Annotated in this window: 49 protein-coding genes and 1 pseudogene (2 of these 50 cut by a window edge); 37 read left to right on the top strand and 13 right to left on the bottom strand. The window is 61.8% G+C overall.

Annotated features, from left to right (window positions below; genetic code table 11):
- The 3 genes from H6955_15440 to H6955_15430 form a co-directional block, all read right to left on the bottom strand.
- On the bottom strand, positions 1 to 611 hold the 5' portion of the coding sequence (locus tag H6955_15440; protein ID MCP5314950.1) for a DUF58 domain-containing protein. The gene continues 328 nt to the left of window position 1, outside the view; only the first 611 of its 939 coding nucleotides appear in the window; it begins with the start codon at positions 609 to 611; the stop codon falls past the left edge of the window.
- Between the two features lie 2 nt (positions 612 to 613).
- Positions 614 to 1,558 (bottom strand): AAA family ATPase, encoded by a 945-nt coding sequence (locus tag H6955_15435; GenBank protein ID MCP5314949.1) that lies wholly within the window; start codon positions 1,556 to 1,558, stop codon positions 614 to 616.
- Positions 1,559 to 1,660: 102 nt separating this feature from the next.
- The gene (locus H6955_15430) at positions 1,661 to 2,194 is read right to left on the bottom strand and encodes a redoxin family protein (GenBank protein MCP5314948.1); all 534 of its coding nucleotides are present in this window, start codon (positions 2,192 to 2,194) and stop codon (positions 1,661 to 1,663) included.
- 115 nt (positions 2,195 to 2,309) lie between these two features.
- Here H6955_15430 and mnmG point away from each other — a divergent pair, with 115 nt between their 5' ends.
- Positions 2,310 to 4,193, top strand: coding sequence for a tRNA uridine-5-carboxymethylaminomethyl(34) synthesis enzyme MnmG (mnmG, locus tag H6955_15425; protein ID MCP5314947.1), 1,884 nt, complete (start codon positions 2,310 to 2,312; stop codon positions 4,191 to 4,193).
- Positions 4,194 to 4,209: 16 nt separating this feature from the next.
- Here mnmG and H6955_15420 read toward each other — a convergent pair whose 3' ends face one another.
- Both H6955_15420 and H6955_15415 read right to left on the bottom strand, forming a co-directional pair.
- Positions 4,210 to 7,665, bottom strand: a complete 3,456-nt coding sequence (locus H6955_15420) for a PAS domain S-box protein (GenBank protein ID MCP5314946.1) — start codon at positions 7,663 to 7,665, stop codon at positions 4,210 to 4,212.
- A gap of 172 nt (positions 7,666 to 7,837) precedes the next feature.
- A complete protein-coding gene (locus H6955_15415; GenBank protein ID MCP5314945.1) occupies positions 7,838 to 8,449 on the bottom strand; it encodes a glutathione S-transferase family protein in 612 nt (203 codons plus the stop codon).
- Between the two features lie 101 nt (positions 8,450 to 8,550).
- Between H6955_15415 and rsmG the strand changes: the two genes are divergently transcribed.
- From rsmG to H6955_15330, 17 genes are all read left to right on the top strand, one after another.
- Entirely contained in the window at positions 8,551 to 9,195 is a 645-nt protein-coding gene (gene rsmG, locus H6955_15410; GenBank protein MCP5314944.1) for a 16S rRNA (guanine(527)-N(7))-methyltransferase RsmG, read from the top strand.
- 112 nt (positions 9,196 to 9,307) lie between these two features.
- Complete coding sequence (locus tag H6955_15405) at positions 9,308 to 10,096, top strand: ParA family protein (protein ID MCP5314943.1); 789 nt, start codon at positions 9,308 to 9,310, stop codon at positions 10,094 to 10,096.
- Positions 10,097 to 10,098: 2 nt separating this feature from the next.
- Positions 10,099 to 10,983: a ParB/RepB/Spo0J family partition protein gene (locus H6955_15400; protein ID MCP5314942.1), complete on the top strand. Its 885-nt coding sequence runs from the start codon at positions 10,099 to 10,101 to the stop codon at positions 10,981 to 10,983.
- Between the two features lie 135 nt (positions 10,984 to 11,118).
- Positions 11,119 to 11,487 carry an ATP synthase subunit I gene (locus H6955_15395; GenBank protein MCP5314941.1) on the top strand — a complete coding sequence of 123 codons (369 nt, stop codon included), beginning with the start codon at positions 11,119 to 11,121 and terminating at the stop codon, positions 11,485 to 11,487.
- Positions 11,488 to 11,507: 20 nt separating this feature from the next.
- Positions 11,508 to 12,374, top strand: coding sequence for a F0F1 ATP synthase subunit A (gene atpB, locus H6955_15390; GenBank protein MCP5314940.1), 867 nt, complete (start codon positions 11,508 to 11,510; stop codon positions 12,372 to 12,374).
- Positions 12,375 to 12,416: 42 nt separating this feature from the next.
- The gene (gene atpE, locus H6955_15385; GenBank protein ID MCP5314939.1) at positions 12,417 to 12,650 is read left to right on the top strand and encodes a F0F1 ATP synthase subunit C; all 234 of its coding nucleotides are present in this window, start codon (positions 12,417 to 12,419) and stop codon (positions 12,648 to 12,650) included.
- A 46-nt stretch (positions 12,651 to 12,696) separates the two neighbouring features.
- On the top strand, positions 12,697 to 13,167 hold the full coding sequence (locus tag H6955_15380) for a F0F1 ATP synthase subunit B (protein MCP5314938.1): 471 nt from the start codon (positions 12,697 to 12,699) through the stop codon (positions 13,165 to 13,167).
- Between the two features lie 9 nt (positions 13,168 to 13,176).
- Positions 13,177 to 13,716, top strand: a complete 540-nt coding sequence (locus H6955_15375; protein MCP5314937.1) for a F0F1 ATP synthase subunit delta — start codon at positions 13,177 to 13,179, stop codon at positions 13,714 to 13,716.
- Positions 13,717 to 13,730: 14 nt separating this feature from the next.
- Positions 13,731 to 15,272 carry a F0F1 ATP synthase subunit alpha gene (locus H6955_15370; protein MCP5314936.1) on the top strand — a complete coding sequence of 514 codons (1,542 nt, stop codon included), beginning with the start codon at positions 13,731 to 13,733 and terminating at the stop codon, positions 15,270 to 15,272.
- Positions 15,273 to 15,350: 78 nt separating this feature from the next.
- Complete coding sequence (atpG, locus tag H6955_15365; GenBank protein MCP5314935.1) at positions 15,351 to 16,220, top strand: F0F1 ATP synthase subunit gamma; 870 nt, start codon at positions 15,351 to 15,353, stop codon at positions 16,218 to 16,220.
- A gap of 73 nt (positions 16,221 to 16,293) precedes the next feature.
- A complete protein-coding gene (gene atpD, locus H6955_15360) occupies positions 16,294 to 17,670 on the top strand; it encodes a F0F1 ATP synthase subunit beta (GenBank protein ID MCP5314934.1) in 1,377 nt (458 codons plus the stop codon).
- Between the two features lie 34 nt (positions 17,671 to 17,704).
- The gene (locus H6955_15355; GenBank protein MCP5314933.1) at positions 17,705 to 18,127 is read left to right on the top strand and encodes a F0F1 ATP synthase subunit epsilon; all 423 of its coding nucleotides are present in this window, start codon (positions 17,705 to 17,707) and stop codon (positions 18,125 to 18,127) included.
- A 168-nt stretch (positions 18,128 to 18,295) separates the two neighbouring features.
- Positions 18,296 to 18,796: an FKBP-type peptidyl-prolyl cis-trans isomerase gene (locus H6955_15350; protein ID MCP5314932.1), complete on the top strand. Its 501-nt coding sequence runs from the start codon at positions 18,296 to 18,298 to the stop codon at positions 18,794 to 18,796.
- Between the two features lie 19 nt (positions 18,797 to 18,815).
- A complete protein-coding gene (gene glmU / locus H6955_15345) occupies positions 18,816 to 20,177 on the top strand; it encodes a bifunctional UDP-N-acetylglucosamine diphosphorylase/glucosamine-1-phosphate N-acetyltransferase GlmU (GenBank protein ID MCP5314931.1) in 1,362 nt (453 codons plus the stop codon).
- A gap of 23 nt (positions 20,178 to 20,200) precedes the next feature.
- Positions 20,201 to 22,027, top strand: a complete 1,827-nt coding sequence (gene glmS / locus H6955_15340; protein ID MCP5314930.1) for a glutamine--fructose-6-phosphate transaminase (isomerizing) — start codon at positions 20,201 to 20,203, stop codon at positions 22,025 to 22,027.
- 491 nt (positions 22,028 to 22,518) lie between these two features.
- Positions 22,519 to 23,376: a hypothetical protein gene (locus H6955_15335; GenBank protein ID MCP5314929.1), complete on the top strand. Its 858-nt coding sequence runs from the start codon at positions 22,519 to 22,521 to the stop codon at positions 23,374 to 23,376.
- Between the two features lie 155 nt (positions 23,377 to 23,531).
- Positions 23,532 to 24,038, top strand: a complete 507-nt coding sequence (locus H6955_15330) for a hypothetical protein (GenBank protein ID MCP5314928.1) — start codon at positions 23,532 to 23,534, stop codon at positions 24,036 to 24,038.
- A gap of 780 nt (positions 24,039 to 24,818) precedes the next feature.
- On the opposite strand, the gene H6955_15325 is transcribed toward H6955_15330, so the two are convergent.
- Positions 24,819 to 26,798: a UvrD-helicase domain-containing protein gene (locus H6955_15325; protein MCP5314927.1), complete on the bottom strand. Its 1,980-nt coding sequence runs from the start codon at positions 26,796 to 26,798 to the stop codon at positions 24,819 to 24,821.
- 30 nt (positions 26,799 to 26,828) lie between these two features.
- On the bottom strand, positions 26,829 to 28,760 hold the full coding sequence (locus tag H6955_15320) for an AAA family ATPase (GenBank protein ID MCP5314926.1): 1,932 nt from the start codon (positions 28,758 to 28,760) through the stop codon (positions 26,829 to 26,831).
- Positions 28,761 to 29,067: 307 nt separating this feature from the next.
- Between H6955_15320 and H6955_15315 the strand changes: the two genes are divergently transcribed.
- The gene (locus H6955_15315; protein ID MCP5314925.1) at positions 29,068 to 29,985 is read left to right on the top strand and encodes a hypothetical protein; all 918 of its coding nucleotides are present in this window, start codon (positions 29,068 to 29,070) and stop codon (positions 29,983 to 29,985) included.
- A gap of 328 nt (positions 29,986 to 30,313) precedes the next feature.
- On the opposite strand, the gene H6955_15310 is transcribed toward H6955_15315, so the two are convergent.
- Both H6955_15310 and H6955_15305 read right to left on the bottom strand, forming a co-directional pair.
- Positions 30,314 to 30,457, bottom strand: a complete 144-nt coding sequence (locus H6955_15310) for a hypothetical protein (protein MCP5314924.1) — start codon at positions 30,455 to 30,457, stop codon at positions 30,314 to 30,316.
- 389 nt (positions 30,458 to 30,846) lie between these two features.
- Entirely contained in the window at positions 30,847 to 31,662 is an 816-nt protein-coding gene (locus H6955_15305; GenBank protein MCP5314923.1) for a hypothetical protein, read from the bottom strand.
- 199 nt (positions 31,663 to 31,861) lie between these two features.
- On the opposite strand from H6955_15305, the gene H6955_15300 reads away from it, so the two are divergent.
- From H6955_15300 to H6955_15280, 5 genes are all read left to right on the top strand, one after another.
- On the top strand, positions 31,862 to 32,134 hold the full coding sequence (locus H6955_15300) for a DNA-binding protein (GenBank protein ID MCP5314922.1): 273 nt from the start codon (positions 31,862 to 31,864) through the stop codon (positions 32,132 to 32,134).
- A gap of 306 nt (positions 32,135 to 32,440) precedes the next feature.
- A complete protein-coding gene (locus tag H6955_15295) occupies positions 32,441 to 33,424 on the top strand; it encodes a hypothetical protein (protein MCP5314921.1) in 984 nt (327 codons plus the stop codon).
- Positions 33,421 to 35,505 carry a transposase gene (locus tag H6955_15290; protein ID MCP5314920.1) on the top strand — a complete coding sequence of 695 codons (2,085 nt, stop codon included), beginning with the start codon at positions 33,421 to 33,423 and terminating at the stop codon, positions 35,503 to 35,505. Before H6955_15295 ends, H6955_15290 begins: the two co-directional genes overlap by 4 nt.
- A gap of 17 nt (positions 35,506 to 35,522) precedes the next feature.
- Positions 35,523 to 36,950, top strand: a complete 1,428-nt coding sequence (locus tag H6955_15285) for an ATP-binding protein (GenBank protein MCP5314919.1) — start codon at positions 35,523 to 35,525, stop codon at positions 36,948 to 36,950.
- Complete coding sequence (locus H6955_15280) at positions 36,943 to 38,670, top strand: TniQ family protein (protein ID MCP5314918.1); 1,728 nt, start codon at positions 36,943 to 36,945, stop codon at positions 38,668 to 38,670. Before H6955_15285 ends, H6955_15280 begins: the two co-directional genes overlap by 8 nt.
- A gap of 1 nt (position 38,671) precedes the next feature.
- On the opposite strand, the gene H6955_15275 is transcribed toward H6955_15280, so the two are convergent.
- Complete coding sequence (locus H6955_15275; GenBank protein ID MCP5314917.1) at positions 38,672 to 39,985, bottom strand: TniQ family protein; 1,314 nt, start codon at positions 39,983 to 39,985, stop codon at positions 38,672 to 38,674.
- Positions 39,986 to 39,995: 10 nt separating this feature from the next.
- Positions 39,996 to 40,343, bottom strand: a complete 348-nt coding sequence (locus H6955_15270) for a helix-turn-helix transcriptional regulator (GenBank protein MCP5314916.1) — start codon at positions 40,341 to 40,343, stop codon at positions 39,996 to 39,998.
- 898 nt (positions 40,344 to 41,241) lie between these two features.
- Between H6955_15270 and H6955_15265 the strand changes: the two genes are divergently transcribed.
- The 9 genes and pseudogenes from H6955_15265 (at position 41,242) to H6955_15225 (ending at position 50,195) form a co-directional block, all read left to right on the top strand.
- A complete protein-coding gene (locus H6955_15265; protein ID MCP5314915.1) occupies positions 41,242 to 41,934 on the top strand; it encodes a hypothetical protein in 693 nt (230 codons plus the stop codon).
- 92 nt (positions 41,935 to 42,026) lie between these two features.
- Positions 42,027 to 42,476, top strand: a complete 450-nt coding sequence (locus tag H6955_15260; protein ID MCP5314914.1) for a hypothetical protein — start codon at positions 42,027 to 42,029, stop codon at positions 42,474 to 42,476.
- Positions 42,477 to 42,840: 364 nt separating this feature from the next.
- A protein-coding gene (locus tag H6955_15255) for an IS3 family transposase (protein MCP5314913.1) occupies positions 42,841 to 43,946 on the top strand; the annotation gives its coding sequence in 2 pieces (ribosomal slippage) (positions 42,841 to 43,099 and positions 43,099 to 43,946; 1,107 coding nt in all).
- Positions 43,947 to 44,471: 525 nt separating this feature from the next.
- On the top strand, positions 44,472 to 45,161 hold the full coding sequence (locus H6955_15250) for a trypsin-like peptidase domain-containing protein (protein MCP5314912.1): 690 nt from the start codon (positions 44,472 to 44,474) through the stop codon (positions 45,159 to 45,161).
- A gap of 26 nt (positions 45,162 to 45,187) precedes the next feature.
- Complete coding sequence (locus tag H6955_15245; protein ID MCP5314911.1) at positions 45,188 to 46,438, top strand: hypothetical protein; 1,251 nt, start codon at positions 45,188 to 45,190, stop codon at positions 46,436 to 46,438.
- Positions 46,439 to 46,562: 124 nt separating this feature from the next.
- Positions 46,563 to 48,806 (top strand): S8 family serine peptidase, encoded by a 2,244-nt coding sequence (locus tag H6955_15240; GenBank protein MCP5314910.1) that lies wholly within the window; start codon positions 46,563 to 46,565, stop codon positions 48,804 to 48,806.
- A 293-nt stretch (positions 48,807 to 49,099) separates the two neighbouring features.
- Positions 49,100 to 49,249 (top strand): annotated as a pseudogene (locus H6955_15235) (transposase).
- A 170-nt stretch (positions 49,250 to 49,419) separates the two neighbouring features.
- Positions 49,420 to 49,905 carry a hypothetical protein gene (locus H6955_15230; protein ID MCP5314909.1) on the top strand — a complete coding sequence of 162 codons (486 nt, stop codon included), beginning with the start codon at positions 49,420 to 49,422 and terminating at the stop codon, positions 49,903 to 49,905.
- 65 nt (positions 49,906 to 49,970) lie between these two features.
- Positions 49,971 to 50,195 (top strand): transposase, encoded by a 225-nt coding sequence (locus H6955_15225; GenBank protein MCP5314908.1) that lies wholly within the window; start codon positions 49,971 to 49,973, stop codon positions 50,193 to 50,195.
- 76 nt (positions 50,196 to 50,271) lie between these two features.
- Here H6955_15225 and H6955_15220 read toward each other — a convergent pair.
- Together H6955_15220 and H6955_15215 are read right to left on the bottom strand one after the other, a co-directional pair.
- A protein-coding gene (locus H6955_15220; protein ID MCP5314907.1) for an IS3 family transposase occupies positions 50,272 to 51,377 on the bottom strand; the annotation gives its coding sequence in 2 pieces (ribosomal slippage) (positions 50,272 to 51,119 and positions 51,119 to 51,377; 1,107 coding nt in all).
- A gap of 230 nt (positions 51,378 to 51,607) precedes the next feature.
- Positions 51,608 to 52,758 (bottom strand): IS3 family transposase gene (locus tag H6955_15215; protein ID MCP5314906.1). Its coding sequence is split into 2 segments (ribosomal slippage): positions 51,608 to 52,521 and positions 52,521 to 52,758, totalling 1,152 coding nucleotides; the frame shifts between segments, so codons are not numbered across the junction.
- 116 nt (positions 52,759 to 52,874) lie between these two features.
- Between H6955_15215 and H6955_15210 the strand changes: the two genes are divergently transcribed.
- The 4 genes from H6955_15210 to H6955_15195 form a co-directional block, all read left to right on the top strand.
- The gene (locus tag H6955_15210; GenBank protein ID MCP5314905.1) at positions 52,875 to 54,188 is read left to right on the top strand and encodes a hypothetical protein; all 1,314 of its coding nucleotides are present in this window, start codon (positions 52,875 to 52,877) and stop codon (positions 54,186 to 54,188) included.
- 147 nt (positions 54,189 to 54,335) lie between these two features.
- Positions 54,336 to 56,261: a DNA/RNA non-specific endonuclease gene (locus H6955_15205; GenBank protein ID MCP5314904.1), complete on the top strand. Its 1,926-nt coding sequence runs from the start codon at positions 54,336 to 54,338 to the stop codon at positions 56,259 to 56,261.
- A gap of 10 nt (positions 56,262 to 56,271) precedes the next feature.
- Positions 56,272 to 57,327 (top strand): hypothetical protein, encoded by a 1,056-nt coding sequence (locus H6955_15200; GenBank protein ID MCP5314903.1) that lies wholly within the window; start codon positions 56,272 to 56,274, stop codon positions 57,325 to 57,327.
- Positions 57,324 to 57,671 carry the beginning of an ATP-binding protein gene (locus H6955_15195; protein MCP5314902.1) on the top strand. The gene runs 2,385 nt beyond the window's last position, so only the first 348 of its 2,733 coding nucleotides appear in the window; it begins with the start codon at positions 57,324 to 57,326; its stop codon lies off the right edge, out of view. Before H6955_15200 ends, H6955_15195 begins: the two co-directional genes overlap by 4 nt.

The following is a 57,671-nucleotide window of genomic DNA, read 5'->3' as shown; positions in this document are numbered from 1 at the left end:
TTGCCCAGCCCGGCACCGGTCCCGTCGACGTCGCCGCCGTCTTGCAGCGGCGCATGCCAGGCCGGACCCGGTCGTGGGTAGACCAATAGCGGCCGATCGCAGTCGACATAGCACCAGGCACGGAACAGGCCGAGCGGGTACTGGGTACTGATCACCAGTCTCCCCGGGTGGTGTTCGCCCCGTCCCAGGCCGGAGACCGACAGCGTGCAGAGACCGTTGCCCCCGTCGGCGCGCAGGTCGAGCAGCGCCGGTTCCGCGCCGGAGACGGCCAGCTGGATGGCCGGTCGTTCGCGGGGTCCGGACAGCAGCTCGACGACGAAACGCGCCGGCTGACCAGCGAACGACGGAGGCCCGCCCTGACAGACCAGCTGCAGGCCGCGCAGATTGCGCCAGGTCTGGTAGATCGCATTGCCGGTCAGCGCGGCAAGCAGGAAGGTCAGCAGGTGGGCCGGATTGTTGCCGTAGTTCACCGAACCCAGCAGCATCAGGAACAGCAAGGCCCCGAAGATCAGGCCGTAGCGGGTCGGCAGGATGTAGATCCTGCGATAGCCGACCTCGGCATGTCCCCCCGGGTTGACGCGTTCTATCCGTGCCCAGTCGGCGAACGCCATCGTCAGGGAATGGCCACGCCTTCGATCAGCTCGCGCAGCTGTCGGGCGGTATCACCCTCGAGACTCGTCAGGCGGTGTCCCGCGACACTCGGCAAAACCGCCTGGACATCCTCGGGCACCACCTGGGCGCGACCATCGATCATCGCCCAGGCCCGCGCAGCACGCAGCAGCGCCAGGCCGGCACGCGGCGACAGACCCAACTCCCAATGTGGCGAGGCGCGCGTCGCCGCGAGTACGGCCTGCACATAGTCCAACAACGCCGGCGCCACGTGCACCTGGTCGACGTAGGCCTGCCAGGCGCGCAGCCCCTCGGCGTCGACCAGCGGGGACATGTCCTTGAGCAACAGGCGCCGGTCACCGCCGGCGAGCAGCGCGCGTTCCGCGTCGGGATCCGGGTAGCCGAGGCTGATGCGCATAAGGAAACGGTCGAGCTGCGATTCCGGCAGCCCGAAAGTACCGAGCTGATTGCGCGGGTTCTGGGTGGCAATCACGAAGAATGGATCGGGCAGTGCGCGGGTCTCGCCGTCTGCGGTCACCTGGCGCTCTTCCATCGCCTCGAGCAGGGCACTCTGGGTCTTGGGCGTCGCACGGTTGATCTCGTCGGCCAACACCAGCTGGGCGAACACGGGCCCCGGGTGAAAATGGAAGCGCCCCTCTTCACGGTCATAGATCGACACGCCGAGGATGTCCGCCGGCAGCATGTCGGCGGTGAACTGGATGCGCTGGAAGTCGAGACCGAGCAGGCGCGCGAGTACGTGTGCCAGCGTCGTCTTGCCGACCCCCGGGACGTCCTCGATCAGCAGGTGCCCACCGGCCAGCAGGCTGGTCAGCGCCAACCGAAGCTCTAGGCGCTTGCCGACGATCATCTGAGCGGCTTCGTCCAGGACCCGGCGCAGCAGCAGGTGGTCGCCGGGGGCGCGGGTATCGTTGAGCACGGCTTTCTGCATGGATAACGGCATCTTGGGAGGCGACTGACAGGCAGCGTATCGGCGGAACGCGGCAAAACTCCACCCGCAGCGCGCGCTGCCGGTGATCAGTTTGCCACCCCTTCAGGATTCGGCAAGCAGCGCCCGGATTTGTTCCTCCACCTGGCGCGCCCTGGCGTCACCGGCATGCGTCTCGCCGACGAATGAGGCGCGAATTCGGCCGCGCCTGTCGACCAGGTAGTAGGCCGGCCAATAGCGATTGCCGAGCGCCCGCCAGTACGCGAAGTCGTTGTCCATCATGACCGGGTGGTGCAGCTCGAACTCGGCGATCTTGGCGGCGACGCGGTCGGCGTCGCGCTCGTGATCGAACTCCGGACTGTGGATGCCGATGACGCGCAGACCGCGGTCGGCATAGCGCTGTTCGAGGTCCCTGAGCCAGGGAAAGGAGCGGTAGCAGTTCCAGCAATCGTAGGTCCATACATCGACCAGCAGTACCTGGCCGCGCAGGTCGTGAACCGAGAGCGGCGGACTGTTGAACCAATGCTCGGCGCGGGTGGTCGTGAATTCCGGCAGCGGTTGCGGATCGGCTGCGGCCACCACGCTGGTCAGCAGCAGGCACAGGGCCGGTATGAGCAAAGGACGGTGATTGGCATGCATTCGGGTACCTCCGGTGTCACCCAGATAGACCGCACATGCCGGCGGCTGATTACACCCGTGACGACCACAGGCCCCGTGAACTAGAATAAGCGACTGTTTTTGTAGGGATAAACCGATGTTTCATGCAGACGCCTACGACGTGATCGTGGTCGGCGGTGGCCATGCCGGCAGTGAAGCGGCACTCGCCTCGGCGCGTATGGGCATGCGCACCCTGTTGCTGTCGCACAGTATCGAGACCCTGGGTTCGATGAGTTGCAACCCGGCGATCGGCGGAATCGGCAAGGGTCACCTGGTCCGGGAGGTCGATGCCCTGGGTGGCCTGATGGCGCGTGCCGCCGACCGCGGCGGCATCCAGTTTCGCACCCTGAACTCGCGCAAGGGCCCGGCGGTGCGGGCGACGCGCGCACAGGCTGATCGCGTGCTGTACCGGGCGGCGGTGCGTGACGCGCTGCAGAACACGCCGAACCTCGACCTGTTCCAGCAGGCGGTCGATGACCTCATCGTCGAGCAAGGGCGGGCCACCGGCGTGGTGACCCAGATGGGCCTGCGGTTTCGCGGCAAGGCGGTCGTACTGACGGTCGGCACTTTCCTGGGTGGACGAATCCACATCGGTCTGGAGAACTACGAGGGCGGCCGCGCCGGAGATCCGCCGAGCAATGCCCTCGCCCACCGCCTGCGCGAGCTGCCGTTCAACGTGCGTCGCCTGAAGACCGGCACGCCGCCGCGCATCGATCGCCGGACGATCGATTTCACGCAGCTCGAGGTGCAGCCGGGCGATGATCCTGAGCCGGTGTTCTCATTCATGGGCAGTCGCGCCGAACACCCGCGTCAGGTGCCCTGCCACATCACGCGTACGAATGCGCATACGCACGCGGTGATCCGCGGCGGCATGTCGCGCTCGCCGATGTATACCGGGGTCATCGAGGGGGTCGGTCCGCGCTACTGTCCCTCGATCGAAGACAAGGTCGTGCGGTTCGCCGACAAGGATTCGCACCAGATCTTCATCGAACCCGAGGGCCTGACCAGCCACGAGGTGTACCCGAACGGCATCTCGACCTCGTTGCCCTTCGACGTGCAGTGGGAACTGGTGCGTTCGATGCGGGGCTTCGAACAGGCACGCATCACCCGACCCGGTTATGCGATCGAGTACGATTTCTTCGATCCGCGCGACCTGCACAGCTCGCTTGAGACCAAGTTCGTCGAGGGCCTGTTCTTCGCCGGGCAGATCAACGGCACCACCGGCTACGAAGAGGCGGCGGCGCAAGGTCTGCTGGCCGGTTTGAACGCCGCGTTGCAGGTGCAGGGCAATGACAGCTGGTCGCCACGCCGCGACGAGGCCTACCTCGGGGTGCTGGTCGACGACCTGATCACCCGCGGCACCCTGGAGCCTTATCGGATGTTCACCTCGCGCGCCGAGTATCGATTGATGTTGCGCGAGGACAATGCCGACCTGCGTCTGACCGAGACCGGTCGTCGGCTTGGCCTGGTCGGCGAGGCGCAGTGGGCGTTCTTCGACCGCAAACGCGAGGCGATCGCTCGCGAGCAACAACGCCTGCGCGATGCCTGGGTGCGTCCGGGCGACGTGGCCGCCCTGACGACACCTCCTGCCGGGGAACCGTTGCGGCGCGAGACGCGCGCGCTCGATCTGATCGCGCGCCCGGAATGGGCGCACGCGGCGGTCACAGGCCTCGCAAGCGTCGGTCCCGCTGCCATCGATCCGGAACTCCGCGACCAGGTCGTCGAACAGATCGATATCCAGGCGAAGTATTCAGGGTACATCGACCGTCAGCGAGACGAGGTGGAACGTACCCGACGCGCCGAGACGATCCGCCTGCCGCGCGATTTCGATTACGCGACCGTCAAGGGTCTGTCTGCCGAGGTCAGCGAGAAGCTCGCACGACACCGACCGGAGACGATCGGCCAGGCCGGCCGGATTCCCGGGGTCACCCCGGCGGCGGTCTCACTGCTGCTGATCCACCTGAAGAAGAAATCGGCCTGACCGCGACCGGTCGTGCTCATTCGCTCAGTGCGCGTTCCACGGTCGAGCCGGTCGGCTGGGGCCTGAGGGCCCCATCGTAGACGTAGTAGCGGTTCTTGCCGGCGGCCTTCGCCTGGTACATCGCCTGGTCGGCCTGGTTCAACAGATGCTGGGCATCGATATCGTTGCCCTGCGAGTAGAACGTTACCCCGATGCTCGCCGACAACTGCAGCTCGTCGTCGCCGATGCGCAGCGGTCGAGAGATCGCGGCAAGCAGCCGCGGCAGGCGTTCGATGCAGGCGATACTGTTCGGCAGGTCGGTCATCAGGGCGACGAATTCATCGCCGCCGAGACGCGCGACGGTATCGTGTGCGCGCAGCGAATTCCGCATGGCACCGGCGATCTCGATCAGCACGCGGTCGCCGAGGTCATGACCGAAGCGGTCGTTGATCTGCTTGAAGCCGTCCAGATCGACGTACAGCAGCGCGACCGTATTGCCGAGTCGGGAGGCCTGCGCAATGGCCAGACGGATGCGATCGTTCAACAATATCCGGTTCGGCAGCTGCGTCAGCGGATCGTAGTAGGCGATGTGCTCAAGGCGGTCCTGCTTGTCCTTGAGGGCCGTGATGTCAGAGAACATACCGACATAGTTGCAGATGTCGCCCTTGTCGTTGCGCAAGGCGCTGATCGACAACAGCTCCGCGTAGACCTCACCGCGCCGGTTGCGGTTGCGAATCTCTCCCTGCCAGTAGCCGTGTTCGGTGAGATCGCGCCACATCGAGGCGTAGAAGTCGGCGGAGTGATAGCCCGAATGCAGAAAGCGAGGATTCTGCCCGATCACTTCATCACGCCGGTAACCGGTGATGCCGACAAAGGCGGTGTTCACTTCGATGACGTTGGCCTGCGCGTCGGTGATCACAATGCCTTCCTGGGCGCTGTCGAAGACCGCTGCGGCCAGCCGCAACCGTTCCTCGGCGAGGTGTTGCTCGGTCACATCGGTGCAGACACCGACCCACTTCACCGTCCCCGTCTGCTCGTCCTGCACCGGCGAGCCCTGGTCGGTCAGGTACCGGTATTCGCCGTCTCCGCGCAATACGCGATAGTGGTGTTCGTAGAGTTCTGCCGTTTCGTCGCGCGCGGCCACGTCCCGGCGCAGCTGATCGACATCGTCGGGATGTACCAGGGACAGCCAGTCATCGAGATGACGAGGTGTCTTGCCCGGCGGCAGCGCGAAGAAGGCATCGGCGTCGCCGAACCAGTCCAGGCGCCCGTCCGAATGTGACTCGTAGATCAGGTCGTAGGTGATCTCGCCGGCGATGCGCAGCCGGTTTTCGCTGTCCTTCAGTGCCTGCTCGGCGAGTTTTCGTTCACCGATATCCAGATGTGTGCCGTACATCCAGAGTGGCTGGCCATCGTCGGACCAGTCGAGCACCTGGCCCCGGTCGAGCACCCAGACCCAGTGCCCGTCGCGATGCCGCATGCGCACCTCGCACTCGTAATAGGCGAGTTCGCCTGCGAAGTGGCGCCGCAGCAGCTCGCTCGACCGCGGCAGGTCGTCCGGGTGGACGAACTGCGTCCAGGTGTCGATGCTCACCGGCATCAACTCGGCGAGCCGGTAGCCGATGATCTCGGCCCAACGTTCGTTGAACCGTGTCTCGCCGCTTTGCACGTTCCAGACCCAGGTACCGACACGGGTACCTTCGATCACCGCTGCGAGGCGATTTCGTTCGTCCGCGAGCGACAGCTCGAGCGCCTTGAGCGATGACTGGTCGACCAGATAGCCCCGTATCAATCGCACCTGGCCATCCGGGTCACGATCGATCTGGACGAACTGGCGATACCAGGCGTAAGCGCCGTTCTTGTGACGCAGGCGGAACGATTGCTCGAAACGTTCGCCGCCGGTCGCGAGGTAGTGCTGCAGTTCGTCGTGGACCGACGTCAGGTCGTCCGGGTGAATGGCATCCGCGAGCTTCATCGCACCCGCGGCGACCTCGTCTTCGGCGTAACCGAGGATCGCCTGTACGTTGCTCGAGACCTGCTGTACCGGCCAGCCCGGCTCGGGCGTCAATGCAAACACCACCACGGGACCTGCCGAGAACAGATCGCGCTCCCGCGCCAGCGCGCGCTCCGCACTGACACGGTCGGTCACATCGTGGATGATCGTGAACACCACCACTTTTCCATCCAGCTCGATCGGCGACGGGTGGATCTCGACCTCGCGCACTGCGCCATTGGCCAGGCGGTGCTGACGGTGCAGTTGCTGTTTGCGCCCGGCCAGCACGTCGTCGCGTATCGCCGACAACTGTTCAAAGCTCAGCGCGTCCAGTTCCTGTATCGACATGCCGGCGAGTTGCGTCAGGTCGTACCCGTAATACTTTGCGGCGGCTGCGTTGCCCTCGATGATGACGTGATTCGCCGGATCCATCAGCAGCATGGGCGCGGTGTTGTTCTCGAAAAATGCCCGGAAATGCGCCTCGCTCTCTCGCAGCATCTGTTCCATGCGCCGGCGCTCGGAGACGTCGCGTGCGAAACCGATCGTGCCCAGCAGGTCGCCGCGTTCGTCGACCACAGGCGCTTTGTAGGTCTCGACCCAGCGTCGTTCGCCGTCCTGCGCCAGTTCTTCCTGAACCTCGCGACTGCGTCGCGTCGTCATCACGTGCTGATCGTCGGCCCGGTAGGCATTGGCCAGATCGGTCGGCCAGAGATCGAAGTCGCTCTTGCCGATCAGCGCACGGCTTTCGGAGAGGCCTGCAGCGGCTGCAACGTGCTGATTGGCGGCCAGGAAGAGACCCTCGGTGTCCTTGAGCCAGACCATGAAAGGGAAGTTGTCGATCAGGGCACGTTGATAGCTCGCGCGTTTTCGCAGTTCTTCTTCGGTACGCCGGAGCTCGGTGACGTCGTGACAGATGCCCACGATGCCGGCCAGTTTGCCCGCGTCGTCAAACACCGGAACCCGCGTTGTGAGCAGCAGTGAGCTGTGACCGGTGCTCGCGAACCTGAACCACTCCTCGTCGTCCACGGGACGACCGGACTCGCTCGCGACCGCGTCCCGACGCCGCGCCTGGCGAGCCTGCTCGGCGCTCGTGAGTTCGAACATGGTGCTGCCGACGATGTCGGCGATGGACTTGCCGAACAACGCGGCGAACGCCGGATTGCACGCGAGGAACACCCCGTTCCGGTCCTTCATCCAGACCGGGTCCGGCAGGCTGGAGAGAATGCTCTGGTGGCCGGTGGCGGCGAGGACCAGGCGTTGCTGAGCTGCCTGCAGTTGGCGACCTCGCCGGACCAGGGCGATCAACAGCGCAAGGCACAACAGCGTGGTCAGACCGAGCGAAAGTGCCATCTGCGACGTCGCCGACGCGTTATCGACAACAGGGAGCCATCCGGACGCGACGGTCTCCGCACCCACTTTGCCCACCAGGCAAAACCCGGCCGCGACCGCCCACAGCATCGGCGATCGGCCACCCGGCATTGCGTAACCCCTACCCGCCATCAGTTTTCCGGTCTATGGATGCTCCGCCCGAGGCCCTGCTGCCGTTTCTCATGTACCCGGCCGGCCGCCGCGGCGGCACTCGCCGGGCCTCACGCGAACCGGCGCCGGCTTCGTCGAAAGTTGGCGGCGGCCGGCGGGAATTATTGAGCGTATTGGCGGATAAGGATTGGATTCAGCGATGTTGCGCCGCACGTCGTGCCGGGCGGTCCAGGCAACGCCGCAGCCAACCCTGCAACGCGGGATAATCGGCAAGGTGGACGTGCGCAGGCAGGCACCAGGCGAGCACCGAGGCGACGTTGAGGTCGGCGACACTGAAGGTCGCACCCAGGAGATAATCGTCCCGCTCCAGCGCGTCATTCAGCACGCCGAACGGCTGGCGGAGGATGCCGAGATTACGCTTCACCTTCTCAGGGTCGCGCTTTTCCTCGGGCAGGATCCGTTTGTGCATCAGCACACTCAGCAGTGCGTGCTCGACCTCGGTCATCACCCAGAACGACCATTGCCAGGTGAGCGCCTCGCCCTCGATATTGTCCGGCCACAGGCCCTTTTCGACACCGTACTTGCGTGCCAGGTAGAGATTGATCGCCATCGACTCCCAGAGCACGAACCCGTCGTCCACCAGGGTCGGGATGCGCGCATTGGGATTGAGTTTCAGGTAGGCGGGGTCACGCAGCGCGTCACCGCGATAGTCCAGAGCGACCTGCTGGTAATCCAGGCCCAGTTCGTGCACGAGCCACAGTGGTCGGAATGCGCGCGACTGGGTAATACCGTGAATCTGCAGCATCTGCTTGGCCAGGTAGCGAACAAAACGCGGATCTTAGCCAGCCGGTCCACGCCTGCACAGCGTGACCGGGCGTGCCCGACGGCTTCACGTAGAATCGCACGATGCAGACGCCCATCGACATCCCCACCAGCTGGCCGCCTCAGCTTTCCGACGGATTGGCGGCGCTCGGGCTGGACCTTGCACCGGACCGGCAGCAGTTGCTGCTGGCGTTCCTCGGCCTGCTGGCGCACTGGAATCGTGCGTTCAATCTCACCGCGGTGCGCGATCCGGCCGTGATGGTACGCCGCCAGCTGCTGGACAGCCTGGCGATCCTTCCGTGGGTCGTGGAGGGGCCGGTGCTGGACGTGGGCAGCGGCGGCGGATTGCCCGGCATCCCGCTCGCGATCGCGCGACCCGGGCTCGCGTTCACCCTGCTCGACAGCAATGGCAAGAAGGTGCGCTTCCTGCGCCAAGTGGTCGGCGAACTCGAACTGCGCAACGTCGAGGTCGTTCAGGAACGCATCGAGCGTCTCGACCGGGCGGCGCACTACCGGCACATTGTCTCACGTGCCTTCGCATCGTTGTCGGATCTGACCGTCGCCAGCCAGGGCTTGCTGGCACCCGGTGGCGACTGGCTGGCGATGAAAGGCGCCGACCCAAGCGAGGAGATAGCGGCGCTGCCGGCCGGGCTGATCGCCGAGATTCACCCGCTGCGCGTGCCCGGCGAGCCGGCTGCCCGCCATTTGGTGATCGTGCGTACCCGCTGAACCCGCTCCGCGGGCGATACGGGTTTGCCGGGGTATCGTGGTCGGCGGCGCGTGGTTATGATTGACGGCCGGCCGCCGGGCCGACGTGAAAACAAGATCCGGGCAGACCACCATGGGACGAATCATCGCTGTTGCCAACCAGAAGGGCGGTGTTGGCAAGACCACGACTGCGGTCAACACGGCCGCCGCGCTGGCCGCCATGCAGCGGCGGGTACTGTTGGTCGACCTCGATCCGCAAGGCAATGCCACGATGGGCAGCGGGATCGACAAGTACGCGCTCGAGCGCTCGACACTCGAGGCGCTGCTCGGCGATGCTCCTGTCGCGGAATGCCTGCAGCGCGCCGAAGCGGCCGGATACGACGTGCTGCCGGCGAACAGTGACCTGACCGCGGCCGAGGTGCGCCTGCTCGAGGCACCGCTGCGCGAGCGTCGACTCGCGCTCGCGCTGGACGCGGTGCGAGAGCATTACGACTATCTGCTGATCGACTGCCCGCCTTCGCTGAACATGCTGACGCTGAACGCGCTGGTCGCCGCCGACAGCGTTTTGGTGCCGCTGCAGACCGAGTACTACGCGCTCGAGGGGCTGTCGGCGCTGCTCGCGACCGTGCAGCAGATAAAGGACCACCGCAATCCGCGCCTGGAGATGGAGGGCATCGTGCGTACCATGCACGACCCGCGCAACAACCTGGACAATCAGGTGTCGGCGCAGCTGATCCAGCACTTCGGTGACAAGGTGTTTCGAACGATGATCCCGCGCAACGTCCGGGTCGCCGAGGCACCGAGTCACGGTCTGCCGGTGATGCTTTATGATAGGAGTTCGCGCGGGGCGATCAGCTACATGGCCCTGGCCAGCGAGATGACCCGGCGTCACCTGCCTTCGTCCACCAACCCAGCGGCTTGAACATGGTAAAGAAACGAGGCCTCGGTCGCGGACTCGACGCCCTGCTGGGCGGCGCACAATCTGCGGCTACGGAACCCCAGCAGCCGGCGGCCGAGCCGGCGGCGGTCCCTGGCCCGGCACACAGCCTGGGCGTGGACCAGATCCGCCGTGGCCGCTATCAGCCGCGCCGCAACTTCGATGAAGACAAGCTGCGTGAACTGGCCGACTCGATCACCGCCCAGGGCATGGTGCAGCCGATCGTGGTGCGTCCGGTCGGTGACCAGCAGTACGAGATCATCGCCGGGGAGCGTCGCTGGCGCGCCGCGCAGATCGCCGGGCTGGCCGAGGTACCGGTGGTGATCCGCGACGTCGACGACAGGTCGGCGATGGCGATGGCGCTGATCGAGAACATCCAGCGCGACGACCTCAATCCGCTCGAAGAGGCGAGCGCGCTGCACCGCCTGCTGAACGAGTTCGAGCTGACCCACCAGCAGGTCGCCCAGGCTGTGGGTAAGTCGCGCACCACGGTCACCAACCTGATCCGCCTGCTCGATCTGAATCCCGAGGTCAAGGCGCTGGTCGAACGCGGTGAACTCGAGATGGGCCACGCGCGCGCGCTGCTCGCGCTGAGTGGCCCGACGCAGACCGAGGCGGCGAACACGGTGGCGGCGAAGGGCCTCTCGGTCCGCGAGACCGAGGCCCTGGTGCGGCGCCTGGGGCAGCCGAAGACCCCGGCCGCCGGCAGCGCCGAGGAAACCGACCCGGATGTGCGCCGACTGCTCGCCGAATTGACCGAGCGTCTCGGTGCGCGGGTGGCGCTGCAGCAGGGCACCGGGGGCAAGGGGCGGCTGGTGATCAGCTACAACACCCTGGAGGAACTCGAGGGGATTCTCGATCACATCCGCTGACCGTGCCGCGCCCCCCAATTACCCTAGGGTTACTCTTTATATTTCTTATCAGACGATCGTTTGACCTTATACGGCTCAATTCTTATACTGCGCGCGCTTTTTGGCGGTCCGATTTGCGGCTCAGGGATGCAGTAGATGCAGAATCTTGACGCCCGTCGGGCCAGACGGATACTCGCTGCGCAGGCCCTCGCCACACTGGTAGTCACCCTGTTCGGGCTGGCATTCGGCCTCAGGGAGGCGTTGTTTGCGTTGCTCGGGGGCGGCATCGCAACGGTAGCGAACGCCTTATTCGCCTACTGGGTGTTTGGGCGTTACCGGGCGGCGGAGCCAGGCAGGCTGGTATCCCAGTTTTACGGCGGCGAACTCATCAAGTTGGGGTTCGTCGCGGCGACTTTCGCGGTGGTGATCCTGGGGATGGATCCGCTGCGCCCGCTGGCCTTGTTTGGGGCCTTTTTTGTAGTACAGGTGTTACCTCCGTTGCTGGCGAATCGCATCGCCGGTTGAAGCAGACAGAAGAGACGAAGATGGCTGGTTCCGAAACCCTGACCTCCGGCGAGTACATCAAGCATCACCTGACGAACCTGACCTTCGGCCAGTTTCCGGATGGCCATTGGGGCGTCGCGCACAGCGCCGAACAGGCCAAGGAGATGGGCTTCTGGGCGATCCATCTCGATTCGATGTTCTGGTCGCTGTTCCTCGCCGCGCTGTTCGGTTACTTCTTCTACAAGGCTGCGCAGAAGGCGACCGCCGGCGTGCCCTCCGGCCTGCAGAACTTCGTCGAGATGATGGTCGACTTCGTCAACGAAAGCGTGCGCGGTTCGTTCTCCGGCAAGAACGACCTGGTTGCACCACTGGCGCTGACGGTGTTCGGTTGGGTGTTCCTGATGAACCTCATGGACCTGGTACCGGTCGATCTGATTCCCTACATCAGCGGCGTACTGGGCATACATCATATGAAGGTGGTACCGACCACCGACCCGAATGTCACGTTCGCGCTGGCGCTCGGCGTGTTTGCGCTGATCATTTTCTACAGCATCAAGATCAAGGGTGTCGGCGGCTTCGTCGGCGAGCTGACCGGGATGCCATTCGAGACCAAGAACCCGCTGCTGAAGCCGTTCTTCATGGCGATCAACCTGGTGCTCGAGGGTGTGAACCTGATCGCCAAACCCGTCTCTCTCGCGCTGCGTCTGTTCGGCAACATGTACGCCGGCGAGATGATCTTCATCCTGATTGCCGTGATGTACAGCGCCGGTTGGGCGCTCGGCATCTTCGGTGGCGTGCTGCAGCTCGGCTGGGCCATTTTCCATATCCTGATCATCACGCTGCAGGCGTTCATCTTCATGACGCTGACCATCGTGTACCTGGACATGGCGCACGCCGAACATCACTGATTTCTTTTCTCAACTACCTGATTGAACTAACGGGAGACAATCATGGAACAAGCTCTGCTGGTCATCGCTGCTGCGATCATGATGGGCCTGGGTGCCGTTGGCGCGGCGGTCGGCATCGGCGTCCTGGGCGGTCGCTTCCTCGAAGGCGCCGCGCGCCAGCCGGAACTCATCCCCATGCTGCGCACCCAGTTCTTCATCGTCATGGGTCTGACCGACGCCGTGCCGATGATCGCCGTGGGTCTGGGCATGTACGTACTGTTCGCGCTCGCCGGCTGATCCGCCTGACGCACTCCGTATCAACTCGTCTTAACGAGGCTTCGGGATGAATATCAACCTGACACTTATTGCCCAGCTGGTGTCCTTTGCGGTGTTCGTTTGGTTCACCATGAAGTACGTCTGGCCGCCGCTGGTCAAGGCGATGGACGAGCGCAAGTCCAAGATCGCCGAAGGCCTGGCCTCCGCCGAACGTGGTAAACACGAGCAGGAGCTGGCCCAGAAGCGGGCCAAGGACACGCTGCACGACGCGAAGCTGCAGGCCGCGGAGATCAAGTCGAATGCCGAGAAGCAGGCGGCGCTGATCATCGAAGAGGCGCGCGACAAGGCCAAGGAAGAAGGCGCCCGCCAGCTGGCTGCCGCACAGGCGGAGATCGAGCAGGCCACCAACAAGGCCCGCGAAGAGCTGCGCGCCAAGGTCGCCGCACTGGCGGTACAGGGTGCGGAAAAGATCCTGCGCAAAGAAATCGATGCCAGCGCCCACAGCGCGATCGTCGAAACCGTCGCCAACCAGATCTAAGGCAAGCGCATGGCCGGAGACGCTACAACCATCGCACGACCCTACGCCGAAGCCGTCTTCGCGCGTGCGGTAGAGACCGACAAGCTCGATCTGTGGTCTGACATGTTGGACCTGCTCGCCGTCGCGGCGCGCGACCCGGCACTGTCCGGACTGATCGCCAGCCCCAAACTCGACCGCGCGCAGATGACCGAACTCATGCTCGACATCGGCGGCGGCCGCCTGAGTGATGAAGGCCAGAATCTGGTCCGCGTGCTGGTCGCCAACGGCCGACTCGCGGTGCTGCCCGAGATCGCTGCACTGTTCGAGATCCGCAAGGCCGAACAGCAGGGTACGCTGGATGTCGAGGTCACCTCGGCTTTCGCGATGCCGGCGGCACAGGAGCAGCAGCTCGCCGATGCGCTGAAGCGCAAGCTCGGTCGGGAGATCCGCATCACCACGTCGCAGGACCCCGAACTGATCGGTGGCTTCAAGCTGCGTGCGGGCGACATGGTGATCGATGGCTCCGTATCCGGGCAGCTCGGCAAACTCGCCAACGAATTGGGAATCTAATTGGGTAAGCAATCATGCAACTGAATCCGTCCGAGATCAGCGAGCTGATCAAGAGCAAGATCGAAAAATTCGATCTGACCACCGAGGCCCACAACGAGGGCACCGTCGTGTCGGTTACCGACGGTATCGTGCGCATCCACGGCCTCGCCGACGTCATGTCGTACGAGATGCTGGAGTTCCCGGGTAACACCTTCGGGCTGGCGCTCAACCTGGAACGTGACTCGGTCGGTGCGGTGGTGCTCGGCGAGTACAAGCACATCTCGGAAGGCGATTCGGTGAAGTGCACCGGGCGCGTGTTGGAGGTGCCGATCGGTCCCGAACTGCTCGGTCGCGTCGTCGATGCGCTGGGCAATCCGATGGACGGCAAGGGCCCGATCAATGCCGCGCTGTCGGCGCCGATCGAACAGATCGCACCGGGTGTCATCGAGCGTAAGTCGGTCGACCAGCCGGTACAGACCGGTATCAAGGCCATCGACGCGATGGTGCCGATCGGCCGCGGCCAGCGCGAACTGATCATCGGTGACCGCCAGACCGGCAAGACCGCGATCGCCATCGACGCGATCATCAACCAGAAAGGCACCGGCGTTAAGTGTATCTACGTCGCGGTCGGACAGAAGAACTCGTCGATCGCGGCAATCGTGCGCAAGCTCGAAGAGCACGGCGCGATGGAGCACACGATCATCGTCGCGGCGCCGGCTGCTGAATCGGCGGCGATGCAGTTCATCGCGCCTTACTCCGGCTGCACCATGGGCGAGTACTTCCGTGATCGTGGCCAGGATGCGTTGATCATCTACGACGACCTCACCAAGCAGGCCTGGGCATATCGCCAGGTGTCGCTGCTGCTGCGTCGTCCGCCGGGCCGCGAGGCCTATCCGGGTGACGTGTTCTATCTGCACTCGCGTCTGCTCGAGCGCGCCGCGCGCGTCAATGCCGATTACGTCGAGAAGTTCACCAACGGCGAGGTGAAGGGCCAGACCGGTTCACTGACCGCGCTGCCGATCATCGAGACCCAGGCCGGCGACGTATCGGCATTCGTGCCGACCAACGTGATCTCGATCACCGACGGGCAGATCTTCCTCGAGTCGGATCTGTTCGCCGCCGGTCTGCGGCCGGCGATCAACGCCGGTCTGTCGGTGTCGCGCGTCGGTGGTTCCGCACAGACCAAGATCATCAAGAAACTCGGTGGCGGCGTGCGTCTGGCGCTGGCTCAGTACCGCGAACTGGCGGCGTTCTCGCAGTTCGCTTCCGACCTCGACGAGGCGACGCGCCGGCAGCTCGAGCGCGGTCAGCGCGTCACCGAGCTGATGAAGCAGCCGCAGTACTCGCCGTTGACGGTCAGCGAGATGGGGATCTCCTTGTTCGCCGCGAACGAAGGCTATCTCGACGACGTCGAGGTCAGCAAAGTGGTCTCGTTCGAGCGCGCGTTGCACAGCTACATGGCCGCGCAGCATGCGGATCTGGTCGCCAAGGTCAACGCCGAGGCCGGCTGGAACGACGAGCTCGAGGCGGCGTTCCACGGCGCGCTCAAGGACTTCAAGGCGAACCACAGCTGGTAATCGCAGCTTGTGTGATGCCGGTGGGCCTCGGGACGCCCACCGGGGTTCGATGGTCAATCCGAGAACATAAGGTTAGACATGGCAGGCGCTAAAGAAATCCGCACCAAGATTGCCTCCGTCAAGAGCACACAGAAGATCACCAGTGCGATGGAGATGGTCGCGGCGTCCAAGATGCGCAAGGCGCAGGACCGCATGCAGGCGACCCGCCCCTACGCCGAAAAGATGCGTCAGGTGATCGGCCACGTGGCGCTGGCCAACCCGGAATACAAGCATTCGTTCATGCATGCACGTCCGGTCAAACGGATCGGTTTCATCATCGTGTCGTCCGACCGCGGACTGTGCGGCGGCCTGAACAGCAACCTGTTCCGCCGCCTGGTGCGCGAGATCCGCGCCCTGCGTGAAGCCGGGACGGAAATCGAGTACTGCACCATCGGTACCAAGGCGCTGGGTTTCTTCCGCCGCGTCGGCGGCAAGGTGGTGGCACAGGCCACGCATCTCGGCGACGCGCCGCATATCGACGATCTCGTCGGTGCGGTGAAAGTGATGCTCGACGCCTACAGCAATGGCGAGATTGACGAGATCCGCATTGCGTACAATGTGTTCGTCAACACCATGACGCAGAAACCGACCGTCGAACAGCTGGTGCCCTTGGCCGAAGGCGCAGACGCCGAGCAACTCAAGCACCACTGGGATTACATCTACGAGCCCGGAGCGAAAGAGGTGCTCGATGGCCTGTTGACGCGTTACATCGAGTCGCTCGTCTATCAGACCGTGGTTGAGAACAGTGCCTGCGAGCAGGCCGCGCGCATGGTCGCGATGAAGTCGGCGACCGACAACGCCGGCAACCTGATTGATGAATTGCAGCTGATCTACAACAAGGCTCGCCAGGCAGCCATCACCCAGGAGATCTCCGAGATCGTGGGTGGCGCCGCAGCCGTGTCGAAGTGATCGGCAGCGAACGGAACGAATCCTAAGACTTAACGATTGAGATGCTGCCCCAGCAGCCGAAGAGGAAACGCCAATGAGCACGGGTAATGTCGTGGAGATTATCGGCGCCGTCGTGGACGTCCAGTTCCCGCGCGGTGACATGCCGAAAGTTTACGATGCACTGAAGATCGACTCGGTCGGTTTGACGCTGGAAGTGCAGCAGCAGCTGGGTGACGGCGTCGTGCGTACCATCGCGATGGGTTCGACCGACGGACTCAAACGCGGCGTGGTGGTCACCAACACCGGTGCCGCGATATCGGTGCCGGTAGGCCAGGCCACGCTGGGCCGCATCATGGACGTGCTCGGCAACCCGGTCGACGAGGCCGGCCCGATCGCCACTGAAGAGCGCATGCCGATCCACCGTATCGCGCCGAAGCTCGAAGATCAGGCGGCCACCACCGAAGTGCTGGAGACCGGCATCAAGGTCATCGACCTGATCATGCCGATCCAGAAAGGTGGCAAGGTCGGCCTGTTCGGCGGCGCCGGCGTTGGCAAGACGGTCACGCTGATGGAGTTGATCCGAAACATCGCGGTCGAGCACTCCGGCTTCTCGGTGTTCGCCGGCGTCGGCGAACGTACCCGCGAAGGTAACGACTTCTATCACGAGATGTCCGAAGGCGGCGTCCTCGACAAGGTCGCCCTGGTCTACGGCCAGATGAACGAGCCGCCGGGTAACCGCCTGCGCGTCGCGCTCACCGGTCTGACCATGGCGGAATACTTCCGCGACGAGGGACGTGACGTGCTGATGTTCGTCGACAACATCTACCGTTACACGCTCGCCGGTACCGAGGTCTCGGCACTGCTCGGCCGTATGCCGTCCGCGGTGGGCTACCAGCCGACCCTGGCCGAGGAAATGGGTGTGCTGCAGGAACGTATCACCTCGACCAAGACCGGCTCGATCACCTCGTTCCAGGCCGTCTACGTCCCGGCCGACGACCTCACCGACCCGTCGCCGGCGACCACCTTCGCGCACCTGGATGCCACCCTGGTGTTGTCGCGCCAGGTCGCGGAACTGGGCATCTACCCGGCGGTGGACCCGCTCGATTCGACCTCGCGTATCCTCGATCCACACGTGGTCGGTACCGAGCACTACGAAGTCGCACGCGGTGTGCAGGGTGTGCTGCAGCGTTACAAGGAACTCAAGGACATCATCGCGATCCTGGGTATGGACGAGCTGTCCGAAGACGACAAGCTGGTCGTACAGCGCGCGCGCAAGATTCAGCGCTTCCTGTCGCAGCCGTTCTTCGTCGCCGAGGTGTTCACCGGCGCGCCCGGTAAGTATGTGCCCCTGAAAGAGACGATCGGCAATTTCAAGGCGATCCTGGCCGGCGAGTACGACCACCTGCCAGAGCAGGCTTTCTACATGTGCGGCAATGTCGACGAGGCCGTCGCCAAGGCAGAGAAGGCCTGATCGGTTCAGCTGGACGGATTTGGAGTAAACGCCGATGGCAATGACAATCCATGTCGACATCGTAAGTGCCGAGGGCAACCTGTTCTCAGGGCAGGGCGAGATGGTCTATGCGCCCGCGGTCATGGGTGAGATCGGTATCGCACCCCGCCACGCGCCGCTGGTCACCCAGCTCAAGCCGGGCGAGGTACGGGTCGATCCGGGCAGCGGCAAACCGCAGGAGCATTTCTATGTTTCGGGCGGGATGATCGAAGTGCAGCCGTTCAAGGTCACGGTGCTGGCCGACACCGGCATCCGCGCCGTGGACCTCGACGAGGCCGCGGCCCAGGAGGCCAAGCGGCGTGCAGAGGATGCGCTGGCGAATCAGGCGGCGGACATCGATATGGCCAAGGCCCAGGTCGAACTCGCCGAGGCGGTCGCTCAGCTGCGTGCGATCGAGCGCCTGCGCAAGACGCGTTGAGATCGCCGAACCGGTGATAAACTGAACGGCCCCGACCGGGTGAAACCGTCGGGGCCGTTTCCATTTGGCGGCGGCCGTTTTTGCGGTACGCGGGAGCGGCCGCCCAGGCACGACGCAACGCGTGAGCGCGTTATGCGGTCGCGTCGGCAGGCAGTACAGGCGGTACGCATGAGTGAAGACATCATCAAGCGGGGCAAATACGTGTCCCTGACCTACTCGATCGTCGACGAACTGGGCGCAGTGGTCGAACAGCATGACATTCCACTGGGATTCGTCTACGGCAGCGACACCGAGCTGATCGGTGACATGGAAAAGGCCGTAGCCGGCAAACGAGCCGGCGACCAGGTCGAGGTGCACGTGTCGCCCGAACAGGGATTCGGCGATCGCGATCCAAGTCTGACCTTTACCGACAAGCTGGAAAACGTGCCGCCGCAATTCCGCGAGGTCGGCGCCGAAGTCCAGATGCAGAATGACAAGGGTGAGACGCGCTCGTTTTTTGTCACCCGCATCGCCGACGGCGAGGTCACCGTGGACGGCAACCATCCGTTGGCCGGCAAGCAGCTGACCGTGCGCGTCACCATCGAAGAGGTGCGCGATGCACGTCCCGGCGAGGCGGAGATCTCCGGGATACACGCGGTCCAGATGACGGGTCCAACCAGTATCAACTGATCTCCAGGGACAAGCGCATATGCGTCTAGGCGTGGTGATACTCGCAGCCGGCCAGGGTACAAGGATGAAGTCCGACCTGCCCAAGGTACTGCACCGGCTCGCCGACCGACCGCTGCTCGGCCACGTCATCGACAGCGCGCGGACCCTGGAACCGTCGCAGATCATCGTCGTCTACGGACACGGCGGCGACCAGGTGCGTGCGGCGTTTGCCGACCAGGTCGACCTGCGCTGGGCGGAGCAGGCCGAGCAGCTCGGCACCGGACATGCGTTGCAGCAGGCGATGCCCCTGCTGGATGCCGCGGACCAGGTGCTGGTGCTGTACGGCGACGTGCCGCTCACCCGGCCGGAGACGCTGCGCGAGCTGGTCGACGCCAGTGCGCATGGATTCGGGATGCTGACCGTAGACCTGGTCGATCCGACCGGTTACGGCCGCATCGTGCGCAATGCGGGCGGTCGCGTGCAGTGCATCGTCGAACACAAGGACGCCGACGCCGAACAACGCAGCATCCGCGAGGTCAACACCGGCATCATGTGCATGCCGCACACCGCGTTGAAACGCTGGTTGGGCCGCCTGTCCAACGACAACGCGCAGGGCGAATACTATCTGACCGACGTGTTGGCGATGGCAGTCGCCGAAGGGCTGGATATCCAGGTCCGCCAGCCGACGGCTGCGGTCGAGGCCGAAGGTGTCAACAATCGTGCCCAACTCGCGGCGCTCGAGCGTGCCTTGCAGCAACGCATTGCCGAGCGGCTGATGGCCGATGGCGCCAGTCTGCGCGACCCGGCGCGGATCGACGTACGTGGCACCCTCGTGCACGGTCGCGACGTCGAGATCGACATCAACGTGGTGTTCGAAGGCCGGGTGCAGCTCGGTGACCGGGTGCGCATAGGCGCGAACTGCGTATTGCGCGATGCGGTCGTGGGTGACGATGTCGAGGTGCAGCCGAATTGTGTCATCGACCAGGCACAGATCGGGGCGCGCAGCATAGTCGGCCCTTTCGCGCGTCTGCGTCCCGGCGCCGAACTGGTCGGCGAGGCGCACGTCGGCAACTTCGTCGAGATCAAGAAATCGGTGATCGGTCGCGGCTCCAAGGTCAATCACCTGAGCTATATCGGCGACACCACGATGGGTGCCGGTGTCAACATCGGCGCCGGTACCATCACCTGCAACTACGACGGTGCGAACAAGCACCGCACCATCATCGAAGACAACGCTTTCATCGGCTCGAACAGTGCGCTGGTGGCACCGGTCACGATCGGGCGCGGCGGGACCGTTGGCGCCGGATCGGTGATCGGCAAAGATGCACCCGCCGACAAGTTGACCCTGACGCGCGCCAAGCAACTCAGCTTTGACTGGAAGCGGCCGACCAAGAAACCCTAGACCCCGAGCCAGGAGACGCTTCCATGTGCGGCATCGTAGGCGCTATCGCGCAACGCAATGTTGTTCCGATCCTGATGGAGGGGCTGCGTCGGCTCGAATACCGCGGCTACGACTCGGCAGGGATCGCGGTGCGCAGCACCGGGGCCCACCTGCAGCGTATCCGCTCGGTCGGCAAGGTCGCCGAGCTGCAGCACCTGCTCGACCAGGGCACCGTGGACGGTGCGCTCGGGATCGCCCACACCCGCTGGGCGACGCATGGAATGCCGGCCGAACGCAACGCACATCCGCACATGAGCGGCGAACAGGTCGCGATCGTGCACAACGGGATCATCGAGAACCACGCCGAGCTGCGCGCCGACCTGCAGGCGCAGGGCTTTGTGTTCAGTTCCGAGACCGACACCGAGGTGATCGCGCACCTCCTGGCCGGGCTGCTCGCCGAGGGGCGAGACATTCTCGATGCGACACGCGCCGCGATCGGTCGCCTGGTCGGCGCCTATGCGCTGGCGGTGATCAGCCCGGATGACCCGGATCACCTGGTCGTTGCGCGTGCCGGCAGCCCGTTGGTGATCGGCGTCGGCGAGGGCGAGAACTTCATCGCGTCCGATGTGTTCGCTTTGCTCCCGGTGACCCAGCGTTTCATGTTCCTCGAAGAGGGCGACCTGGCCGAGATCCGGCGCGACGGCATCCGCATCTTCGACGCGGACGGCGCCATCGTCGAACGCGAGGTCCGCACCAGTCAGCTGTCGGCTTCGAACGCCGAGAAAGGACCGTACCGGCACTACATGCTCAAGGAGATCTTCGAGCAACCGGCGGTGATCGCCGAGACGCTCGAAGGGCGCATGCACAAGGGACGCCTGCTGGAAGAGAGCTTCGGGCACGTCGCCACCCGGTTGCTGGATCGCACGCGGGCGGTGCAGATCATCGCCTGCGGGACCAGCTATCACGCCGGCATGGTCGCGCGATACTGGTTGGAGGAGATCGGGGTCCCCTGTCAGGTCGAGGTCGCCAGCGAGTTCCGTTATCGCAAGACCGTGGTGCCACCCGACACGCTGTTCGTAACGGTCTCGCAGTCCGGCGAAACCGCCGACACGCTGGCCGCGCTGCGCGCAGCCAAAAAGGCCGGCTATGTCGGCAGCCTGGTGGTGTGCAACGTGCCCGAGAGTTCGCTGGTGCGCGAATCCGACGTGGCACTGATGACCCGTGCCGGCCCCGAGATCGGCGTCGCCTCGACCAAGGCATTCACGACCCAGCTGGTCGCGCTGCGCCTGCTGACGCTCGCGCTGGCCCGCCGCCGGGGGTTCAGCAAACAACAGGAACAGGTCTGGGTGGAGGAACTGCAGGCGCTACCGCGCCAGGTCGAGGTCGTGCTGAAACTGAGCGAGGCGATCGAGCAGATGGCGCAGGCGTTCGCGGATAAGCACAACGCACTGTTCCTCGGTCGCGGAACCTTTTACCCGGTTGCGCTGGAAGGGGCGCTCAAGCTCAAGGAGATCTCGTATATCCACGCCGAGGCCTATCCGGCCGGAGAGCTCAAACACGGGCCGCTGGCATTGGTCGACGAACGTATGCCCGTGGTCTGCGCACTGCCCGACGACCCGCTGCTGGAAAAGGTGCTGTCGAACCTGCAAGAGGTGCGCGCGCGTGGCGGTGAGCTGTTCCTGTTCAGTGACAAGAAGGTCAGGATCGATCTCGATCGCTATCAGAACCTGACCCTCGACGATATCTGCGCCGGCACCGCACCGATCGTCTACACGATCCCGTTGCAGCTGTTGTCGTACCACGTCGCGGTGCTCAAGGGGACGGATGTCGACCAACCGCGCAATCTGGCGAAATCGGTGACGGTTGAGTAGGTGTTCCGCGCACCGGTGTTGTGAGGGAATAAAGTCCGTCACACTGGAATAAAGTCCGTCACGAATCAGGCAGCTAAGTTACTGATTTTCCTGAGACACGGTTTCGAGTGAAAGTCCGTCACGACACGCGCCGCCCAACTATCACGGAGGAAGGGCTTCGGCAGCTGGCGGAGCAATGCAGAAGTCAGGCTGAGGCCCTGCGAATGACCGATACTCGGAAAGAGATGCGGTTCGTGAGCCAGCCGGGCAGTGACCGCGATCAATTGGTTCCCGGACCAGCGGTAGAGAAAGCTCGGCGAACGGCAGCATCGCAACCGCCCGAGCGGCGACGACCCGACCGAGGCGGACACGAGTCGGCTTCCTGCGAAATGCTAGCTTTTTGACTCTCGATTGTCTGCTTAATGCTGTCATGGCCGACATTGACAGACCATGTCTACGTGGTTATACGAAGGGCCTGTCTAATACAATGTCAGAGGAAAAAGGAAGCAGAAATGGTGTCTGAAGATTGGGTTGCGAACCTAAACAAAGAGTTTCGCGACGCGGGCATAGATCAACGTCGTCGTCCATGGGAGGCAATTCGTCGTTATTCCGAGGAGTTCAATACGGCGGTAGATATTTCCTCTGACGTCGCCAAGACGATTTTTGAATGGTTTGAGGACCATTCAAAACCAGGTGTGCACCAAATCGGCAGCCAGTATGAAGCCGTTTATTTCTATGATTCCCAATTTTGGGTTGTATCGATCCCGGTCATGTATGGCATGGTTCAGTTAAATGCCCTTGATTGTCTTCATGAAATGCCAGATGGTATCAAGCAAGAGATGATGGCGGATCGTAAGGGGGCGTGGGAGTACGCAATCTATTGGGCTGACTGTGTGGATTATGGAATGGGCATAGATGATTTGCGAAAAACGCCAGATCTAGATCGGTTTGGCTATCAGCTACTCATGTCGGCGGATCAGGAGCTAAGGGCTGCCACATCAATACTTTCCCAACATCGTCCAGATGCTCGTGCAATCCTAAGTTGCAGAATGGCACTAGAGATATTCTTTAAGTCATACATTGCGCTGAAAATCGGTCTTACACAAAGTGAGGCAAAAGCTATTGGTCACAACCTGAACAAAGGGCTAGATAGGTTTATCGAAGTATCAGAGCTGGACAATTGGGAAAGCACAAGGCAACTTCTGTCAGTATTCCCGCAAATACATGAGCGCTACGAAGAGCAAGATGTCACAATGCAAAAACTTTGGGATGGCTACTCACTGGCGCACTCTGTAGGTGCGGTGATCGTCAGAGAGTTCACTGCCAGAAATACACTTCAGCAAGTGATGGCCTCTAACAATGCAAACTAACTCGGATCGCAATAATCGCTACACGCTTTTCGCGTTCGGCAATTTGCGGCGTTGGCGATAAAAAATTAATTGTGGAAAAGCCGTACGAATCCACACATTGGAACTACTATCTCGCACTGGAGGAAGATCTTCGGGACGTTTCCAGGTACGTAGAATTGTCCGAGGCCAACTACGGTACGTATTCAATTGAGTTTGCGCACATCATATTGGCTGCGGCATCAGAAACAGATGTTTTGCTAAAACAGATCTGTGAGCTTATCGATTCCAATCGGAAAGTTTCTGCAATCAACGGCTACAGATCGGTAATCGCAGAAAACCACAAACAGTTCTTTGAGCATGGGGCGGTTATCGAGCGGTACGGATTGTCTTTCAAACCATGGGAAAATTGGCCCGAGGAAGAAGGTCCCGAATGGTGGGTTGGCTACAATAAGGTCAAACACCACAGGTCAACGCATTTTGAAAAGGCCAACCTCCACAATGCCTTGCAGGCTGTCGCTGCATTGTTCATCACAAATCTTGAGTTCATGCTCCAACAGCGAGAGTCCTATGGCAAGAAAATGGACGTGTACTTTCCAAGTAGCATGAGGGATGTGGTTCAAGCTCTGGGCACACAAGGTCGGCTTTTTAAATTGGACGACCCATTTGCTTATTTCTACGAATAATTCGCTAACACGTAGTTCTTGTCGCCAGCTTGTCGGTTGGATGGGACGTCCGGTTGCGCCGGCCGCCGCTCAGCTGGGATTTAGCCACGGCCATTCAAAGAGGCGCTATTGCGGTGGAAGTGCGGAGTACGCACCAGCACCAAACGAAGGGGCAGCATTCAGCGCCAATGTTGTCTGGCCGCATTGGTCGGCCTTGGCGTCAGGTTCTGATGGCGGAATGGTGTCCATCGCGCCGGTGCTGTGGAGCGTCGAATCATGTTCTTGCGCCGATGGTTTGCAGTTCGCCATTGTTGGGCCACATGGGTCTTGAGAGGGAAAGGTTTGAATCTCGGCAAAGGTAACAGTGTCGGCTGCCAAGCGCGGTGCACTGTGGCGAGTCACGGAGCGGGATTCATGGCCGGCAAACCGTTCGAAGCGTTCGCCGCGTTCTCCCCTTAAAAGCCCAGCAGGCTGCTGCTGGACGAAACCGTCTGCAGACGGTGCTGCTTCGTGGTCTCATGCAAACTCTGTCGCGGGACGCGTCGCAAAAGCAATGATGGGGAAAGGGCTTCTTCAGCTGGCGCGGCGATCCAGAAGTCAGGCTGAGGCTCTGGGAATTACAGCTGCTCGGTCTGAGCTGCCGTACAGCACCCGATCCAGAATCGACAACTGTGAACGCACTTCACTGGCGGCGGGACGACATGCGGCCAGACCGGGCTCCGCATATGGCCGTGCTTGTTGTGCTTGGTCAAGCCAGTCAGCCTGACCGGCGCTCTCATTCGGCTGTCGACACGGACCTACTCATTCCTTCAACGCCGCAGCCTGGGCGACCAAGTCGACAATCTTCCACCCTTGGTCTGCGGCGGGCCCTATAAACGTCGTTGCTTCGGAGTTGCGTAGGGCCAGGCCTAGCAGTTCCCGAGGCCGGGTCACGCCTACAAAGACGTTTGTCGCGGCGGTGAGTCCCACGCCAGAAAATGGTTGGTTGGTAACGCCGAAGGCACGGGGAAGCACCGTAGTCAGGTCGATGCAATGTTCGTCTCCACGGCTGCCCTTCCAGATCTCACTCTCAACAACGAGAATGCCGTCGACGCTCTTGCCCTTGACGGAGTGGATCGAACCCAGCCGCAAAGTGAGATCTTCAAATTGAGCCTCCTTCGTAGAGCGGCGCTCCGGATCTGTAAGATCGAGCTTTTGCTCGGCGACGAAGCTGCAATAACTCGCGATGTTGTCCTCGGAGCCCAGAGGAGCAAGACTGAAGAGCGGTAGCAGTGCCTCCATGAATACCCGCCATGCGGCCTCTTCCCAGGCCGCAGTGCCCGCAAGCACATGGTCCCGCAGCAGTCGACGTATAGTGCGAGGCAGCTCGATGTCGCGATGCGCCAACGTTGCCCAGACATTGTGCACGGTGATGGGGCGGTCATTCGCCGCTTTCCATCCATAAACGCGCGCCAGTCCAGACACCCCAACGGCGAGCATCTCACAGACCTCTGCGGGCGGTTGAGTCGCTGCATGGTGGACTGCAGCCTTCTGAAACTGCCGGCAAAGTAGGTTTGCTTTTGCCCGAGACCCGCCGTCGCTGCGATATGCGGGATAATAGTCAACGAGACTTTTCGGCTGCCACGCCCCTTTCTTTCCGGGCAGGTTGTGACGCGATGCGACTGCCCAGACGTCACGCTTGCTGCAATCGCCACCCCACAGAACGCGTGCTTCTTCGGCGAAAGCTCTGAGAACTCCGCCGATCGTGGCCTCGTCGAACAGAATCATCACCCGCAACGCAGGCCGCGTGTTCAGGCCAACAATAGTCTGAGCCTTGCGCACGGTCAGTTGGCTTGCAAAACCGGCGATTTCTTCGCCGAACCTGCGGCTCGTATCGAGAGGAATGCAGCCAGGGCCTGGCGTCCAATATGCTGGGACTTTTCCGTCGTCCTCGTAGAGCGTTTGATTGCTGTCCCCGAGGCGCTGGAACGCCACTCCGTCTTGCTTGAAGACATGCTCCAGCAACCGGAGCTGATCACCATTCGTGTCCTGAGCTTCGTCGAGAATGACGAGCGGGAAGCGATCGCGGAGCCGCTCGGCGAGAGTCGGATTGTCACCGAGAGCGCGCCACGCTAGCGCGGTCATGTCTGCGTAGCGATAGAGCCCGCTCCTAACCATCGAAGCCTTCAGTTGTGCAAGTGCCTTGCCGCAGTTGGTATCAGCACCGTGTTGACGCCGTTGCCTTTGCACGATCAGGCTTTTGGGTTCGTGCGTTACATCATCGAAGGTTGGATCGAGTGTGAGCCTACCAACCCATCTGGTCACAGTCGCACTTGCCCGGCTTGCATGCTGCTTCAATGCCCAGAACGACGGATAACGTCGCAACGCTTCGGCCTCGAAGGCGTCATCGTCAATCTGGCGCACGCTCCAGCCCAGACCACGGAGATAGGGCAAGGCCAGGTACTGGTTGATGAAAGCCGTGACCGTGCCGGTAAAATGGGGATAGGACATCAGCCGCGCCGCGGTCGGGTGACGGGCGATTAGATCTTCGACCTCCGTCCGCGCAGCGTTGGTATGCGACATAACGCAGACGCCTCGCCTGCAAGTCATCCAGTTGCGCGAAAGCAGCGCGAGCTTCGCCGCCAACAGCGTCGTCTTACCATTGCCCGGCGCCGCCTGGACATCACATGGCGTGATCTTCGCCAGGAAGTCGGTCTGGCTCGGATGAGTGAAGTCGCAGCCGCCTAACTCGTCGCCAAGTTCCGCGAGCAATTCAGATGTGAGTGGCAGAATCTCGAACATGGCACTACAGCTCCACTCCTGCCGCGCTCGTCATCCCGCCGCCCCCGTCTCATCTTCTTCAGATTCCTGCTCGGTAGCAATCGCCGGCGCACCGGGGACATAGCCACCCGTCACGTAGTCGATCGCAGCCACCAGATAAGGCGGGAGCCGGTCGCGCATCTGCTCCGGCGTATCGCTGCGTGTACGCAGTATACGGGCAAGTTGCTCAGCGACCGCCGCTTTGGAGGCGTTCCCTTTGTGGACCGGTTTGTAGATCTTGACGGCAACTTCGATCACAGAAAGCCCAGCCGCTTTCCAGCCTGCATAAGTCTCGCTGGCCTTCTCCACGATCTTCGCAAGTCGCTCGGGCCTGCGGCTACTTGTCATTGCAAGCTGGATCGCTTGGTGAACGCTCTCAGCAAGTTCGGGCCGGAGTGCGAGGTCGAACTCAAGTGTCCAGCAATCAGAAATGAACGCATCGACGGGGTCCCCAACATCCCGCCGCAGCGTCTTCAGCCGCGCTGCGATCTCGTCGTGGGTAAACTCGTCCTCTGTCTTGCGGTCGCCGACGAGGCCTTTCGCCTCGGCTGGCGGGATGTCCCTGTCGGGGATCAACGCCACGGGCACTGCGATCGCGTCCCCGGCCTTCCGTTGAAGAACCCGGCTGTAACGGAACAGACCGCGATGACCCACATTGACGATCGACACGCCGTGGCGGCTGAGCGGGCGGCCAAGCTTCTCGGCGACTTCCGGCAGCAGCAAGTGCTCGCCGTCGCCCTCGACCACAATTAGCGCGCGGGCGAAGAAGAGGTTGGCCTTGGTCGCGTCGAGGAACCGACGAAGGAACTCGTAGTCGTCGGCGTCGAGCCGAGTATGGGCTGTGCTCAGCGGAAAGGTGCGGTGGCCGACGACCATCGTCATCGACTCAAGGTCGGCGCTGGCTGCGAGCTGCGGGCTATGAGTGGTGAGCAGGACCTGTACCTGTTGATACTGCTCTCCTTTCTCGGGAACTGGTCTGGCGGCGCGCGCTGCGAGCACTTCCATGAACAGCGTCTGGTGCTGGGGATGAAGGTGCGCTTCCGGTTCCTCGATTAGTAGAAAAGGCACCTGATCAGGTTGCCACTGAAGCAAAAGCAGCTCAGCCGCCATGAACAGTAGATTGTTGTATCCCAACCCGCGCTGTACGCGCTCGGTACCGGTTTTGGCGTTGAGGTAGAGCTCAAACCGTTCGAGGATCTGATCGAAAGAGCCGCCCGCGCCAAGGTCCAGTGTCGCGATAAGGTTATCACCCACGAACGACAGCTTATCGAGAAAATCGGTATTCACTCTGCTGGCGATATCGCCTACGGCTGCGTTGTCGCGGACCGCCGCGTCAGCGGCGGCAAGCGTGTCGTGAAGCGTCTTGTTGGCACCGGGCTCGGCTGGTTTGCTCTGGGGGCCCATCTGGGGCATCGCCCCAAGGATGCGAGATAGACGTGATCGGCGCCCAGCCCGCATCTCGCGCTCCGCGTCCCGCAGCGGTTTGAGATAGGTGGCCTTCAGATACTCGCGTAGTTCCCCGTCGAGCGGCAGACCTTCGCCATCGGCCCCCGCGCGGTGTTGGCTGGAGACGATGCTGCCGCCGCCGCGCGAAATCCGCCGTGCTCCCCGCATACAGACGTGCAGGCGAAGGGTCCCCTTCTCGTTGGTGCACCATTCCAGAAAACGGGCTTCCTCATCCGCACTGAGGCCGTCCAACGTGCATCGCACGACAAAGTCGCATCCCCGTGTGCCGTCGGCATCGACGTGGAAGTCGTGTTCGTCCGGCCGGACAAAGTTGTCGCCGCGTGACCAGAGGACGTATCGCGCAGCATCAATGATCGCACTTTTTCCGGCATCGTTCGGTCCCACCAGAATATTGAGACCCGGCGAGAGTTGCAGCCGCAGAGGCGCGGCTGGAGCGAAGCATCGGAAGCCGCTCGCGTAGATTTCAGAAATATACACTGTCGCCTCCCAGTGCGTTTTGTTGCCCGGCGGCGCTTTTAGCTCGCGCCGCGGCGAGGGCGTAGCATGCCATGAGCGTCCCAAACGACTTGGCCTCCTCAAGGAGGCGCCCCACGTCAACCATCTGCGCTTCAACAAACGTTCGAACCAGCGACCGGGCCATCACCCGCAATCCTATGCTACCTTCGCCAGCCTCCAGAAAACAGCTGTGGCTTTCACCGTCCACGACGTCAAGCAGGTCAATTTCTACAGCTATGATCGGGTGTGGGACCGGCAAAAATGGTGCGGGGTGAAAGGTGAACCGAAGATGAGCGACCTTTTCGACGTTGACGGCGCCAATCTCGATCACGGCTTCGAGAATATTAGGGCGGGCGAATCGCCCGTCGAGCAGCAACTTCGCGCCATGCTGCAAGAGATGTGGATGCACTACGAGCCCTATGCTGACCCTGACTTTCGTCAGGGTTTCGCACGCGATGTCGATGGACGTTTCTGGGAAATGTATCTGGGCTGCACGTTGCTCGCGGCTGGGCGGACGTTGTTACCCGCTATCGACCGTCAGCGCGAAGGCGGCCAGCCGGACTTATGCGTTATCGAAGACGATCGTCGCATATGGATCGAGGCGATCACCCCGGATGTGGGTGATCCAGGTCCTGACCAGATTGTGCGTCCTGTACCGATCAATGAGGGCGGCGGTTTTGTCGCCGCACCGACCCGTCAAGCACAGATTCGAACCTCCGGGGCGTTCTGGAACAAGGCACAGAGGATCGCCCGCTACATTGAGCAGGGCGTGATCGCTTCGGAGGACGCCCGCATCATCGCGATAAGCGGTAGCCGCTTCGGCGTCTATGTTGCCGAACAGCCCTTGCCTCTGATCATGAGGACGCTGTTCCCGATCGGTGATGCTTTTGTCACCATCGATCCTATTACCGGCGATGTGCTCCAAGAAGGTTTTTTCGACGCTCCTCATATCCTCCGCGAGGGCAATGCGATCCCGCGAACGGCTTTTGTCGTCGAGCGTTTCGCCTGCATTTCGGGTGTGATCTGGTCGCGAGTCAGCATTGGCAACCTCTCACGCGAGAGCCGACCAATCACCTATGTCCACAATCCCTTGGCGCAAGTTCCGTTGCCTATGAACTGGGGTGTATGGGACCGCGAGTTCGTGACGATTAGAGACGGTGAACGATGGGAATCCAATGATATCCTCGCCACGACGGTCGCAACGTAGGCTGCCCGCCGATGCGGTTGGATGTACATTCTTCCCAACAGGACAACAACAGACAGGCTCAGAGACCGGGAAATGCCGCACGCTTAGTGCTGCACGGGGAACACGTCTGTCAGGGTTATAGGGGCAGTGACGCGACCACCACCGGCTTCCGGTGTAGCCCCGGCCGACCTCAACGCAATGGGGTGCTATCCACGCACAAATTCAACCTCGATACTGCAGTAGTTCAGTTTACGGCCGAAGCTGCCGGTGGGAATATGCCCCGGGATTGATCGAGATGGCTGGACAGCGGGTCCGCACGGCTGCGATGCAGACGAACTGTTTGTTTCCCTCAGCAGGTATCGCCATTGGTCTGGTCTGGCCTTTCGCGCCCCTCCTTCTCGTCGCAAGGACTGCGAAATACGACCCACAATGCAGGCCCGCCCAGTCCGATCGCCACGATCAGCAACGCAATATAGGGAACGTACTCGTCCATCTGAACTCTCCAACTCGAGTTTGACGGCGAGAATGGGTCTGTTCGGGGCTACCCAAGGAATCGCCCAAGAACCCGCTGCGTGTGGGCCAAGAAGGTATCAGGGCATTCCCGACGGCGGGCGCTGCTGGTGGGCGCCAGGTACGCCTTCCAGGTGCTACTCGCCAAGGGGCGTGCCTGCCCTGCGTTGCACAGTTCTCGCGCCTCCTCCTGCGTCAGCCCTGAGGCTTCGATCAGCTGCCGCAGGGCCGCGTTGTTGTCGGTCTCCACGCTGAGTTGTGTCGGCTCCGCCATTCGTTTCACGCCCCATCAGTGTTCCAAGGTCTTCTGACTATACCGAACCCAGCACAGATGTAATCCGGCGTTGCGAGAAAATCTCATCGGCTAGGCATCTACTCTCCGGAGGCTTGTTGCCTTTCGAAAAAGCTCGCGAACATCGAATCCATTTCGTCCAGCAAGGTGCCGTACTTGTACAAGAAATCGACGTCGGCATCCGGGTAGTGCATGCGAAGTTCTTGTTGTTCCCGCTTCTGAAACTCGCGTTCGTTCACCTGTACATCCGCGAGATTTTGCCGGTCGCTCTTCAGCGGGTCGATACCGCGCCTTCCGGTGAGGTCACCCAGGCGCGGTACCTGGATCTCGAGCATCGAAAACAAGCGTTCATGCACCGGTTCCAGGTATGGCAGCTCAAAAGCCCATCGGTTCAACCACTTGCGGACCAGCCGCACATTCTCCTGTGCGGGATGCCATGGCGCCTTGTTGCAGACCTGGTACAGCAAGAGCCCAAGTGCATCCAGGTGCGGCGTCCTCACCGCGATGTCGCTGCTCAGAAAGCCCATATTCGGGAATTTGCCGACATGGGTGATTCTTGAATCAACCGCTTTGATTGGCTCTTGAACAGACGCGGCGCACCGTACTTGGACGTCGATGTTGCGAATCCCTGGGAGGCCTTTGTCGTGATGGACGTTGACCAGATCCCAGACAAAGGCGTCGTAGAGCTGTCTTGAGCCCGGATACCGGCGGTCTGCCCAGGCGACCTGGCAGGAGGGGCTGGTTTGATCTGCGAGTCCCTGTTCCCCGTTTGCATACCTCTTCCACGCACGCGACAGCGAAGAGCTCTTTGGACGGACCCCGGTTTTGGCTTCGATGTACTGCCTTTCAAGTTCGTTGAAGGTGATCCCGCCCGCGAGCTGCTGGGTGCCGTACACCCAGACGGAGGTCCGGACATATTCCGACAAGGGCTTGTTTGGGCGGCCTCGCCGTGGACGCATCTCTCAGGGCCTCGTTGGTGCCTAGGGGGTGGGTTGCGAAATTCGAAGCGCTTTCGATTTTCCAGTCAGCTTCTCGCAGGCGTCAAAGGAGATAACAATCGTCGACGAACTCTTTTTGCGCTGACCGGGACGAGATATGGCCCCCAAATCCACGACGGGTGAACCAACCAAGAAGCGGGGCAAGAAGCCGTCCGTGCGGACTCGGGAAGAGGTGCGGCGCTGGTTCAGCACCAATGGGCGCTCGATCTCGGGCTGGGCGAAGGCGCGCGGGTTCAGTCCCTCACTGACCCATGCGGTCCTGATGGGCGAGCGCAAGTGCCTGCGGGGACAGTCGCACGAGATTGCGATCGCGCTAGGGCTGAAGGAGAACGAGGAATTCGATTTCGACGACGGCGGCCCGCAGCTGTGAGGCCGGCCGACCACCTAAAACCAACGAAGGAGGAAGCCATGCCACCCTGATCGCTTCAGGGAAAAGCGCGACGCCCCGAACTGCTCGAACAGTCCGGGGCGCCTCAGGTACGGGCTATGAGTTTGCACTAGCCGTGTCCCGTACTCTCGAACAAGGTGGCCATCCTGTCAAGTTCAGGGCGGTCGCTCACGGGCGGCCTTGTCTCCTCGTTTCGTGCTTATCCCATCTTCGCTGTTTGACCAGTGACCGCGGGGCGCCCCGCGGCCATCGAAAACCGCTTTTCAATCAGTTTCTTGGGAGAGACACATGGGCAAGAGGAAGCAACTTGGTATCAAACGCCTAAAGGAGATCCTGCGTCGCCAGGACCCGCCGGGCCGTGGGCGTGACTACATCCCGGCCATACGCGCCGAGCGGACCGAGGCGCCGGGGCGATCGCGACCGAGCCGCGTCTGGTCGCCCAAACTGGGTCGCGAGATCCACGTCCTCTCATTGGTGGAGCAGCGCGCGCTGTGGCTCGCCCTGTACCACCCCGACCTGATCGATCTCCACGAGCAGCGCATGCTCGCCGTCGAGCCCCGGCCCCACCCCTTGGAGGGCCATCCGGCGGTGACGGACGAGCACCTGCCACCGTTCCAGGGCACGATCGCCGTCGCCAGTCGGCTGGGCAGCATCCGCCACCACCCCTTTGTGACGATGCGGACCGACGATGGCGACTCGGTCAAGGTGCCCTATCCCTTCATAGGCGACCTGCTGCTGTTCCTGGTCGACGCCGCCGGTCCGTACTGCGTGAACTGGACCATCAAGCTCGACAGCCAGGGCTTTCACCGCCGCGCCGGCGGTAGCAAACCCGTCCGCGACCCCGAACAGGCGGAGGCCAAGGCGCGCATCCGACACGCGATCGAAGAGATCTACTACCGAGACGCCGGGATCCCGACGATACGTGTGGTGCGCCGCGATATCCCCGACGCCCTGGAAGGCAATTTGCGCCGGCTCTACTCGTCGTTCAGTACGCGGGTGGACCTGGACGATGACGCGCGTTCTGCGGTGATCGATCGACTCCAGGGGTGCCTGTTGACCGGCCAGCCGCCCTTGGAGGCCTTTCTGGTGTTACGAGGTCAGCTCGACCTCGACATCATGCAGCTCAAGGCCCTGATGGAACAGGCCATCTGGAACCGGGCGCTGCGTGTCGACCTGTTCGAGGGCCCTGTCTTTTGCGACAAGCCCCTGGTCCCGGAGCGCACCGACGTGCTCGATCAGTACGCCACCTGGTTCAATCGAGGTGCGGCATGAGCATGTACATCGGTGTCCAACTTCGCGCGCCCGACGGCTTCGAGGTGCTCGCGAAGGACTGTGTCTACCATCTGCTGACCAATGACGCCCGCCGGGACCGGGTCCTGCTGATCGAGTTCGTCTGCCGTCCGAAGCGCGACACGCACCAGGCGAAGCGAGCCAAGCGCTGGACGCCCTTGCCCGTAGTCAGGTGCCACGTGATTCGCCGTCATCGGTTCGAACAGGCCCTGCTGGGCGGGCTGATCACCCGGGTCGAGCCGCAGACCGCGATGCCCCCGTGGCTCGGGGGTCTGTCCGCCACGCAGTTGGAGGCCCACGACGCCCAGCGACGGCGCGCAAAGCAGCGCCATGATGAGCGCATCGACAGCAAACTGGCGCACATGTGGCCATTGGTCGAGCGGGCCGAGCACGTCCTTACCGCCGACGATCCCTTCCTGGCGATCCATCGCCACGCGCGCGCCTGCATCCCGCCGCAGAACCCCACCCGGATGCGGTTGTGGTTCCTGACCTACCTGTGTTTCGGGCGCAACCGTTGGGCGCTGCACTACCCCATCCACGACATCGGGCGCTGGGACCGCATGGAGAAGGTCGGTCGCAAATTCGGCTGTCCTTCACCCACACGCGGCGCAAACGCCGGGTTTGGGACCAATGACCCGGACATGATCCGGAAGATCGAGGCCGGCTACCGCGAACACGCGGCCGTGGCTCGTCCGCTGGTCGACATCTATTGCGATTCCATGGAGACCCAGTTCGAGTGCGCGACGCGTGACGACGGCAAGGGCCATCGAGAGGTGTTCCACCCCGCTGGGGAGCCGTTCCCGAACCAGGAGCAGTTCATGTACCGCGTCGACCAGCGGTTCCCGCTTCGCGAGCGTAGGTCCCACAAGTACGGTGCAGCGCGCACGCGAAACGAATTCAACGCCCCGATGGGGCCCTACACGGAATCCGTCGGCAGTCTGCTCGAGCGCGTCGAGGCGGACGGCTACGTGGTCGACGAGGTTGCGGAAGGTTATCGGTCCGGCAGTCACCTGCCGAGGCTGGTGGTCGTGCGGATACGCTGCGTTGCCTCGGGCATGTTGGTGGGCATCGGCTTCTCGGTCGGCGGTGAGCGGGCGTCCGCGTACCGCATGGCGAAGTTCTGTATGGCCATCGACAAGGTGAGGTTCTGCCAACTGTTTGGCCACCGGATCGCGGACACCGACTGGCCGACCATCGGCCTGTCACCGCACGAGATCGTCGACCGCGGCCCGGGCATGACGGCGGATGCCCGCCCGCGGGGTGAGGCCGGTCGACCCATGATCAGTGAAGCGGCGCCCAGCTACATGGGACAGAGCAAGGCGATCGTCGAAAGCTCGAATCCCAGAAGGGTGAAACTGCAAGGCAAGCCCACCTACGTCACCACGAAGATGACCCTTCCCCAACTGGCCTGGCGGGAGATCACGCGGACGCTGTGCGACAACCAGGCGAGGGATATCTCGTCGCGCCTCAGCAACGAGGCCCTCACCGAGGGCGTGCGCCACTCGCCGATCGATCTGTGGAGGTTCCTGGAGGAACGCGCCCGCACCTATGCGATCCCGATGGCGTTTGAGGATGCGGTGCGCAGCTTCCTCACCCCTGTCGAGGTCAAGGCAACACCGTCCGGCGTGCGGTTTCACAACCAGTTGTACGACTCTGAGGCCTTGCGCGAAACGGGTCTGCATGACCGCGTCGCCTCAGACCAGCACGTACCGATCAAGGCCTATATGCTCGATGTGTGCGTGCGACACCTCTGGGTCGAGGTCGCCGGCCGATTGGTGGAGGTCGACGCACTGCTCGCGATCGCCGACGACGCCGAGCAGCTCTACATCTCGGTCAAGGAACTGGAACAGCTCGCCGCGATCCGCCGCGAAGGACAACGCGACCGGCAGTCGTACATGCATGGCGAGAAGCTGCACTGGAAGCAGCGCTTCAAGGATGAAACCGGCCACGACTTCGATCAGGGCACCAGAAAGAGCGGCCGCGCGAAGCGCAACACCAGCGTCTCGGTGCAGGAACGCAACGAGGTCTTGCCCTACCTGCAAGAGAAGGGGAGGCCCAAGTGAGTCGGGCCGGAGATCGAGTGGACAATCCCTGGCTGGCAGGCCTCGACGACCTTGGGGACATCGATGTGATTCGCCGACGCGCCTGGGTGCCGGGCCAGGCGGTCAGCCTGCCCGACGGCGTACCGATCGAGCTGCGTACCCAGGCACTCAGCCAGGCGCTGGCATCGATCTATGTCCCCACGGACAGGGGATGTCGGATCCTGACGCTACTGGTCGGGCGCATGCGTGCCTTCCTGCACGACTGCTACCCGGACGCCAGGACCTTCCTGTCGAGGCTCTACGACGGACCGGCCGAGGACCGCGGGGAGGTGTTTCTCTGTCTCACCGGGCCGGCCGGTGTCGGGAAATCCGCGTTGATGGCGGCCCTCGAGCGCGTGCTGCCCGCGCCACAAAGGCTGCGACTCGATGCGGCGCATCCGCAGGTGCGCATCGACCTGGTCCGCCGCGTCCAGGTCAAGGCGAACATCTCGGACTCCGCGGTGCTGTGTGCGCTCGCCAACCCGGCCTTCGCGTCACGCCGCAAGGTGCCGAAGGTCAGTGAGGCCATCGAGCATCTGCGACGATGGTTCTATACCTGCGGCGTGGCGACGGTGGTCGTCGATGAAATGCAGTTCCTAACGCAGAGCGCCACCGCGAACACGCGGGCCGCGCAATTGTTGTTGAGCCTGGGATACCCCGGTGTCCCCGTCACCTATATCGCCAACTACTCGCTCGGGCACCGCCTGAAGGCGCGGCCCCAGGAGGAGCGCCAACGGTTGTTGGCGGACCACCTGGTGCTGCGGCCGGATCCGCCGGACGCCGCGTCTTGGGAGGCCCTGGTCGCCGAGTACGTCAAGGTGGCCCCGGACGTGCTGAGGCTCGATCCGGAAAGCCACGCGTGGGACCTCCATCGGATGACCGGTGGCCTGCCGCGCCTGCTACGGCAGCTGATCACGACGACGTTTCGCTACCTGGCGCCGGCGAATGGCGGTGTCGTCTCGATCGGCGCGCTGCGGGAGATCTACCGGTCGCGCTACTTCGACACTCAGCGGACGGACGTCGAGGCCATGCTGTCGTTGTCGGAGTCGATGCTGCTGGCGCGTGGTCGCAAGGATCTCGTCTGTCCGTTCGCCGGCAAGGACGTCGCCGGCGACGGGCTCGGATATGCCGAAAACGCCGCCGACGGGGCGAGTAAGACAGGCAGCGACAGCCCGTTCCATGCCGTACCGCTGTCGGCACAGCACCAGCTCGAGAGCACCCTGTCGCCCGCGGCACATGCGACCTTGAAACAACTGCGCAGAAGCGGGACCACGGTCGCCAAGAAGGCGCGCAAGGGCGCGACGGTGACCCCGATTCGCCGCAACAGCGGTTCCGTGGAGGCGGACCTCTTTGCGGGCATCCAGGCGCTGCGTGACCTGAACGACAAGGGGAAACGTCGACCGCCGGACCCTGACGACGATGCGTGAGGTCCCCTGGGCCGGGGATCCGGCCCAACTCCCGCTGCCGGTTCCGGGCCAGCTTGCCGGCCGGCTCCCCGACGAGACGTTGTTCAGCTGGTGCAGCCGATACCATCGGCAGACCGCAAACGGCCGTGCGGAGGCGACCTGTCGGCAGCTGTTCGGTCACCACCAGCAGGGCAGTGCCCATGACCTGCCGGCCCGCATCGACGACTTCGTCGAGCGCACCGGCGGTGTCCTCGGCGATGCGGACGAACTGATCCGCCGCCGCACCCTGCTGCCGTTCTACCTGCCCTTCCGGTCCGCGGAGCGCGGCCGACAGGCAATGCTGCTGATGCGCGGTCCCGGCATCGGGTCACTGAAGTACCAGCTCGGTATGCTGACCAGCGGACTCGGTGCCGACCATCCGCTGAAGGCCTGCCCGGCCTGCATGGCGGCCGACCGCGCGCAGTTCGGCGTGGCCTATTGGCACCTCGCCCATCAGCTGCCGTCGACCTGGGTCTGCCCGGTACACGAGTTCGCCCTTCTACAGACGGGTCTTAAATGCCAGCAGCTGGCCCGGTTCCAATGGGTCTTGCCGCAGGACGCGTTTCCCGATGCCGAGCAGGAGCCCTGCGTCGGGGCCGCCGGCGTCGACCGGCGGCTGGGCCGAATGGCAGATATCGGACTGTCGCTGATGGACGCGGCGCCCGGGGCCTTCGCGTCTGCGACGTCGCTGGCCCGGGCGTTTCGGTCCGGCCTTACGCACTTCGGTCTGGTCTCTGCCCGGGGTCGGCTGCGCTGGGCGTCGATCGAGACGATGTTCAGGCAGCACTTGGGCGAAGGGTGCGGCGGCCCGGACCATGCCGGCCTGCGGTCGCTGTCGGCGGAGTCGGGACTGCGCCGGATCCTCGACGGGCGTGCCCTCACGCACCCGATCCGGTACATCACGCTGATCGAGTGGCTGTCCGATGACTGGGCGGCATTCGAGGCGGCGTTTCGATCGGGCCAATGTGCGGCACCGGCGCCCGCGTCGGGGCCACCGCACGAGTCCTGCAATCCACACCCGGACAAGGCGGCCGCGCTGGCGATGCTCCGGCGTGGCGACGTCAGCGTGACCGCGATCGCCCAGGCGCTCGACCTGGACTACCTGACCGTCGCGGCCTGGGCGTCGGCGGTGTCGATCGCGCCGCGGCGACGGCCCAAGGTGTTGAGGCCCGAGGTATTGCAACCGATCGTCGAGGGACTGGGGGCCGGCCGGGACAAGGCCGACGTGGCGCGCGAGGCCGGGGTGTCGGTCAGCACCATCACCCGGGTCCTGCGCACCGATCCGGGGCTGGCCGAACAGTGGCATCGGGTCCGGATGTCTGCCAGACGTCTGCAGGCCAGGGCCAACTGGCAGGCGGCGCTCGATCGGCTACCCGGGGTCTCGCTGCGGCTGGTGCGCCAACTGGTACAGGCCGATCACGCCTGGCTCTACCGCCACGACCGCATCTGGCTCCAGCAGACCATTGCCAGACGCCCATCGAGGCCGGCCCGTAGCAACCATGCAGCGGCGCGCATGCGGCGCCACGACCAGACCCTCGCTGCCTTGATCGAGCGCACCGCGGCGCAGCTCGTGGATGGCGGACAGGTGGTCCGGGTGCGTTGGGAAGACCTGGTCGCGGCCCTGCCGGTGCTGCGCAGGCGCCAGGCATCGCTCGATCGTTACCCGAGGACGCTGCGCGTGCTCGAACGCCTGCTGACCTGACTCAGTCGCTGCACGCGTACGGCAACGGATCCGGCAGCGCGACCTTGCGGTGCACGAGCCGCAGCAATGCCTCGAGTGTGCCGATCGGTATGTCGTGGGACTCGCTGGTTTCGGCCAGTGACCTGCCCGCGAGGAACGTCTTGAGGGCCCGGTACTCTTCGGTCGTCGAGAGTGCGACGACCACCTTTGTGCGCTGCGTCGTCATCCGCCAACGAACCTTTTCGACGGTGGACCCGAGGGCCGCGGCGATCGCATCGATATCGCCCTGGTGCTCGAGATAGGCCTGGGCGAGCTTATTCCATCCGTCCGGTTTGCAGGCATGGTGGGACGGGCCGCGTTGCTTCTTGGGGCTGCGCGTGCGCCGCTTCGATGTTGCCGGCGGCACATTGGTCACCATGGGGGGTAGACGCGCCTCGGCGTAGATCGCATCCATGGCCTCCGCCGGATCCTCGAACAAGGCACAGATGACCACGGTCAGCGCCGGCGCGCTCAGTTGGCAGTGACTGACCCGCTTGATGGTGTGGTCGAATATGCCGAGCTCCTGTCCGGGCTGCTTGGCCCGCGACTCGGGAAACACCGCATAGAGCCAATCCCGTGGGAACACCTCGAACACCCGGTCGCTCAGCAGCGGGTTCTGGGTCGATCCTGACCCAAGCGACAGGCCCTCGGTAATCGCCTTGTCGGTAAGGTTCACGCGCATGCTGGCGAGAGACTCGGGCGCGCCGCGTTCGAGCATCAGGTCGACGGTGGCGTGATATCGGGTCAGGGCATCCGATGTCAGCGCGGAGCACTCGGCCGTCGGAAATGCGTGGGCGCCGTCGAGCATTGCCCGCGGCGTGTGCGCAAACGCGTCCGGCCGCTCCGTCAGCTGCAGCGCGGCATCGTGCCGGGTACAGCGGCGCACCCCATCGACCTGGTGGCCTCGGCGCCAATAGCTGAACCCGAGACTGGCCTCGTCCTCGGCGACACATTCAGGGCACAGCGCCGCGTGCGGGTACGACGTCTGCGGGCCCAGGCGTCGGTAGTCCACGTCAGACCACTGCGAATAGTGCCCTGCCTTGTCGCGCCGAAACGCGAAGCCTTCGAACGGCAACAGCGTGTGGTCTCGCGCGTAGCTGACGGCCGTCGTACCTGCGAGCTGCGACAGAGCATGGACGGGGGATGCGGGTGCGTCACCGCCACCGGGAGACTCGGCGATGTCGGATGCCTTCAGAGACGCCCCTCTGGGGTAGCGCAGGCCATTCAGGCACAGCACCCTGCCGAGGTGGCCCGCCGCGAACTCCTCCGGTAGTGGCTGGGTTGTCAGCATATCCATCGCGCTCCGTTCATTGGCTACTGCTGCGACGCAACATCCGCAGGCTGCGGATCACCGCCGCGAGGGCCTGTGCGTCCTGCTCGGTGCCGTCCCAAACCTCGGCAACCGCCTCGATCAGGGTGTCGTTGCCGCGCACCTCGTCCGGGGCCACCGTTAGCGACCGATTGGCCACAAATCGGCATACACGCATAAGCACGTCCGTATGACGATGGACCTGGCCGCGGAAGATCCGACTGACCTGCGACTGATTCACGCCCACGCCAATGGCTACAGATTGCTGACCCAGCCCCGCCTCCTTGGCGTGAGCGGCAGCAAGCAGTCCGAGCTCCTGGGGGCTCAAGGTGGCGTTGGGAGGCATAGCGAAAGGCATACACGCATACTATGTGAGAGATCCCGTCGCCATTCAAGCCGATCGGCGTCGGCTAGCGCGGGGTTCCGCGAGGCGGCAGCGGAAAATCGGGGCAGCGAGGGTCCGGGCGGCGGTTGGCGCCAGCTCGGCACGGACACCTATGGTTCCGTCTAAAGAAGACGAACCCGTCGCGGGTACGGCGCCGCTGGGTCATGGTCAGGGCCGCCTATGTCCAAAGCGGCCCTCACGGCGAGTAGCGCGTTGAGCGTCGGCGCGAACCGGGTGCTGTTGCGGATGTGTGCTGTTCAGCGTCTCCCGGTGCCGATGCAAGCAGTCACGGTTCTTTGCTAGGTGCCGCATTTGCGTGCGACTACAAGTCGTCCGCCAATTGGGGAATGAGCTGAGCGGAATCTCATCCAGCACGTGGTATTGATGCCGGGGAAGGTCAGAGGAATTCATGGCTGGCGACATCAAGCTGGGCGTTACTGATGCCAACGTGTCGGCGGACGGGATGGTACTCATAGCCATTGTTGAGCAACTTCGCACTTCTGAGATTCGGGCTGAGGGTCCGTTCAACTGATCGAGTTGACGAATCGTATCGGAGTCATGCCTCACGCCTGTTAACGGTCTCGACGACTCCGGAACCAGGGAGCAATCGGGCTGCTGCACCGGAAATACGTTGCAGCGGGTTGCGGGTCAACGCAACTTCCACTTTGCCAGGGAAGGGAACGAGATCGATGCGGGATGGGACGTACAAGGCGTTCGCTACGCTTGCTGGGACGCCGAGTACTCTGTGCCTTCTTGCGCACGGGTTCACCACCTTTTTGCGAGTGGTGCTCCGTACTGCCTGCTGGTTAACTGGGCGTCAGGCATCGTAACGACAGTCGTACATGATTCCGGAGGTAACATGACCCCAAGGGGCAAGAAACTCGCAATTGCTATCGTCGGCTGCACTCTTGCCGTGATCTCCGCCATTGTCGGTGGGGTTCAGCGCGTTGAGGTTGACGCTCAACTTCAGACCGTACGGGCGCAGCTTGCTTCAAACGTCGCAGAGGTGTCACGTCGCGACCGCCAGTTTGATGTCGCAAATGCATCCCGCTTAGCATGGGAACAATCTCGTATCGCCCTCCGGGTTCTTTGCGCATCGAGTGGTCAACTCTACGGGCCTGCAATAGAAAGCATCGAGAGTCAGATTTATGACACTCTGAGCTGGGGAAACGAAGCGGCGTATGGCAAACCGCTGACGACAAGAGCGATGGCGAACCTGGACAAAGCCGCTCGAATAATCGCGAGCGACGAGGCGCGCAGATCCAGGCAGATCAAAGCACCAGCGCAGGCCGACACGCCTCCTAACGAATCGGAACTAGGCGAAGCGGTCTCGTTGGTACAATCAATTCGACAAGAACAGCTCGACAGCTTCTGGAACAGCAGGCAGAAACTGGTCGACCAGCAGGCAGAAATGCGTAAGTCAGAGACAGTTCTGGATGGTTCGCTTCGGCGCATTGATAGCATCGTCTTAAGCTTGCAGATTGCAGGCCTACTCATTGTCCTGCTGAAGGATTTTGTCCCTGAAGCCAAGCCGACTCCCGGTGATGCTTAACCCTTCGCTCGAGCGGACGGCGACCGGCAGGGTATTCTGGTCTGCCGGTGGCGGTTGGCTCGCCTCAATCGTTGTCCAAAAAGGGATTCACAATGAAAAGCGAAATTTGGTCAGGAATCGCCGGCACTTTGCTCGGCGTAATAGTTAGTGGCGCGTTCTCACGGTATCTTTTTGGATTGGAGTCTCAACAAAATTCGGCTGAGAAGGCATTTGCAGCCTACCTACAGATTCGACAAGTGGTGCCGGATGGCACATTAAATCAGTTTCACCTTCCTACGTTCTATTTATACGCTGATGAAATCGAGATGCGGTTAGGTGACGAGCCAGGCCACGCAGCACGAGATGTTTTGACGGTTCTCAACTGCTACAAACGCGCTATTGTCAACCGGAAAGATGGGCACTACGAAGACTTCTGCGGAGCGCATTTAGAGCTTCCAGACCCGACTGACGACCAACTGCAAGCGCTGTACAAGGTTCGAACGGAAGCACTGAAATCAAAATTTCGAGAAGCAGTTGGAGTTCACGTGGTTGTTTCTAAATAGGGCGGGTGGATAGCAGGTCGTTGAATCCGTCCGCTATGCTCGCCCGGACGCTCAGCAATCAGCGCCTCCTGCGCATACAGTCGCTCTACGCGCTTGTCGTCTAACCGCGGTCAACCCCAGTATCGCCAGAATCAGTTCCTTCGAGCTCGTTGTCGTCTCCGAGGTCAGGTGTGCCTGCCTCAACATGGTGCCAGGTGTCGCTTGGGCCCTCGCTCTGTGACGGGGGAAAGGTCAGTCGCCGATACGGGCGCTTTTTTAAAATCTCCTCAGGCGAAATAAATATTCGCGGTGATTTCCCGCCGTTACCCCGAAATTGAGTAGCACGGGCATTTAGAGTCCAATCCCGTGACGAAGGAGATTGGACGTGAAGAAGCGGTATAGCGAAGAGCAGATCATCGGTTTTCTGAAGGAGGCAGACGCCGGGGTCCCGGTCAAGGAGCTATGCCGGCGGCATGGCTTCTCGGAGGCCAGTTACTACCTCTGGCGTAGCAAGTTCGGTGGCATGGAGGTGTCGGACGCGAAGCACCTCAAGGCGTTGGAGTCGGAGAATGCGCGGCTGAAGAAGCTGCTCGCCGAAGCCATGCTCGAGAACGAAGTGACGAAAGAAGTCCTGCGAAAAAAGTGGTGACCGCACCGGCCCGTCGGGAAGTGGTGCGGCTCATGAAGCTGCGTGGGATGAGCGAGCGGCACGCGTTGCGGGTCGTTGGCATGAGCGCCTCGGCATTGCGCTACGTGCCCAGGCCGGACAGCAACGCCGAGCTGCGCCAGCAGATCGTGGGCATGGCGCAGCGGTATCGCCGGTATGGCGCCCCGATGATCTATCTCAAGCTGCGCCAGGCGGGGCATCGGGTCAATCACAAGCGCGTAGAGCGGCTGTACGCGCAAGAGAAACTGCAGGTTCGCCGACGTCGGCGCAAGAAGATCCCCGCTGGGGATCGTCAGCCGCTGATCCGACCTGGTGCGGCCAATGAAGTCTGGTCGATGGATTTCGTCTTCGACCGAATCGCCTCAGGTCGGGCGCTCAAGTGCCTGGCAATCGTCGACGATGCCACGCACGAGGCGGTGGCCGTGGTCCCTGAGCACGCGATTGGCGGTGACCATCTGGTGCGATTGCTGGACGAGGTCTGCGCGCTCCGCGGCAGGCCATCGATGATCCGGACCGACAACGGCAAGGAGTTCACCGGCCGGGCCATGTTGACCTGGGCGCATCGTCACGACATCGCCCTGCGGTTGATCGAGCCGGGCAAGCCCAACCAGAACGCTTACATCGAATCCTTCAACGGTCGGTTACGCGACGAATGCCTGAACGAGCATTGGTTCGTCAGCCTCAACCATGCCCGGGTGGTAATCCGTGCATGGGTTCGTGAGTACAACGAGGAAAGACCAAAGAAGACACTTGGCGGGCTGACGCCCGCAGAACATGCCAAGCAGCTTGCTGCAAAGGCGGCTACATTTGACCCTGGACTCTAAACCAAACCGCTACTCAACAAGGGGTAACGTCGTTCCCTATTGCAACTTTCTTGGCGCTGTATTAGAAACAAATCTGTTATCGACGTGAAACTTGAGGCGATGCTTGCCATCGCCTAACATTGAGAAAGCCAGTTCCGAGTCGATTCTTAACACGCTTCAACCCGCGATTGGGCGCGTGGGTGTTCGGTGCGAGAAGTCGCCACGGATGAAGATGCCAGAAGGGGCTTTACGCCTCAGAAGAAAATGGAATTGGTGCGAAGGAGCAGAAAGAAGGCAGATCCACAATATCTAGGTTTAAAGTTTCGCGGTGGGCAGCCTACAATCGTAGACCATTAGCAATGTTCTGCCGGATTGCTTCGGTATTTCGGCGAAAATTCCACCTGCGAACTGATGTTCGTGCGACACATAATTTGCGGTGGGTATTCCCTTTGTCGCCATTGGCGGGCCTGACCTCTTGGTGGTGGATCCCCAGCTGCGAAGCTAAGCAACCCACCTCGCATTGTTTGACAAGGAAAGACAAACTACATGAGTAGCCCTCTGGAATCGGCCCCACAATTCGGACCGAGCGATGTCATCGGTCCACAAGACTCGAGAACTAAGCCGGCAAACCTGGCCGTCACTCCCTACCTTGCAATTTGCCTGCTACACCCCATGGCCGCAAGAGGGGGGCGCGCAATCCGGATTGGCACCGGCTGGTTGGTTGCGAGGAGCCTTGTAGTAACCGCCGGGCATGTGCTCGAGGGCGCGCATACGATCAAAGGTTGGTTTGCCTACGATGACAGCGCCGGGCGAGCGGTGTCCGAGTTCGAGGAGACCGGGTTTGAGATACATCCGGAGTACGTGCAACACGGTTCGAGTGCTTTTGATGTCGGTGTGATTCGTCTCGCCTCGGCGTTGCCGGAGTTATCTGTATTGGATGTCGGGCAGATTTCCATTGGTGACAACAGGCTGCATGTTGCAGGGTATCCGCTTGATCGGCCATGGGATGGGTTGAACATGGCTGAGGCGCAGGGGGAGCTGAAGGAAGACTTGGGCGATATCCTGTTTCACGACGTTGACGCAGAAGATGGACAGAGTGGTGCGCCAATCTGGCAGCAGGATCCACTCAGGGTTGTGGCGATGCATACCACGGGCAAGGGCGGTACTCATCCTCAGCTCAACGGTGGCGTCGTGATGAATGATTCGGTTCTTGATTGGATAAAAAGCAAACAATAGACGACATGTTCGTGAAACGGAGAGCAATGAACAAAATATTGATTTTGGGCGCAGCGATCGCGTTGGCCGGCTGTTCGACATTAGGAAACAAGACTTCAACCGGGGTGGCCGGGGAAACGCATGCAATCGCTGTCGACGAATGTATTTTTTACAAAGATGAACGGAGGGAATCCGGTCTCCTGACGGCGTTAGTCGGAGGCGTGATCAAAGGCGCCCTGACTCGCGTCGGCTCGGCGCTGAAGGCGGCTGGTGAAGAGGATTCGGACTCGGTTGTCGGGCGCCTTGTTGGCGAATTCGAACCGGGTCAGCCGCCGAAGTGTCTCGTCCTCGCCAAGGGCGAATGGACCAGCGACGAGAATAAGGCATGGTCGGTCCCCCAGGGCGGGCGGACTGCGCCACGCACGGTGAAGTTAGCTAGAGAAGACAACCCGAAAGACGGTTTTTTTCTTTCCAATCCTGATTTCGTACTGGAGTTGGTGGTCAGGCCATCGGGTGACAAATCCTCGTTGAGGCTGATTCCCAGCTTTTTCGAGTACCGACGCATGATCGAAGACAAGATGCCCGGCACGGGGTCGGTCACCCGCGGCATCGTGGTGAAAACAGTCGCATTCGCACCTGGCCAGAGCGCGGATGGTGAGTCCGCGGTTGGCGGCGCATTGGTGCTGGGTGATATGGAAACGGGTTATCGCTATTACCCGATTGCAGGCGAGAGAAGTCCCATCGACTCGCCGGGGGAACGGTCGAGCTTCGGATTCATGGAGCGTACCACCCCCTGGTTCGGGACCTTTACCCCGGTAGCCCAGGAGGCGACCAACAAGCAGCAGGCGGCGACTCCCGGACCAAGTAGGACCCAGCCTGTCGCGAAACAATACCTGCCAAGAACCATTTCGGTGACTCTGACGGAGACCAGGAAGGCGCGCAAGGTCCTGCTTTTCCTCGCCGAGGTGTTCCAGGGCGCCGAAGAGGATCTAAAGGCTTACGCGGAGCAGAAATTGCTTGACAGCAAGCGGGCAGAGGCGGAACTGGAGGCGTCGAAGGCTTCAACCGAGTTGATGAGCACCTACATCAACGATCTTGCGGCCGCTGAAGTGAAGATCCGTGAATATTGCGCCGCGGAAAAGACCAGCTCTACCGACTTGTTGAACAAATCCAGCGCTGCCAATGTCGCACAGCGTAAGGCCAACCTGGCCGCACTAGCTGCCTCTCAGTCGCAGCCCTACACGTCGTTCGTGGAACTGGGCACTGCGGATCCGTCCAGCAGCGGTTTCTGTCAGTGACCTGACGATGCGGGATGAAGTCGTTACTTCATCCCGTGGTCGGGCAGTCGAGTTCCACTTGGAAGTCCATGGTGTTGCGACGGATTAAGTGTTGCGACACCTGCGAATTGGGGAGCACCTGATCATGGCGATGAAGGATGTGATTGCTTTTTACATGCACGAGCGAGAGTTGTTGGCGGCCAACATGATGCTGGACGATGCCGAAGCCACCGACTCCTTCGTGATGGGACGTATCGAGGAGGGGCGAATTGAGGCGCTGCGGAACGAAGGTCTAGTGGTGCAGGAGTTGGGGATGAGCCAGGTGCCGCGCGTCGAGCAACTAATCGAGGCCAAGACAGGCCGGCGATCGCCCCCTTCGGCCGACTTATCCGGCCCGGAGTTCGTCACCTCGGTTGCCAACTATTACGAGGTCCGATTGAGAGGCCCGCTTCTGGAGTCCTGGCGGGAGCGGCTCAAAAGTGTGGGGCTCGAGATTCACGAGGCCCTGGCGCCTAATACCTATTCCGTCCGCCTCGATCCGAAACAGGTCTCGGTACTGCGGGGCCTGCCTTTTGTGGTGAGCGTGAGAATCCCGGAGCAATCGGGTGTGCGCCGACCTGCGGGTCCTCGTTCGCGCTCCGGTCCGCCCGGCGCCGTGCGTGGTGAGCAGCAACAGATGCTGACGTGGGATGTACGACTGCAACGTGAAATGGATATGGATGCCGTACTGGCCTGGATCAGGCAAAGGGGGTTGACTATAGCCGGGTACAGCAACCGAAAGATCCGGCTTTACGCACTGGAACAGGACTCGTTGATCGACGAGCTGGGCGCGCTGCCGGAGGTTCAAACGGTCGACCAATTTGTCCCGCCTCAACTCACCAACGACAGGGCCCGGGAACTGACTGGCGTGGACAAGGGCATGGGCGCACCGGGATTGACGCAGACGGGAAAGGGCCAGATCGTGGCTGTCGCAGATACCGGGCTGGATGATCTTCATCCGGATTTCCAAGGACGCATCGCCGGCGTATCCGCGATGGGGCGTAACGGCGATTCCAGCGATCCCAACGGGCACGGGACCCACGTTGCCGGCTCTGTGTTGGGCGATGGTTCCGCTTCTGGGGGGGCCTACACGGGAATGGCACCGGAAGCACAGCTCTACTTCCAGTCGTTGCTCGACGCCGATGGTGGGCTGGGAGGGCTGCCCCTGGATCTCAATGATCTTTTCGATGACGCCTACAACCAGGGGGCGCGTATCCACAACAACAGCTGGGGCTCGGCGACCAAGTCGTATTACAGATCCAGCTCATATGAAGTGGACGAATTTGTCGCAGGCCATCGCGACATGTTGATCGTAATCTCGGCGGGAAACGAAGGGGTGGGCTCCGGTACGCCAAACGCGCCGGGGCATGCGCAGCTGGGTTACGTTGACTGGCTGACCATTGGTTCTCCGGCGACTGCAAAGAATGCGCTCACTGTCGGTGCCAGTAGAAGTGATCGAACCAACGGTGGTTATTCACAACACACATGGTCGCAATACTGGCCGGGGCAGTATCCCGACCCGCCGATTGCCAATGAGTACATCTCCGGCGATCCGAACTCGCTAGCGGCATTCAGCAGTCGCGGGCCTTGCGATGATCGCCGCATTAAGCCCGATCTCGTTGCACCGGGTACCGATATCATATCGACCAAATCTTCGACTGCACCGCTGAGCCATTTCTGGGGTGCGGTGCCGGGCCATAAGGGAAGGTATGCGTACAACGGTGGAACCAGCATGTCCGCGCCCATCGTGTCCGGTTGTGCTGCGTTAGCGCGGCAGTATTTCATGGATGAAGGGCACCAGCCTTCCGCCGCCTTGCTCAAAGCCACTTTGATCAACAGCTGTCGCTGGCTGGGCGGGCTAGATGCAAAGGCGGATTTCAGTGATCAACCAAATTTCCATCAGGGGTTCGGCGCGGTCGACATGCTCAGTGCGATACCGAATCCCGAGCGGCCCGACCTGCGGCTCGTATTCGCGGACGACTGGACATCGGGCAGCCTGCTTTTCAGCTATACCGGGCAACGTTTCCGTTTCATTGTGTCGGCCGGGACAGAGCTGCCATTGAGCCTGTGTCTAGCTTGGACGGACCTGCCCTCGAGGGCCTTGCAGAACAATCTCAATATGCAGGTCCAGTGTCTGGCGACCGGTGAGAAATGGGTGGGGAACGCCAATCTGCCGATGGGCTTGCGCATGCCCGATCCGGACAACAATGTCGAACTAGTGCGGATTCCACAGCCGGTGGCTGGTGACTACCTGATTCAGATTGCGGCCTCCAATCTGCTGAGTACCGGCGGACAGGATTTCGCCTTGGTTGTGACCGGCGACCTAGTCGGCACATTGCAGCCCAATTGAACCGATCGCATCCGGTTTGGGCCTGATGCGATAATTCCGCTCGACTGGGGTTGTTGCTACCGCCATGAAGGCCGGTTGCCTTGTGCGTTAACTCGAAGCAGCCACGTTACGCCGAAAGGAGGATGGCCACGTGTCGCAAAGCCGCTTATTCGCGGGAGGCGCTTTGGGTCTTTCGCTTTTTCTCGTCCCGCCTGCTGCGCTCGGGGAGACCGCATCGGGCATTTTGTCGACTTCCCCTAATCTGAGACAGTTAGGACTGGAGTTTTCAGAGACCATGACCTCAGGAGACGACCATGAAGAAATCGCGATTCACCGAGACTCAGATCGTAGCCATGCTAAAGGAGGCGGATGCGGGGCTGAGGGTCGAGGAGCTGTGCCGTAAGCACGGCATCAGCTCGGCGACGTACTACCAGTGGAAGAAGAAGTACGGCGGTATGGAGGCGACCGAGAAGACGGGCTGAGGCTTCACGAGAACGCCTAGGTAACCTGCCGCCCAATGAGTACCGGCAGAGGCTGGAAAGTGCCAGCTTAGGCTTATCTCAGTAGCGGGGAGTCGACACAGTTTCTGTCGTTCCGATGATCGCGACGGTTTAGCTTGCACTTGAGGTTTCAAATGATGCGTGAAGAGCTTGAGCTGGAAAAACTCAGGGAAGAGGTGCTCCACCTGAAACGACCTTTCTGGAAGTCTCCTCCCTACATCACCATTGCAGCCACTATTCTTGTTGCGCTGATAAGCTACGTATCGACAGTTGATGAAAAGAATCAAAAGCTGATTGCTGACCTTCAGGCGGAACGAGAGCAATTAAAGGAAGAGTCGCTCCGGTGGCAAGTGGCCGCAACTGAGAGGCGGTTACTCCTCTACAAAGACGCATCAAGCAAGGCGGATGAGATTGTTTTTGGAAAGTTCACGCTTGGCTATGTAAGGGGTGTTTTGGAGTCTGAATCCGGAAAAGCGGAGCTGGAAAAAATTGCGCAGCAACCTTCAGCACAGTCTGTGGAGACATTTGTATCCAGTTTGGTAAACCAAACAATTCAGCGCGCTACAGCAGAACGTGAAGAGCAGCTTACGAAGCTTCTACAACGAGCGGAAGGCCACTAATACTTAACAACACGCTCCAACGAACGTCGAATCGTTTCCAGAAAAAGGGTAGCCACCACAATCTAATGACGATGGAGGTGAGAGTTTCCGAAGCAGGTCCCAAACGAACGCAGCAGTACCACAGCGGGGAATTCAAGGCAGCGGCGGTGGCGTCGGGCGCACGGCCGCACTTGTGGATTAAGGATGTCGCCGAGGCGTTGGCGACCCGCGCTTTCATGCTGTCACGATGGCGCAAGGAGGCACGCGAGGGGCGCATCGTGGCCAAGAAGCGATTGCCGGATATTAACTGAAGCTTGAAGCAGAGCTGAAGCGACTCAAGGAGATCGAGTAGGAGCGACGTTACCCCTTGTTGAGTAGCGGTTTGGTTTAGAGTCCAGGGTCAAATGTAGCCGCCTTTGCAGCAAGCTGCTTGGCATGTTCTGCGGGCGTCAGCCCGCCAAGTGTCTTCTTTGGTCTTTCCTCGTTGTACTCACGAACCCATGCACGGATTACCACCCGGGCATGGTTGAGGCTGACGAACCAATGCTCGTTCAGGCATTCGTCGCGTAACCGACCGTTGAAGGATTCGATGTAAGCGTTCTGGTTGGGCTTGCCCGGCTCGATCAACCGCAGGGCGATGTCGTGACGATGCGCCCAGGTCAACATGGCCCGGCCGGTGAACTCCTTGCCGTTGTCGGTCCGGATCATCGATGGCCTGCCGCGGAGCGCGCAGACCTCGTCCAGCAATCGCACCAGATGGTCACCGCCAATCGCGTGCTCAGGGACCACGGCCACCGCCTCGTGCGTGGCATCGTCGACGATTGCCAGGCACTTGAGCGCCCGACCTGAGGCGATTCGGTCGAAGACGAAATCCATCGACCAGACTTCATTGGCCGCACCAGGTCGGATCAGCGGCTGACGATCCCCAGCGGGGATCTTCTTGCGCCGACGTCGGCGAACCTGCAGTTTCTCTTGCGCGTACAGCCGCTCTACGCGCTTGTGATTGACCCGATGCCCCGCCTGGCGCAGCTTGAGATAGATCATCGGGGCGCCATACCGGCGATACCGCTGCGCCATGCCCACGATCTGCTGGCGCAGCTCGGCGTTGCTGTCCGGCCTGGGCACGTAGCGCAATGCCGAGGCGCTCATGCCAACGACCCGCAACGCGTGCCGCTCGCTCATCCCACGCAGCTTCATGAGCCGCACCACTTCCCGACGGGCCGGTGCGGTCACCACTTTTTTCGCAGGACTTCTTTCGTCACTTCGTTCTCGAGCATGGCTTCGGCGAGCAGCTTCTTCAGCCGCGCATTCTCCGACTCCAACGCCTTGAGGTGCTTCGCGTCCGACACCTCCATGCCACCGAACTTGCTACGCCAGAGGTAGTAACTGGCCTCCGAGAAGCCATGCCGCCGGCATAGCTCCTTGACCGGGACCCCGGCGTCTGCCTCCTTCAGAAAACCGATGATCTGCTCTTCGCTATACCGCTTCTTCACGTCCAATCTCCTTCGTCACGGGATTGGACTCTAAATGCCCGTGCTACTCAATTTCGGGGTAACGGCGGGAGCACAAGCCGCTGAAGATGGAGAATGACCTGCCAAAGAAGGCCACCCACTCTGTTCAAGTCGCGATTCGGAGACATCGAGTTCATAGAGTAGAACCGCAGAGCCTACCCGCTCATGCTGATGTGTCGGCTGTATGGCGTCAGTGGCAAGCCCCGAGTTTTCTAGACAACTGACAGCTTCTCAAAATACCGTTGCTCATAGGCGACGGGCGACAGCCCATCGTTGTTGCCATGCCGGCGATTCGGGTTGTAGAAAAACTCGATGTAATTGAAGATCTCCGCGCGTGCTTCGTTCCGGGTCTTGTAGATCTTCCGTTTGATGCGCTCGGTCTTCAGCAGCGAGAAGAAGCTCTCGGCCACGGCATTGTCGTGACAGTTGCCCCGTCGACTCATGCTGGCTTCCAGGTTGTGGTCGTCGAGAAATTTGCGCCAATCGCTGCAGGTGTATTGGATGCCCTGATCCGAATGAATCAGCACCCGCTGCTTCGGTTGACGGCGCCAAACAGCCATCAGCAAGGCGTCGATGACCAGATCCGCCCGTGGATTGTTCTTCATGCTCCAGCCGATGACCTGGCGTGAAAACAGGTCGAGGACGACGGTCACGTACAACCAGCCCTCATGGGTGCGGACATAGGTGAAATCCGTGACCCAGGCCTTGTTCGGCTCGTCGATCTCAAACTGCCGATCCAGCGTGTTCGGCGCAACATGGCTAGCGTTGCCGCCTTTGAAGCCCGGATGACGCTTGTAGCCACGCTGCGAGCGAATACCAGCGGTTCGCATAATCCGATGTACCCGATTCTTGCCACAGGACTCGCCCGTGTCGCGTAGGTCTTTGGCAATATTGCGGTAGCCGTAGGCAAAGCCACTTTCAATCCAGAATTGCTTGATCTTGCCAAGCAGGCCCTCGTCTTCACGTTCACGTCGGCTCTTGGGCTGCTTCAACCAGGCGTAGAAGCCGCTGCGCTGAACCTCCAGGACGCGGCACATCGTTGCCACCGAGTATTTGCTGAGCCGGGACTTTATGAACGCGTACCTCGCTTTGACTCGCTGGCGAAGTACGCGGCGGCCTCCTTTAGGATGTCGCGCTCCTCTGTCACCCGCCTCAGCTCAGCCTTCAATCGCCGCAACTCCTCCTGCTGAGCGCTGATCGTCTGATGCTGGCTGCCCTGGTCACCGTAGCGCTTGATCCAGTCGCCCAGGCTCTTACTGGTTACCCCGAGACGCTGCGCCACTTCGCTGACCTTGTAGCCGCGCTCGGTGACCTGCTTCACCGCCTCAATCTTGAATTCTTCCGGGTAACGTTTCCCGCTCATTTCCACACCTTTTGGTTTGCGTTAGTTTAACGCTGCCGGGTGTCTACGATAGTCGGGGCTTGCCAGTTCTAATATTTGACCAATCGCGTTACTTTTTATAGGAAGGGGTGTCGGACGTGAATTCCGTCGTTGTGCTCGTTCCGGGAATCATGGGAACAGAACTGGTACTGCCTGACGGCGAAATTGTCTGGCCACCCAAAGTTCGCGAAACGCTTTTTGGGTATCGCCGTATCTCCAAGCTGCAGGATGTATCAGCACGCCCAACCCAGTTAATCTCGCGTGTCGCTTGCGTGGATTTCTATCGGCCCTTGCAGTCGCTGCTCGCTCAACTCGGATATAAAACCGGGGGGGATAAAGTTCTTTTGGAACACCCCTACGACTGGCGACTGGACCTGTTTGACCTGGCCGACGGACTAGCGGATCGACTCGATGGCATTTCGGCGGACAGGATCATGATCGTTGCCCACTCGATGGGTGGATTGATCTCGCGTTTGCTCCTCGAAACCCCAAATTTCCGGAACCGACCATGGTTCGAGAGGATCGTCGCCTTTTTCGCACTCGCCACGCCGCACAACGGCGCACCTCTGGCTTTGGCGCGGGTGCTGGGCCTCGACAGCGCATTTGGCATCAGTGGAGCAGATTTTAGGCAGCTGGCGGCGAACCCTGCTTTTCCTTCGGGTTACCAACTATTGCCCGCGCCGGGTGAGGCGGCGTGTTGGAACGTTGCAGTCGGTACGAAGCTGACAACACTCGATTTCTACGACGAAGCAGTGGCGGAGTCTCTCGGCATGTCGCCGCATCTGGTGACAAGGGCACGTGCTGTTCACGACGCGCTTGGCAGTGGCTCAACGCCGGACCATGTGCGCTATTTCTATTTCTGTGGTGCCGGCCACAAGACCGTGACGCGCGTCAACGTGGATGGCCGCACTGCGCATATGGTCACCACGCCCGATGCCGGCGACGGCACCGTACCGATGTGGAGCGCGCTGCCACACGCAGTGCAGAAACAAGTGGTGATAAACGAACACGTCAGCGTTTTTCGCGGTGATCCATTCAAACGTGTCTTTTTTCGTCTGTTTGGTGTGGATGCCGGAATCCCCGAGGAAGCCCCGCGTGACGCGGCGTCAAAGCTCGCGGTGTCGCTGCAGCGGCAGATTTTCGAGCAAGGAATGGCAATCGAAGCGGTACTGTCCTCCGAGGTGCCGTTCACACACCTCACGGGCCACCTCGTGTTCGAAGTGCGAACCGAGGAGGACGTCGCCGGCGACACCAGCGTGCGGATACCGATCAGCTACCAGGGACCGGCGATACCGGCCCTGGCCCTGAGTATAGAGGTGGTGCTCGAACCCGGGTTCTATGAGCTGCGCTTCGAAGGCGATCGCGCGCAAGAAGAACGAGTGGTCATCGCAGTCTCCGCTGTTGACCGGTAATGCAGCACTCGTTCATTGCCGGTTTTAGATTCATGCTGTAGTCGCTGGATAGCGGTGTCGGTTGAGGAGCCTCCGCTTACCCAGACTTCAGTCAACAAATGTCGCAACAGCGATTGGACCGACGTTTCTCTACAAGGAGGGCACGCGATGTACCGCAACCAACTCGATCAGGTTCGCAAAAATACCGGCGACCTTGAGAGCAGAGCCGCCCGTATTCTAGAACGGTGGAAAACTTCACCAGGTAAGAGCGCCCCCCCGGCGCCAGCCGAAATGCTCGAGTCTATGGCGGAATCCCCCGCCACAACTGCCGGTGGGGACGTGAGCCTGGAGGCCGTCGGGCGCGGCGGCTTGGCGGAGGCCATCGTGTTAGCCGCATTGCGACCGGCCTTCTTTGTGCTTGAAGGCGGCATTGACCTCGCCGACGCCATTGAAGCCGACCCCAATCTCCTGATGGCGATCAGAGGCAACGAGAACGTACTGGCGAAGGCGTGTAAGGGGGTCGGCCGCGTCGATCTGATAAACCATTTTTCTCTGCCCTATGCCGGCACTGGCTTTCTGATCGACGACGCGCTGGTGGTTACCAACCGCCACGTCGCCGTCGAATTCGCCGAGCGACTACGCTCGGGTTATCGCTTTCGCAAGGGCCGCTTCGGCGCCGAGATCGAGGCGCGGTTGGATTACCGTCACTTCCTCGGCGACGAAGCGCATTTACGCGCGGAGGTTACGCGGGTGCTGTACATCGCCCGCGACGATGAGCCCGACTTCGCTCTGCTGCGCGTCGCGCCGCTGCAGGATGCGCCGAAACTCGAGTTGCTAGGCGGGAATTCCAAGTTGGCTATTGGCGACCCGGTAGCCGTTATCGGCTATCCGGCTGAGGACGGCGACCGTAACGACCGTGCGCTGATGGATGAGGTTTTCCGCGGCCAGTACCGGGTCAAGCGATTCGCGCCGGGCTTCGTGACCGATCGCAGCAGCGATGGTATCACGCTGATGGCGGACTATTCGTCGCTCGGCGGAAACTCCGGCTCGCCGCTGATCTCGCTGTCGGATGGGCGCTGGCAAGGCCTGCACTTCGCTGGGCGGTTCATGGAGAACAACTACGCGGTGACGGCCGATGTGATCGAGTCGGCGCGTCGGCAAGTGATAAGCCATGTCCCAGTTTCCTCGAAGTCCATCGAAACTCCCGTTACCGCGATGGAATCGCTGAGAGAACGCAACGGTTACGATCCCGACTTCCTCGGCACTAACGCGCTCAGCGTCCCGTTACCTGAGTTCGGGACTTGGGCGGACGACATTGCCGAGGTCGAAGGCACTGCCGACAAGGTATTGCGTTACCATAACTTCTCGGTCGTCCAATCTATGTCCAGGCGGCTCCCATTGGTGACGGCAGTGAACATCGATGGCGCACAAACCGTTAGGCTCAAGCGCAAGGGAAAATGGAGGTTCGACGGCCGCCTAGACGAGGCACACCAGATTGGCAATGCGCTGTACGCGAGCAATCCGTTCGACCGCGGCCATATGGTCCGTCGCCGCGACCCCGGCTGGGGGCCAAATGCACAGGCGGCCGAGATCGACACATTCCATTACACCAACTGCGTTCCCCAACACGAGGATCTAAACCAGAAGGACTGGTTGGGTCTCGAGGACTATGTACTTGAGGCCGCTGAGACTCGCGACTTCCGCGTGAGTGTACTGACTGGGCCAGTGTTCCGAGACACCGACAAGCGCCTGAAGCAGGGCGTAGACACAGCAGATGTTCGGATTCCAGAAGAGTTCTGGAAAGTTGTAGCGATGGTGGATGTCGGCACCGGACAGCTGTCGGCCACCGGCTATGTACTGTCACACGGGCCGATGATCCGCGGCCTAGTCGAAAGCGCTTTCGTCTATGGTAGTTACAAGACTTACCAAGTGCGCATCGCTTTGATTGCCGAGCAAACGGGGCTCGATTTCGGCGCACTGCTGCAGGCTGATCCATTAGGCGCCGACCTGCCGCAAGAGGCACCCTTCTCCGTCGTGGCACGAGCAATCGACGGCCCCGACAGTCTGATGCTGTCGGCCCCGCGACGGGCCTGAGAGGGGTGCTATGGCGGTGATCACCCGGGCCGAGCGTATGACCATCAAGGATCGTCTCATGGCGATCGGTTCGGCCAATCTGGCTTTAGTTTTTGGCGACGTCACCGGCGAAGATGCCGTCTGGACGCTGAGCCAGCCAGTCGCTGTCGTGGTGGTGCATCTGATTGGGCGTCTCAACGAGGAGTCGTCGATGGCGACTGCGGCATGTGATGCGCTGGTGAAGATGACCCCAAACGCCGATGAAAATTCCGCGCTAAAGGCGATCGCCGACCGTCTGAGGGAACAGACTGCGCAGGCCACTGCGAATCCGGTGCAGGAGCTCTGGATCGGGGCGGAGCCGATGGTCGACCGCTCCGGACTTCGGGCGCTGCTGACCGAGATTGCGAATGGCTATCATCACGGCGTGATCTATATCGCCGGCGGCCCAATGTCCGGGCGCAGCCACAGTTTCCAATTAATCCGGCACGTGGCGCGCAGCCAGAATGTGCAGCTGCACAAGGTCGATTTCACGCTCGAGACGGAATCACGCACCCTCGGTCATCTCTACGGCGGGCTGAAGCAGGCCTACGCGATCGGCGCCGCCGACGAACCGACACACGAGGGAGCGACTCCCGGCGATGTGGCGGCCAAGTTCGCAGCCTATCTGCGTGCACACCTCGCCGCGGCGCCGCTCATTCTCCCTAAGCCTTGGTTGGTGATCGACTTCTCTGACGAGGTGCCGGACCCAGCAGTACCAGAATTCATCAAGATGTTCTGCGCGGACCGCGACGCCAACCAATTCGATAATTGCGTGGTCTTCGTCTTGGGACCGACCGCACATCGAGACTCGATGCGCAGCGATTTACCAAACATGCAGGTCGAAGATCTCGGACAGGTGACGCAGACCGAGGTCTTCGAAGTTGCCTCGGCGCTGAACGAACGTGGGAGACAACCGCTCGGGACCGCCGCACTCAGCGCGCGTGCGACAAACATATACGATGCCGTGATTCATTTGCCCGACGATGCCCGCTTTCCCGAACTGCGTCGGAAGCTGCTCGAACTCCGGGCCGAGGTGCGTGCGCCATGAACTCGCCGCTCGAAAACGATCTCGATCTCGCCACGCTATCTGCGCCGGTCCGCGAACTGGTGCTGGCGGCCGCCGTGCGCGAACGCTTTCGGCCAAGCCAGCTTATGGCCGACTGGTTGACGCGTCAGGGTGGCAATCTGCCCGAACCGGAGCTGCAGGCAGCCATCGATGTTACCTTGTCTTTGGGGGCACTTGGCGGCGGAGGGGAACGGCCCGAAGGAACAGTGCTTCCGCTTCCACTACGCCGTGAACTCCTTGTGCAAGCCGGCCTATCCGAGATTAGGGCGACTCTGGCCCGTGAAGGACCGAACACGCTGGCCGAACGACGCTTCGCCGATCTCGTT

The sequence above is a fragment of the Chromatiaceae bacterium genome (assembly GCA_024235395.1).
Lineage (GTDB): Bacteria > Pseudomonadota > Gammaproteobacteria > Chromatiales > Chromatiaceae > Thiosocius.
The sequence above is the reverse complement of the archived record's forward strand: the minus strand, read 5'-3'. Positions and strand labels throughout refer to the sequence as shown.

Bases quoted from the DNA above. Each gene is read 5' to 3' on its own strand.
- H6955_15435 (MCP5314949.1), bottom strand. From the start codon at position 1,558: ATGCAGAAAGCCGTGCTCAACGATACCCGCGCCCCCGGCGACCACCTG.
- H6955_15430 (MCP5314948.1), bottom strand. From the start codon at position 2,194: ATGCATGCCAATCACCGTCCTTTGCTCATACCGGCCCTGTGCCTGCTG.
- mnmG (MCP5314947.1), top strand. From the start codon at position 2,310: ATGTTTCATGCAGACGCCTACGACGTGATCGTGGTCGGCGGTGGCCAT.
- H6955_15420 (MCP5314946.1), bottom strand. From the start codon at position 7,665: ATGGCGGGTAGGGGTTACGCAATGCCGGGTGGCCGATCGCCGATGCTG.
- H6955_15415 (MCP5314945.1), bottom strand. From the start codon at position 8,449: ATGCTGCAGATTCACGGTATTACCCAGTCGCGCGCATTCCGACCACTG.
- rsmG (MCP5314944.1), top strand. From the start codon at position 8,551: ATGCAGACGCCCATCGACATCCCCACCAGCTGGCCGCCTCAGCTTTCC.
- H6955_15405 (MCP5314943.1), top strand. From the start codon at position 9,308: ATGGGACGAATCATCGCTGTTGCCAACCAGAAGGGCGGTGTTGGCAAG.
- H6955_15400 (MCP5314942.1), top strand. From the start codon at position 10,099: ATGGTAAAGAAACGAGGCCTCGGTCGCGGACTCGACGCCCTGCTGGGC.
- H6955_15395 (MCP5314941.1), top strand. From the start codon at position 11,119: ATGCAGAATCTTGACGCCCGTCGGGCCAGACGGATACTCGCTGCGCAG.
- atpB (MCP5314940.1), top strand. From the start codon at position 11,508: ATGGCTGGTTCCGAAACCCTGACCTCCGGCGAGTACATCAAGCATCAC.
- atpE (MCP5314939.1), top strand. From the start codon at position 12,417: ATGGAACAAGCTCTGCTGGTCATCGCTGCTGCGATCATGATGGGCCTG.
- H6955_15380 (MCP5314938.1), top strand. From the start codon at position 12,697: ATGAATATCAACCTGACACTTATTGCCCAGCTGGTGTCCTTTGCGGTG.
- H6955_15375 (MCP5314937.1), top strand. From the start codon at position 13,177: ATGGCCGGAGACGCTACAACCATCGCACGACCCTACGCCGAAGCCGTC.
- H6955_15370 (MCP5314936.1), top strand. From the start codon at position 13,731: ATGCAACTGAATCCGTCCGAGATCAGCGAGCTGATCAAGAGCAAGATC.
- atpG (MCP5314935.1), top strand. From the start codon at position 15,351: ATGGCAGGCGCTAAAGAAATCCGCACCAAGATTGCCTCCGTCAAGAGC.
- atpD (MCP5314934.1), top strand. From the start codon at position 16,294: ATGAGCACGGGTAATGTCGTGGAGATTATCGGCGCCGTCGTGGACGTC.
- H6955_15355 (MCP5314933.1), top strand. From the start codon at position 17,705: ATGGCAATGACAATCCATGTCGACATCGTAAGTGCCGAGGGCAACCTG.
- H6955_15350 (MCP5314932.1), top strand. From the start codon at position 18,296: ATGAGTGAAGACATCATCAAGCGGGGCAAATACGTGTCCCTGACCTAC.
- glmU (MCP5314931.1), top strand. From the start codon at position 18,816: ATGCGTCTAGGCGTGGTGATACTCGCAGCCGGCCAGGGTACAAGGATG.
- glmS (MCP5314930.1), top strand. From the start codon at position 20,201: ATGTGCGGCATCGTAGGCGCTATCGCGCAACGCAATGTTGTTCCGATC.
- H6955_15335 (MCP5314929.1), top strand. From the start codon at position 22,519: ATGGTGTCTGAAGATTGGGTTGCGAACCTAAACAAAGAGTTTCGCGAC.
- H6955_15325 (MCP5314927.1), bottom strand. From the start codon at position 26,798: ATGTTCGAGATTCTGCCACTCACATCTGAATTGCTCGCGGAACTTGGC.
- H6955_15315 (MCP5314925.1), top strand. From the start codon at position 29,068: ATGAGCGACCTTTTCGACGTTGACGGCGCCAATCTCGATCACGGCTTC.
- H6955_15310 (MCP5314924.1), bottom strand. From the start codon at position 30,457: ATGGACGAGTACGTTCCCTATATTGCGTTGCTGATCGTGGCGATCGGA.
- H6955_15300 (MCP5314922.1), top strand. From the start codon at position 31,862: ATGGCCCCCAAATCCACGACGGGTGAACCAACCAAGAAGCGGGGCAAG.
- H6955_15295 (MCP5314921.1), top strand. From the start codon at position 32,441: ATGGGCAAGAGGAAGCAACTTGGTATCAAACGCCTAAAGGAGATCCTG.
- H6955_15290 (MCP5314920.1), top strand. From the start codon at position 33,421: ATGAGCATGTACATCGGTGTCCAACTTCGCGCGCCCGACGGCTTCGAG.
- H6955_15280 (MCP5314918.1), top strand. From the start codon at position 36,943: ATGCGTGAGGTCCCCTGGGCCGGGGATCCGGCCCAACTCCCGCTGCCG.
- H6955_15275 (MCP5314917.1), bottom strand. From the start codon at position 39,985: ATGGATATGCTGACAACCCAGCCACTACCGGAGGAGTTCGCGGCGGGC.
- H6955_15270 (MCP5314916.1), bottom strand. From the start codon at position 40,343: ATGCCTCCCAACGCCACCTTGAGCCCCCAGGAGCTCGGACTGCTTGCT.
- H6955_15265 (MCP5314915.1), top strand. From the start codon at position 41,242: ATGACCCCAAGGGGCAAGAAACTCGCAATTGCTATCGTCGGCTGCACT.
- H6955_15260 (MCP5314914.1), top strand. From the start codon at position 42,027: ATGAAAAGCGAAATTTGGTCAGGAATCGCCGGCACTTTGCTCGGCGTA.
- H6955_15250 (MCP5314912.1), top strand. From the start codon at position 44,472: ATGAGTAGCCCTCTGGAATCGGCCCCACAATTCGGACCGAGCGATGTC.
- H6955_15245 (MCP5314911.1), top strand. From the start codon at position 45,188: ATGAACAAAATATTGATTTTGGGCGCAGCGATCGCGTTGGCCGGCTGT.
- H6955_15240 (MCP5314910.1), top strand. From the start codon at position 46,563: ATGGCGATGAAGGATGTGATTGCTTTTTACATGCACGAGCGAGAGTTG.
- H6955_15230 (MCP5314909.1), top strand. From the start codon at position 49,420: ATGATGCGTGAAGAGCTTGAGCTGGAAAAACTCAGGGAAGAGGTGCTC.
- H6955_15225 (MCP5314908.1), top strand. From the start codon at position 49,971: ATGACGATGGAGGTGAGAGTTTCCGAAGCAGGTCCCAAACGAACGCAG.
- H6955_15205 (MCP5314904.1), top strand. From the start codon at position 54,336: ATGTACCGCAACCAACTCGATCAGGTTCGCAAAAATACCGGCGACCTT.
- H6955_15200 (MCP5314903.1), top strand. From the start codon at position 56,272: ATGGCGGTGATCACCCGGGCCGAGCGTATGACCATCAAGGATCGTCTC.